This is a genomic window from Streptomyces sp. NPDC127098, from assembly GCF_042722465.1.
GTDB lineage: Bacteria > Actinomycetota > Actinomycetes > Streptomycetales > Streptomycetaceae > Streptomyces > Streptomyces millisiae.
Genome location: NZ_JBHXFJ010000033.1, coordinates 1 through 55256, shown reverse-complemented (window position 1 = coordinate 55256; position 55256 = coordinate 1). Strand labels below are relative to the sequence as shown.

At 74.0% G+C, this 55256-nt stretch carries 58 protein-coding genes and 1 pseudogene (1 of these 59 running past the window's edge); 27 read left to right on the top strand and 32 right to left on the bottom strand.

Annotated elements, in window-relative coordinates; genetic code table 11:
• The 14 genes from ACFWI8_RS21240 to ACFWI8_RS21175 form a co-directional block, all read right to left on the bottom strand.
• On the bottom strand, positions 1 to 31 hold the start of the coding sequence (locus tag ACFWI8_RS21240) for a conjugal transfer protein TraB (protein WP_387093794.1). It extends 1961 nt beyond the left edge of the window; the window shows 31 of its 1992 coding nt (coding positions 1-31); its start codon is at positions 29 to 31; its stop codon lies off the left edge, out of view.
• A gap of 46 nt (positions 32 to 77) precedes the next feature.
• Positions 78 to 734 (bottom strand): plasmid transfer protein TraA, encoded by a 657-nt coding sequence (gene traA, locus ACFWI8_RS21235; protein ID WP_387093791.1) that lies wholly within the window; start codon positions 732 to 734, stop codon positions 78 to 80.
• Between the two features lie 69 nt (positions 735 to 803).
• Entirely contained in the window at positions 804 to 1148 is a 345-nt protein-coding gene (locus ACFWI8_RS21230) for an RRQRL motif-containing zinc-binding protein (RefSeq protein WP_387093789.1), read from the bottom strand.
• A complete protein-coding gene (locus ACFWI8_RS21225) occupies positions 1145 to 2257 on the bottom strand; it encodes a DUF2637 domain-containing protein (protein WP_387093786.1) in 1113 nt (370 codons plus the stop codon). Before ACFWI8_RS21225 ends, ACFWI8_RS21230 begins: the two co-directional genes overlap by 4 nt.
• Complete coding sequence (locus tag ACFWI8_RS21220; protein ID WP_387093784.1) at positions 2254 to 2451, bottom strand: hypothetical protein; 198 nt, start codon at positions 2449 to 2451, stop codon at positions 2254 to 2256. The genes ACFWI8_RS21225 and ACFWI8_RS21220 overlap by 4 nt, the downstream gene beginning before the upstream one ends.
• A gap of 74 nt (positions 2452 to 2525) precedes the next feature.
• A complete protein-coding gene (locus tag ACFWI8_RS21215) occupies positions 2526 to 2996 on the bottom strand; it encodes a Pycsar system effector family protein (RefSeq protein WP_387093782.1) in 471 nt (156 codons plus the stop codon).
• A complete protein-coding gene (locus ACFWI8_RS21210) occupies positions 2993 to 3277 on the bottom strand; it encodes a hypothetical protein (protein ID WP_387093779.1) in 285 nt (94 codons plus the stop codon). Before ACFWI8_RS21210 ends, ACFWI8_RS21215 begins: the two co-directional genes overlap by 4 nt.
• A 255-nt stretch (positions 3278 to 3532) precedes the next feature.
• Positions 3533 to 3763 (bottom strand): hypothetical protein, encoded by a 231-nt coding sequence (locus ACFWI8_RS21205; protein ID WP_387093776.1) that lies wholly within the window; start codon positions 3761 to 3763, stop codon positions 3533 to 3535.
• Positions 3764 to 3868: 105 nt separating this feature from the next.
• Positions 3869 to 4084, bottom strand: coding sequence for a hypothetical protein (locus tag ACFWI8_RS21200; protein ID WP_387093773.1), 216 nt, complete (start codon positions 4082 to 4084; stop codon positions 3869 to 3871).
• Positions 4085 to 4086: 2 nt separating this feature from the next.
• A complete protein-coding gene (locus ACFWI8_RS21195) occupies positions 4087 to 4290 on the bottom strand; it encodes a hypothetical protein (protein WP_387093771.1) in 204 nt (67 codons plus the stop codon).
• Between the two features lie 5 nt (positions 4291 to 4295).
• Positions 4296 to 4460: a hypothetical protein gene (locus ACFWI8_RS21190; protein WP_387093768.1), complete on the bottom strand. Its 165-nt coding sequence runs from the start codon at positions 4458 to 4460 to the stop codon at positions 4296 to 4298.
• Between the two features lie 643 nt (positions 4461 to 5103).
• The gene (locus tag ACFWI8_RS21185; protein ID WP_387093765.1) at positions 5104 to 5889 is read right to left on the bottom strand and encodes a GntR family transcriptional regulator; all 786 of its coding nucleotides are present in this window, start codon (positions 5887 to 5889) and stop codon (positions 5104 to 5106) included.
• 48 nt (positions 5890 to 5937) lie between these two features.
• The gene (locus tag ACFWI8_RS21180) at positions 5938 to 6369 is read right to left on the bottom strand and encodes a TIGR03668 family PPOX class F420-dependent oxidoreductase (RefSeq protein WP_387093763.1); all 432 of its coding nucleotides are present in this window, start codon (positions 6367 to 6369) and stop codon (positions 5938 to 5940) included.
• Between the two features lie 159 nt (positions 6370 to 6528).
• The gene (locus ACFWI8_RS21175; RefSeq protein ID WP_387093761.1) at positions 6529 to 8244 is read right to left on the bottom strand and encodes a dolichyl-phosphate-mannose--protein mannosyltransferase; all 1716 of its coding nucleotides are present in this window, start codon (positions 8242 to 8244) and stop codon (positions 6529 to 6531) included.
• A gap of 61 nt (positions 8245 to 8305) precedes the next feature.
• On the opposite strand from ACFWI8_RS21175, the gene rsmI reads away from it, so the two are divergent.
• The 11 genes from rsmI (at position 8306) to ACFWI8_RS21120 (ending at position 21343) form a co-directional block, all read left to right on the top strand.
• Positions 8306 to 9199: a 16S rRNA (cytidine(1402)-2'-O)-methyltransferase gene (gene rsmI / locus ACFWI8_RS21170; protein WP_387093857.1), complete on the top strand. Its 894-nt coding sequence runs from the start codon at positions 8306 to 8308 to the stop codon at positions 9197 to 9199.
• Between the two features lie 293 nt (positions 9200 to 9492).
• Positions 9493 to 10338, top strand: a complete 846-nt coding sequence (locus ACFWI8_RS21165) for a TatD family hydrolase (protein ID WP_387093759.1) — start codon at positions 9493 to 9495, stop codon at positions 10336 to 10338.
• A complete protein-coding gene (gene rsmA, locus ACFWI8_RS21160; protein ID WP_387093756.1) occupies positions 10335 to 11198 on the top strand; it encodes a 16S rRNA (adenine(1518)-N(6)/adenine(1519)-N(6))-dimethyltransferase RsmA in 864 nt (287 codons plus the stop codon). The genes ACFWI8_RS21165 and rsmA overlap by 4 nt, the downstream gene beginning before the upstream one ends.
• A 380-nt stretch (positions 11199 to 11578) precedes the next feature.
• The gene (locus ACFWI8_RS21155; protein WP_387093753.1) at positions 11579 to 12511 is read left to right on the top strand and encodes a 4-(cytidine 5'-diphospho)-2-C-methyl-D-erythritol kinase; all 933 of its coding nucleotides are present in this window, start codon (positions 11579 to 11581) and stop codon (positions 12509 to 12511) included.
• On the top strand, positions 12504 to 14330 hold the full coding sequence (locus ACFWI8_RS21150; RefSeq protein ID WP_387093750.1) for an ABC-F family ATP-binding cassette domain-containing protein: 1827 nt from the start codon (positions 12504 to 12506) through the stop codon (positions 14328 to 14330). Before ACFWI8_RS21155 ends, ACFWI8_RS21150 begins: the two co-directional genes overlap by 8 nt.
• Before the next feature lie 71 nt (positions 14331 to 14401).
• The gene (locus ACFWI8_RS21145) at positions 14402 to 15829 is read left to right on the top strand and encodes a PQQ-binding-like beta-propeller repeat protein (protein WP_387093747.1); all 1428 of its coding nucleotides are present in this window, start codon (positions 14402 to 14404) and stop codon (positions 15827 to 15829) included.
• Positions 15830 to 16060: 231 nt separating this feature from the next.
• Positions 16061 to 16738, top strand: coding sequence for a LuxR C-terminal-related transcriptional regulator (locus ACFWI8_RS21140; RefSeq protein WP_387093744.1), 678 nt, complete (start codon positions 16061 to 16063; stop codon positions 16736 to 16738).
• A gap of 148 nt (positions 16739 to 16886) precedes the next feature.
• On the top strand, positions 16887 to 17930 hold the full coding sequence (galT, locus tag ACFWI8_RS21135; RefSeq protein WP_387093741.1) for a galactose-1-phosphate uridylyltransferase: 1044 nt from the start codon (positions 16887 to 16889) through the stop codon (positions 17928 to 17930).
• Between the two features lie 3 nt (positions 17931 to 17933).
• Positions 17934 to 18905 (top strand): UDP-glucose 4-epimerase GalE, encoded by a 972-nt coding sequence (galE, locus tag ACFWI8_RS21130; protein WP_387093738.1) that lies wholly within the window; start codon positions 17934 to 17936, stop codon positions 18903 to 18905.
• Positions 18902 to 20011 carry a galactokinase gene (gene galK / locus ACFWI8_RS21125; protein ID WP_387093735.1) on the top strand — a complete coding sequence of 370 codons (1110 nt, stop codon included), beginning with the start codon at positions 18902 to 18904 and terminating at the stop codon, positions 20009 to 20011. Before galE ends, galK begins: the two co-directional genes overlap by 4 nt.
• A gap of 669 nt (positions 20012 to 20680) precedes the next feature.
• Complete coding sequence (locus ACFWI8_RS21120; RefSeq protein WP_387093732.1) at positions 20681 to 21343, top strand: LuxR C-terminal-related transcriptional regulator; 663 nt, start codon at positions 20681 to 20683, stop codon at positions 21341 to 21343.
• Between the two features lie 6 nt (positions 21344 to 21349).
• Here the strand turns inward: ACFWI8_RS21120 and ACFWI8_RS21115 are convergent, their stop codons facing one another.
• The gene (locus tag ACFWI8_RS21115) at positions 21350 to 22318 is read right to left on the bottom strand and encodes a helix-turn-helix transcriptional regulator (protein WP_387093729.1); all 969 of its coding nucleotides are present in this window, start codon (positions 22316 to 22318) and stop codon (positions 21350 to 21352) included.
• Positions 22319 to 22380: 62 nt separating this feature from the next.
• Here ACFWI8_RS21115 and ACFWI8_RS21110 point away from each other — a divergent pair, with 62 nt between their 5' ends.
• The 3 genes from ACFWI8_RS21110 (at position 22381) to ACFWI8_RS21100 (ending at position 24906) form a co-directional block, all read left to right on the top strand.
• Entirely contained in the window at positions 22381 to 23514 is a 1134-nt protein-coding gene (locus ACFWI8_RS21110) for an epoxide hydrolase family protein (RefSeq protein ID WP_387093726.1), read from the top strand.
• Positions 23480 to 24001: a GNAT family N-acetyltransferase gene (locus ACFWI8_RS21105; protein WP_387093722.1), complete on the top strand. Its 522-nt coding sequence runs from the start codon at positions 23480 to 23482 to the stop codon at positions 23999 to 24001. The genes ACFWI8_RS21110 and ACFWI8_RS21105 overlap by 35 nt, the downstream gene beginning before the upstream one ends.
• Positions 24002 to 24135: 134 nt before the next feature.
• On the top strand, positions 24136 to 24906 hold the full coding sequence (locus tag ACFWI8_RS21100) for a hypothetical protein (RefSeq protein ID WP_387093719.1): 771 nt from the start codon (positions 24136 to 24138) through the stop codon (positions 24904 to 24906).
• Here the strand turns inward: ACFWI8_RS21100 and ACFWI8_RS21095 are convergent.
• The gene (locus ACFWI8_RS21095; protein ID WP_387093716.1) at positions 24903 to 25634 is read right to left on the bottom strand and encodes an aspartate/glutamate racemase family protein; all 732 of its coding nucleotides are present in this window, start codon (positions 25632 to 25634) and stop codon (positions 24903 to 24905) included. The two genes, ACFWI8_RS21100 and ACFWI8_RS21095, sit on opposite strands and share 4 nt — an antisense overlap.
• Positions 25635 to 25740: 106 nt before the next feature.
• On the opposite strand from ACFWI8_RS21095, the gene ACFWI8_RS21090 reads away from it, so the two are divergent.
• Both ACFWI8_RS21090 and ACFWI8_RS21085 read left to right on the top strand, forming a co-directional pair.
• Positions 25741 to 26298: an XRE family transcriptional regulator gene (locus tag ACFWI8_RS21090; RefSeq protein WP_311604472.1), complete on the top strand. Its 558-nt coding sequence runs from the start codon at positions 25741 to 25743 to the stop codon at positions 26296 to 26298.
• Complete coding sequence (locus ACFWI8_RS21085; protein ID WP_387093713.1) at positions 26295 to 26492, top strand: hypothetical protein; 198 nt, start codon at positions 26295 to 26297, stop codon at positions 26490 to 26492. Before ACFWI8_RS21090 ends, ACFWI8_RS21085 begins: the two co-directional genes overlap by 4 nt.
• A gap of 26 nt (positions 26493 to 26518) precedes the next feature.
• Here the strand turns inward: ACFWI8_RS21085 and ACFWI8_RS21080 are convergent, their stop codons facing one another.
• From ACFWI8_RS21080 to ACFWI8_RS21070, 3 genes are read right to left on the bottom strand one after another with little or no spacing between them, the layout of a single operon-like run.
• Positions 26519 to 26917, bottom strand: a complete 399-nt coding sequence (locus ACFWI8_RS21080; protein ID WP_387093710.1) for a PIN domain-containing protein — start codon at positions 26915 to 26917, stop codon at positions 26519 to 26521.
• Positions 26914 to 27162 (bottom strand): hypothetical protein, encoded by a 249-nt coding sequence (locus ACFWI8_RS21075; RefSeq protein ID WP_387093708.1) that lies wholly within the window; start codon positions 27160 to 27162, stop codon positions 26914 to 26916. Before ACFWI8_RS21075 ends, ACFWI8_RS21080 begins: the two co-directional genes overlap by 4 nt.
• A 4-nt stretch (positions 27163 to 27166) precedes the next feature.
• Positions 27167 to 27985: an AraC family transcriptional regulator gene (locus ACFWI8_RS21070; RefSeq protein WP_387093706.1), complete on the bottom strand. Its 819-nt coding sequence runs from the start codon at positions 27983 to 27985 to the stop codon at positions 27167 to 27169.
• A 54-nt stretch (positions 27986 to 28039) separates the two neighbouring features.
• Here ACFWI8_RS21070 and ACFWI8_RS21065 point away from each other — a divergent pair, with 54 nt between their 5' ends.
• Together ACFWI8_RS21065 and ACFWI8_RS21060 are read left to right on the top strand one after the other, a co-directional pair.
• Positions 28040 to 29227 (top strand): MFS transporter, encoded by a 1188-nt coding sequence (locus tag ACFWI8_RS21065; RefSeq protein WP_387093704.1) that lies wholly within the window; start codon positions 28040 to 28042, stop codon positions 29225 to 29227.
• Complete coding sequence (locus ACFWI8_RS21060; RefSeq protein ID WP_387093702.1) at positions 29224 to 29370, top strand: ATP-binding cassette domain-containing protein; 147 nt, start codon at positions 29224 to 29226, stop codon at positions 29368 to 29370. Before ACFWI8_RS21065 ends, ACFWI8_RS21060 begins: the two co-directional genes overlap by 4 nt.
• Positions 29371 to 29500: 130 nt before the next feature.
• Here ACFWI8_RS21060 and pepE read toward each other — a convergent pair whose 3' ends face one another.
• Both pepE and ACFWI8_RS21050 read right to left on the bottom strand, forming a co-directional pair.
• Complete coding sequence (gene pepE, locus ACFWI8_RS21055; RefSeq protein ID WP_387093699.1) at positions 29501 to 30247, bottom strand: dipeptidase PepE; 747 nt, start codon at positions 30245 to 30247, stop codon at positions 29501 to 29503.
• Between the two features lie 17 nt (positions 30248 to 30264).
• The gene (locus tag ACFWI8_RS21050; RefSeq protein WP_387093696.1) at positions 30265 to 31101 is read right to left on the bottom strand and encodes an IclR family transcriptional regulator; all 837 of its coding nucleotides are present in this window, start codon (positions 31099 to 31101) and stop codon (positions 30265 to 30267) included.
• Positions 31102 to 31175: 74 nt separating this feature from the next.
• Here ACFWI8_RS21050 and ACFWI8_RS21045 point away from each other — a divergent pair, with 74 nt between their 5' ends.
• The 3 genes from ACFWI8_RS21045 to ACFWI8_RS21035 are packed head-to-tail and all read left to right on the top strand — an operon-like array spanning position 31176 to position 34550.
• Positions 31176 to 32162 carry a DUF1177 domain-containing protein gene (locus ACFWI8_RS21045; protein WP_387093693.1) on the top strand — a complete coding sequence of 329 codons (987 nt, stop codon included), beginning with the start codon at positions 31176 to 31178 and terminating at the stop codon, positions 32160 to 32162.
• Positions 32163 to 32175: 13 nt separating this feature from the next.
• Positions 32176 to 33852, top strand: a complete 1677-nt coding sequence (locus ACFWI8_RS21040) for an OPT family oligopeptide transporter (RefSeq protein WP_387093690.1) — start codon at positions 32176 to 32178, stop codon at positions 33850 to 33852.
• Positions 33849 to 34550 (top strand): AroM family protein, encoded by a 702-nt coding sequence (locus tag ACFWI8_RS21035; protein ID WP_387093688.1) that lies wholly within the window; start codon positions 33849 to 33851, stop codon positions 34548 to 34550. Before ACFWI8_RS21040 ends, ACFWI8_RS21035 begins: the two co-directional genes overlap by 4 nt.
• Before the next feature lie 5 nt (positions 34551 to 34555).
• On the opposite strand, the gene ACFWI8_RS21030 is transcribed toward ACFWI8_RS21035, so the two are convergent.
• Positions 34556 to 35053, bottom strand: coding sequence for a MarR family winged helix-turn-helix transcriptional regulator (locus ACFWI8_RS21030; RefSeq protein WP_387093686.1), 498 nt, complete (start codon positions 35051 to 35053; stop codon positions 34556 to 34558).
• Positions 35054 to 35155: 102 nt separating this feature from the next.
• On the opposite strand from ACFWI8_RS21030, the gene ACFWI8_RS21025 reads away from it, so the two are divergent.
• The 4 genes from ACFWI8_RS21025 (at position 35156) to ACFWI8_RS21010 (ending at position 39776) form a co-directional block, all read left to right on the top strand.
• Positions 35156 to 35977, top strand: a complete 822-nt coding sequence (locus ACFWI8_RS21025) for a trans-aconitate 2-methyltransferase (protein ID WP_387093685.1) — start codon at positions 35156 to 35158, stop codon at positions 35975 to 35977.
• Positions 35978 to 36680: 703 nt separating this feature from the next.
• Complete coding sequence (locus ACFWI8_RS21020) at positions 36681 to 38570, top strand: rhamnogalacturonan lyase (RefSeq protein ID WP_387093683.1); 1890 nt, start codon at positions 36681 to 36683, stop codon at positions 38568 to 38570.
• A 112-nt stretch (positions 38571 to 38682) separates the two neighbouring features.
• Positions 38683 to 39090 (top strand): rodlin, encoded by a 408-nt coding sequence (locus tag ACFWI8_RS21015; protein ID WP_387093680.1) that lies wholly within the window; start codon positions 38683 to 38685, stop codon positions 39088 to 39090.
• 278 nt (positions 39091 to 39368) lie between these two features.
• Positions 39369 to 39776, top strand: a complete 408-nt coding sequence (locus tag ACFWI8_RS21010) for a rodlin (protein ID WP_387093677.1) — start codon at positions 39369 to 39371, stop codon at positions 39774 to 39776.
• Positions 39777 to 39883: 107 nt separating this feature from the next.
• Here the strand turns inward: ACFWI8_RS21010 and ACFWI8_RS21005 are convergent, their stop codons facing one another.
• Both ACFWI8_RS21005 and ACFWI8_RS21000 read right to left on the bottom strand, forming a co-directional pair.
• On the bottom strand, positions 39884 to 40570 hold the full coding sequence (locus tag ACFWI8_RS21005) for a TetR family transcriptional regulator (RefSeq protein ID WP_387093854.1): 687 nt from the start codon (positions 40568 to 40570) through the stop codon (positions 39884 to 39886).
• A complete protein-coding gene (locus ACFWI8_RS21000) occupies positions 40570 to 41619 on the bottom strand; it encodes an acyl-CoA desaturase (protein WP_387093674.1) in 1050 nt (349 codons plus the stop codon). Before ACFWI8_RS21000 ends, ACFWI8_RS21005 begins: the two co-directional genes overlap by 1 nt.
• A gap of 256 nt (positions 41620 to 41875) precedes the next feature.
• On the opposite strand from ACFWI8_RS21000, the gene ppc reads away from it, so the two are divergent.
• Entirely contained in the window at positions 41876 to 44632 is a 2757-nt protein-coding gene (ppc, locus tag ACFWI8_RS20995; protein ID WP_387093671.1) for a phosphoenolpyruvate carboxylase, read from the top strand.
• Positions 44633 to 44683: 51 nt separating this feature from the next.
• Here the strand turns inward: ppc and ACFWI8_RS20990 are convergent, their stop codons facing one another.
• On the bottom strand, positions 44684 to 45688 hold the full coding sequence (locus tag ACFWI8_RS20990; protein ID WP_387093668.1) for a GlxA family transcriptional regulator: 1005 nt from the start codon (positions 45686 to 45688) through the stop codon (positions 44684 to 44686).
• Between the two features lie 70 nt (positions 45689 to 45758).
• On the opposite strand from ACFWI8_RS20990, the pseudogene ACFWI8_RS20985 reads away from it, so the two are divergent.
• Positions 45759 to 47053: pseudogene (locus tag ACFWI8_RS20985) on the top strand (MFS transporter).
• Positions 47054 to 47183: 130 nt separating this feature from the next.
• On the opposite strand, the gene ACFWI8_RS20980 reads toward ACFWI8_RS20985, so the two are convergent.
• The 7 genes from ACFWI8_RS20980 to ACFWI8_RS20950 form a co-directional block, all read right to left on the bottom strand.
• Positions 47184 to 47684 (bottom strand): hypothetical protein, encoded by a 501-nt coding sequence (locus ACFWI8_RS20980; RefSeq protein ID WP_387093665.1) that lies wholly within the window; start codon positions 47682 to 47684, stop codon positions 47184 to 47186.
• 53 nt (positions 47685 to 47737) lie between these two features.
• On the bottom strand, positions 47738 to 48334 hold the full coding sequence (pth, locus tag ACFWI8_RS20975; RefSeq protein ID WP_387093662.1) for an aminoacyl-tRNA hydrolase: 597 nt from the start codon (positions 48332 to 48334) through the stop codon (positions 47738 to 47740).
• A gap of 29 nt (positions 48335 to 48363) precedes the next feature.
• Positions 48364 to 48969: a 50S ribosomal protein L25/general stress protein Ctc gene (locus tag ACFWI8_RS20970; RefSeq protein WP_387093659.1), complete on the bottom strand. Its 606-nt coding sequence runs from the start codon at positions 48967 to 48969 to the stop codon at positions 48364 to 48366.
• 550 nt (positions 48970 to 49519) lie between these two features.
• Positions 49520 to 50497 (bottom strand): ribose-phosphate diphosphokinase, encoded by a 978-nt coding sequence (locus ACFWI8_RS20965; RefSeq protein ID WP_387093656.1) that lies wholly within the window; start codon positions 50495 to 50497, stop codon positions 49520 to 49522.
• Positions 50498 to 50566: 69 nt separating this feature from the next.
• Positions 50567 to 52036, bottom strand: coding sequence for a bifunctional UDP-N-acetylglucosamine diphosphorylase/glucosamine-1-phosphate N-acetyltransferase GlmU (gene glmU, locus ACFWI8_RS20960; RefSeq protein WP_387093653.1), 1470 nt, complete (start codon positions 52034 to 52036; stop codon positions 50567 to 50569).
• A gap of 155 nt (positions 52037 to 52191) precedes the next feature.
• Positions 52192 to 53145 (bottom strand): cellulose-binding protein, encoded by a 954-nt coding sequence (locus ACFWI8_RS20955; RefSeq protein ID WP_387093650.1) that lies wholly within the window; start codon positions 53143 to 53145, stop codon positions 52192 to 52194.
• Between the two features lie 135 nt (positions 53146 to 53280).
• A partial coding sequence (locus ACFWI8_RS20950; protein ID WP_387093647.1) for an SUKH-4 family immunity protein occupies positions 53281 to 55256 on the bottom strand: 1976 nt, incomplete at its 5' end.

Here is a 55256-nt window from a genome sequence, read left to right as displayed (position 1 = left end):
AGAGTTTCGCAATCTTGGGCGTGTCAGCCACCGAAGTACTCCTGTCAGTGGTGGTGTCGGCGGTGGTCAGGTGGCTTTCAGCCGAAGGTGAAGGGGGCGCGCGGCTGCTGAGTGGCGCGGGCCCTACCGACTTTCCGCAGGTCGGACTCGAACTCGCGCTCGAACGACGCGTAGAGGGCCGCGGCCTGCTTCGCGATGACCTTCTCCGCCGCCGCGATCGCCCGCAGATGCCGGGCCACCCGGCGGGCACGCATCCGCGCCCCGGCCAGGGAGCCGTCCGAGGTTGGGATGTGCCGCAGCACCTGCACCAGGTGCTCGTAGTCCATGCCGCGCTCAACGGCCCGGTTCCGGCCCTGCTTGCGCAGGTGCTCGGAGAACGCCCGGATGTCCTCGTTCGTCATGAACTCCGCACCCGGCGTGCCGGCGGCCTGGCCCGTGGCACTCTGGCCGACCGTCGAACCGGCCGCCCGGGCAACGTTGCCGTTCTTGTTGATGTTGATGGTCAGCGACCGGTTCCGCGTCCGCTCGCGGTGCGTGGAACGCGACCGCTGGCGAACGATCGGCTGAGCAGCGGCCCGCTCAAGGCGGGCCCGCTTCCGATCGGCGCGACGGGCGTCGGCCCGCCCCGTCGCGTCCACGGGCCGCTCGGCGGCGAACGGGGGCGGCGTGCCGATGCTCGGGGGATCATCTGGCCGGGGCGGCACCGGCATGGGACGGGGGCGTGCCTGAGACACAGGAACTCCTCACAGAGAAGGGAAACAGGGAGGTGGGAGCGACCGGCCCGCATCAGACCGGCGGCCCTGTCACGCGGCCGTCGTGGAACCGGCCGACGAGTCGCACCTGTTGCAGGCGCCGATCGAGGTGGGGATGCAGTACTCCTGCTGCTGGCGGCATTCGGGGCAGGTGCGGCGCGCGGCCAGCGCGGCGGTGATCGCGCGCCACTTGGCCGGGGTCATCGGCCGCACAGGCTGAGCGAGGTCGACGCGGTAGAGGTAGGCCACCAGCGGCCCGCGCCCGCGCCGCCGGGGCCGTTCAAGCTGACCGGCCACCTCCTGTCCGCCGGGCCGCAGGCCCCGCGCGCGCAGCTGGCGGCGCGTGGCCAGACCGTCCGGGGCCAAGCGCCACCGGTAGACCGGGACCGTGCTCACCCGGCCACCCCGGCGGGCTCAGCCGCGGGCGTCGTGGCGCGGGCCTCAGCGAGGCGGGCAGACACCCAGCCGACTGACCAGCCGGTGAGGTGGGCCAGGTCCCGGACGGTGGCGTTGGGGTCGGCGTTCACGATCGCCTTCCGGGCCATGGTCTCGGGCATCTTCGCCCGTTCACGCCCCGGCCCCGGTGTCGCCGCAGCGGCCTTGCCTTGTTCATCGGTGGCGGGCTCGGGCGCCTCGTGAACGCCCTCGGGCTGTTCATGAACGACCGGCCGGGCAGGGCGCGGCGCCTGCTGTTCACGCCGCTCGTTGGCGGCGTGCCTGGCCTGCGCCTGGCGCTCCTGCTCGCGCCGCGCGGCTTCCTGGCGGGCGTGCACGTCCTGCTGTTGCCGCTGGCGGTCGGCGTGCTCGCGTGCCTCGCGTTCCCGCGCCGCCTGGTGGGCGAGGCGTTCACGCTCCATCCGGGCGGCGTGTTCACGCTCCTCCCGCAGGCGGGCCGCTTCGCGGTCGGCGCGTTCAGCTTCCAGGCGGGCGGCGTGCTCGCGTTCCTCCCGAGCCTGTTCACGCGCCTGCTGTTCACGCCGCTCGGCAGCGGCTTGTTCACGCTCGCGCTCCTCGCGGGCCGCCTGTTCACGAGCCTGCTGTTCGGAGCGTTCACGCTCGCGCTCGGCGCGCTCCTCCGCGTCGATCCGGGCCAGTGCGGCGGCGATCGCCCGCCGGTAGGCGAGGCTGGTCTCCGCCGTGACGATCAGGAGGAGCGGCGCCACGGAGTGGACGGCCACGCCGACCGGATCGGCCTTGAGTGCGGAGTCGGCGGTGTTGAGGCCGAGGGTCATCAGGCCGGTCATCCACCGCAGCAGCAGCGGCCACGCGCCGCCCTTGGCCTCCAGCCGGGCGAGCACGGAGTCGAGGCGGACGACGATGACGACGGCCGCGTCGACCACGATCGGCAGGATCGGCGCGGTCAGCTCCCATCCGGCCGGGGTGTGCCGCAGCATCAACGGCGTGACGGTCAGGACGCTGTAGAGCATCGCGCCGCACACGATCGCCCACGTCCCGACGTTCAGTGCCCGCTCAGCGGACTGGATCGCCGCAACGTCGCGCCTCACGCCGTGCCACCGCCCTTCTCGGTCGTCCAGCAGAACGGCGGGAGGGTCTGGGCGCGGTTGTAGACCTCGATGGCCGCGCCGTCGTTCCCGGGGGTCGGGTAGACGCGCGGCCCGGTGAGCGAGGCGTACAGGCGGGCGCCGTGGTGGACGCAGGCCAGCACGGACGTGCCGTGCTGGTCCACGATCCGCACCACATCCCCCGCACCCTCACAGCCAGTCGGGTCGTCCGGATGAGCCGCAGCGCAGCGACCCACCGTCTGGGGCTCGCTCACAGCGCGCCCCCGATCGCGATCAGGGCGGCGACGGCCAGCAGCGCGCCGCCAGTGCGGGTGAGGTCGACCGCGCGCTGAAGCGCGGTGTACTTGGCCACGGCGAGACGGGCCAGCGCGGGGATGGCTTCGGTGCGGCGGTCGACGGCCAGGTCGGCGGCGAACTGCTCGGGGGTGAGGGTCGCCCAGTGGGCCAGGGTGCCGGGGGCGTCCGGGCGTAGGCGGGGACGGATGACCGACAGCAGCATCGCGCACGCGGCGACCAGAACAGCGGTTCCGGTGCTGGCGGCGATTGCCCCGACCAGCGGCAGCGTCACCGCGCTCCCCGCGGTGCCCACCACGGCCAGCGTCGCGCCGATCGAACCCAGCAGGATCGACGCCTTGGTGTCCGCGCGGGCGACCTGGTTCTGGACTTCCGCGAACTCCTCGGACAGCGCGCGGTCCATGTCGCGGGTAGGCAGCGTGGTCATGCGGCCACCGCCCGCCTGCCACGGCGTACCGCCTGGCGCGGCACGACCGGGGCGAACAGGTCGGCGGCGTGCTCCTCGATCGCCAGCGCGGCGATGTGGGACACGCGGTCGATCAGGCCGGGGTCGTCCGCGAGGATGTCCCGGCCAGCGTCCAGCCGCGCCGCCCGCTCCTCAAGCGTCTCGTCCTCGACACCGAGCCACAGCTCAAGCGGCGTACCCAACGCCAGCTCGATGAACTCATCCTCGTTCAGCGCCTCATGGGCGCCGACGAACGCTCTCATCACAGGGTCCTGTTCTCTCGAAGGAGACGGGTAGGGCCTCGGGGCAGCGGGCTGCATTGGCGTGGAGCCGCTGCTCCGGGGTTGGGAGAAGGAAAGTTGAGGGCGCCCCGCCCGGTGTTGCAGTCACCGGGCGGGGCGCTCGCGCGCGAGGGGAAGGTGGTCTCGCTCGCGAGCGGAGGGAGCGCGGGGCTGACACCTCCCCTTCACCGCCCACTCCGCAGCGCGATGCGCTGAAGTGGGCGGATCAGGCAAGCGTCAGAGCGTGATGGGGTCGAGGGCGAAGTAGATCGGGTTCGCCCGCTCCATCGCGGGGTACTGCTGGGCGATCTGGTCGCGCAGGTAGTCGTAGACCTCCTTGCGCCGCGTCCCAGGCCGCACGATCAACTCTCCGACCCAGCTCGCTTGCTGCCGGCCGGGGAGGTCCAGGGTCAGGATGTAGAAGTGGGTGTTCTGGCCCTGGCCGTTGTCGTTCTCGGTAGTCGCCACGCTGTCTCCTTCATCACCACACCGGACGCCCTGTCCGGCTCCCCGCGCCACCCCGGCGCCGGCAGAACCGGCTCCGAGGTGGCACAGGCAACCGTCAGCGCCCGGTCACCAGTCGCCGAAGGTGCAGACGGGGCCGCACCTGGCGGTGTGGCAGTTGTGAGCGCGGATCTCCTCGGCCCGCCGCGCGTCATCGATCGCGGCCTGTTGGCGGCGGCTGAGGTTCCAGCGGACCGGTTCAGCGCCCGCCTTCAACTCCTCGCAGCGCGGGCAACCGTCGACCTTCCGACCGAAGTTCGCGCGATGGTTGTGCTTCGTGGTCACGGCTACCGCCCTTCCGGCTGCACGGTGTGGGCGGCGGCGTTGCCCGAGGCGTTCTGGTAGGCGGCCTGGTAGTGCGGCAGGCTGCCGGTCGACGGGTGGCCCGGCGTCGACGTGATCGTGTCGATCCGGCGGGCCAGGCCGTCGGCCCGGTTCTGCTCCTCAGCGGCGAACGCCTCCGACGGCTGCTGCTTGCGTCCGAAAGCCATGCCGGTCACCGCCTGTCCGCGAGGTGGTCGGCGACGGCCTGGGCGTGCTGCTGGTACTCGTTGCTCGTGGCGACGACGTTGTCGACCGCCTGGCTGTAGGCGGCGAACTGGTCGCCCGCGCGCTGGCTGGCCGCTTCCAGCTCGGCACGTTGCTGCGCGTTACGATCCACGCAGGATCAGCTCCCTATGTAGGTAGGCGAGTTGGTCTCAGGCCCCGGCCGGTGTTCCAGCACCGGTCGTGGGCCGCTTGTGTGGGGTGTCCTGCATCCCCTAGAGCAGCACCCCGTCCCCGCAGCCGACGTTTCGGCCGGGGACGGAGGGCTCACGGGCAGCACAGGCTCAGCTCTGCTGCGGGGTGACGCGACGGGCCTCGCTGCCGTGCCGGTCCAGCATCGACAGCGCCCGCGTACATCGGCGGGTCATCTGGGACTCCGAGGCAGATGGAACAGGGCTTCACCGGTCAGCCATTGGCGTGGCTGACCGGCCCCGAGCCCGGGAATCGGGCGCGCCATCGTCGCTGCTCTGGCGCGTCAGCAGGGCGGCGCGTGGGCCGCCGACGACCGACGGGCGGTCGTCCATCAATCCGCTGTTGAGTTCTCAAGGATCGGCCGCTTCCTTCGAGCCCGTTTCACGGGGCCCTCCGGGCGTGCGGAACCACGCCCTCGTCCGCGGAACTCCGCAAACTTGGGTATGCAAGTAAGCTAGCCCGCGCCAACTTGGTTATGCAAGTACGTGGGTGGCGGTGAGCCCTACGCGAAGAGGGCCGCCCCCCGGAGTCGGGGAGCGGCCCTCTTCGCGTTAGCGCAGGTCAGATCATGTCTGGGTGGCGGGCGTTGACACGTCGATGACGTACCGAAAGATGTGTCGGTCGCAGGGGACCAGCGAGTCCAGCACCTCGATCGGCTCGCCGCTGGCGTCGTAGGCGGTGCGCAGGATGCGGGCGATCGGGACGCCCGGGGGGATCGCCAGCGCCTCGGTCTCCTCGGGTGTCGGCATGCGGATGTCGAGGTCTTCCACGAAGCGCACGATCTGTCGCCGGATGGGGCCCGTCGGGTCTTCGAGGACGGCGTTCACGCCGCCCTTGATCCGGCGAGGAGTGGCGATCGGCGTGTCGGCGACCAGGTCCCTGACGTAGTAGCCGTCAACGAGCTGGCTCGGTTCGTCGTCGACGGTGAAGAGTCGGCGGCGGGCGATCAGCGGCGTGCCGGGGGTGACTTCGAGCAGTGCGGCGATTTCGTCTGTCGCGGGTTCCTCGACCACCTCGCGAATGTGCTGCACGGCTCGCATTCCCTGCGCCGCGGCCTCGGCGTTGAAGTTGGAAACGCCGGTGGCGCGACGCTTGCGGTAGTTCGCGCCCGAGCCGAGCATGCGCACCTGTGGGCGCGGCCGGACGATCACCCCCGCTCCCTGGCGGGAGATCACCAGACCTTCGGCGCGAAGCAGAGCGATCGCCTTCCTGACGGTGGCCCTGGTCGTGTCGAAGTGGTCGGCGAGCTGGTGCTCGGATGGCAGTTTCTCGCCGGGGGCGATCTTCCTTTCGTGGATATCCTTCCGGAGCGCGTCAGCGATCTCCCGGAACTTCGCGGGACGCTCGGTCATGCCATTCTCCTGACTTGGTTATACAAGCCAGCGTACTGGGCTGCCTGGCTATTCCCGCCTCCCAGGATCGGCGAATGCCCAGCCGGTCCAGCGCGTAATCGTGATCTCGATGACCGGCCCCTCGGGCGGGTGATCACGGTACTGCTCGTACTTCTCGCTCAGCCATTCCACGGGGCCTCGCCGGGCGTCGCCTTCCAGAACGCGGGCGGTGCCGTCCCCGCGTGCCCACCAGAGCTGCGACCAGTCGTCGTCGTAGCGGTCCACCAGCACGCAGACCTTCGGGTTCGCGGCGATGTTCCGCAACCGCTTGAGGTTCTGGTGGCGCTTGGGCTTGTGGTCGACGGCGATGACGAGCGTGTCCCCCTGGGCTGCGAACGTCGCGGGCACCTGGTGCGGGCTGCCGTCCGCGTCGACGGTGGCCAGGCGCAGGACGCGAGCCTCGGAGACGCGCTGCCGGGCGGAATCGGCTGTGAGCTGCATCCTCCCGGCTTACCGGATTCCCGGTCGCTTGGATACTCGCGCGGCCACGGGAGCGCCCCGTGCGGGGCCGTCCCTGGGCCGTCCCGGGGTGACCGGCGACGACCGAGGACGACCGCCAACGGCTACTGACCGGAGGTGCCGCCTCGGGCGTCTGCCCAGCTACACCCAGGTGTCCAGCCACATCCGGGACCGCCAGCCGTCCACCGGGATCTCCGTGCCCGTGTAGATCGGGTAGAAGTAGATGAAGTTCCACGCGATCAGCAGCACCAGCACCCCGCTGGCCACGATGCCCATCACCCGGCGGCGCTCCGAGCAGCCCGGCGGGCCGAGGAGCGCGCCGATCAGCATCGTCACCGCCAGGCAGAGGAACGGCGTCAGCACCACCGCGTAGAAGTAGAAGATGGTGCGCTCCTGGTACACGAACCACGGCAGGTAGCCGGCCGCGACCGCGCACAGCACCGCGCCGGCACGCCAGTCGCGGCGGAGGAGCCAGCGGTACACCAGGTAGGCGAGCGCGAAGCAGGCCGTCCACCACAGCAGCGGGGTGCCGAGCGCCAGCACCTCCCGGGCGCAGCCGCTCGCGTGGCGGCAGTCGCCCTCGCCGCGCTCCTCGGACCTGTAGAAGTAGGTGACGGGCCGGGTGGCGGCCAGCCAACTCCACGGGTTCGACTCGTAGGTGTGCTCCGAGGTGAGCCCGACGTGGAACTGGTAGACCTCGGTCGTGTAGTGCCACCAGCTGCGCAGCGCCGCCGGCACGAAGGAGTAGTCGCTCTCGCCGGCGCCCGGTCGGTTCGCCCAGTCCCGGTAGTAGCCGCCCGAGGTGGCGAACCAGCCCGTCCAGCTCACCAGGTAGACGCCCAGCGCCACCGGCACCAGGGAGACGAAAGCCGGCAGCGCGTCCCGGCGCAGCGCCGCGTGCCGCGGCCGCTTGGCGCCGGCCGTGCGGCGGGCCGCCGCGTCCCACAGCACCGTGAGGATGCCGAACGCGGCGAGCACGTACAGGCCGTTCCACTTGGTGGCGCACGCCAGGCCCAGGCAGACGCCGGCGGCGATCCGCCAGGGCCGCGCGCCGAGCCCGAGCCGCCCAGCGACGGCCGCGTCGGGCCGCAGCAACCCGTCGGAGCCGGCGGGCAGCGCCGCGGCCAGCCGGGCCCGGGCCCGGTCACGGTCGACCAGCAGGCAGCCGAACGCGGCGAGCAGCCAGAACATCAGCACCAGGTCGAGCAGCGCGGTGCGGCTCATCACGAAGTGCAGCCCGTCCACGGCCAGCAGCAGCCCCGCGACGCAGCCGAGCACGGTCGAGCGGAACAGGCGGCGGCCGACGCGGCAGACCATCAGCACCGACAGGGTCCCGAGCAGCGCCACCATGAAGCGCCAGCCGAACGGGGTCAGCCCGAACAGCCACTCGCCGACCGCGATGACCCACTTGCCGCCCGGCGGGTGGACGACGTACGAGGCGGCGTCGTCGAACGGGGTCTGGCCGGCCATGATCAGGTCGTTGGCGTCGTCCGGCCACTCGGTCTCGTACCCGCGCTGGAGCAGGGACCAGGCGTCCTTCGCGTAGTACGTCTCGTCGAATATCACCGCGTCCGGCGAGCCCAGGTTCACGAACCTGAGCGCCCCGGCGAGCACCGCGACCAGCAGCGGGCCGCCCCAGCCCGTCCAGCGGGCCAGCCGGGCGGCGGCGGCCGGCGCGAAGCCGAAGTACTGCCAGAGGCGGGACCCCGGCTCGGGGAAGGGCGGGACAAGACGCTCGCGGACCCCGGCGGATCCCGGCGGCACGTAGCCGAAGCGGCGCAGCCGCTGCCCCCAGGCGGCGGGCTGCTGTCCCGGGTCCTGTTCGTGCGGGGCGTCCGTCACGGTCTGGCTGGTCATCACCGGCCATCTTGGCATCCGCCGCGCGGGGCGAGGGGGAGGATGGGTGAGGATGAGCGATATGACTGGCGCGCGCGGTAACCCTTCCGAAGCCACTCCCGGCACCCCCGGCACCCTCGTCCTCGCCGGAACTCCCATCGGCGACCTCGCCGACGCCCCGCCCCGGCTGGCCGCCGAGCTGGCCGAGGCCGACGTGGTGGCGGCCGAGGACACCCGGCGGCTGCGGCGGCTCGCCCAGGGCCTCGGGGCGCGGATCGAGGGGCGCGTGGTGTCCTACTTCGAGGGCAACGAGGCGGCGCGCACGCCGGAGCTCGCCGAGGAACTCGCGCGGGGCGCGCGGGTGCTGCTCGTCACGGACGCCGGCATGCCGTCGGTCTCCGACCCCGGCTACCGGCTCGTCGCCGCCGCCGTCGAGCTCGGCGCCCGCGTCACGGCGGTCCCGGGCCCCTCCGCGGTGCTGACGGCGCTCGCGCTCTCCGGGCTGCCGGTCGACCGCTTCTGCTTCGAGGGCTTCCCGCCACGCAAGGCGGGGGAGCGGGCGGCGCTGCTGCGAGAGCTGGCGGACGAGCGCCGCACGCTGGTCTTCTTCGAGTCCCCGCACCGGCTCGCCGCCACCCTGGCCGCCATGGCCGAGGCGTTCGGCGCCGACCGGCGGGCGGCCGTCTGCCGCGAGCTCACCAAGACCTACGAGGAGATCCGCCGCGGCCCGCTCGCCGAGCTCGCCGCCTGGGCGGCGGACGGCGTCCGCGGCGAGATCACCGTCGTCGTCGCGGGCGCGCCGCGTGGCGCGGCGGCGGCCGCGCTCTCCACGGCGGAGCTGGCCGCCCTGGTCGCGGCGCGGGAGTCGGCCGGCCAGCCGCGCAAGGCGGCGATCGCGGAGGTGGCGAAGGAGGCCGGCATCCCCAAGCGGACCGTCTTCGACGCGGTGGTGGCCGCGAAGCCGCCGGCTTCGTGACGGCCGGGGTTTCCCCCACCCACCCGCCCTTTCCCGCTGACGCGAGCTGGTGGCGGCTGCTCTTTCCCCACCCACCCGCCCCTTTCCGCTTCGCGGCGGGCCCGCCCCGGCCTCGGCGGCGCAGCCGCCGGGTCTTTCCGGCGCGGAGCGCCGGTGGAAGGGCGGGTGGGTGGGGAAACCCCCACCGCCCGCCCAGACCGCACCACCCCACGCGCGTAGCGCCGGGAAAGGGCGGGTGGGTGGGGGGAAACCGTGGCGCCGAGGCCAGCGCAGCGGCCCCGTAGGATCGACGCATGCCCAAGTCCGCCAAGGCCAAGGCGCTGGAGCCGGTGCCGCCGCCGTTGCCCGAGCCGTTGGCCGTGCCCGTCACCGACTCGCACACCCACCTCGACATGCAGGACTCCACCGTCGAGGAGGCTCTGGCCAAGGCCGCCGAGGTCGGCGTCACCCGCGTGGTGCAGATCGGCTGCGACCTGGAGCGCGCCCGGTGGGCCGTGAAGACGGCCGCCGAGCACGAGGCCGTCTGGGCCGCCGTCGCGCTGCACCCCAACGAGGCCCCGCGGCTCGACGCGGAAGGCCCCGGCGTGCTCGACGCCGCGCTCGACGAGATCGCCGAGCTCGCGACCCACCACGAGGTGCGGGCGCTGGGCGAGACCGGTCTCGACTACTTCCGTACCGGGCCCGAGGGCGTCGCCGCCCAGCAGCGCTCGTTCCGCCGGCACGTCGAGATCGCCAAGGAGCTCGACAAGACGCTGGTGATCCACGACCGCGACGCCCACGACGACGTGCTCCGCATCCTCCGGGAGGAGGGCGCGCCCCGCCGCACCGTCTTCCACTGCTTCTCCGGGGACGTCGCGATGGCCGAGGTGTGCGCGGCGGAGGGCTACTTCATGTCGTTCGCCGGCAACGTCACCTTCGGCAGCGCCAAGCCCCTGCGGGACGCGCTCGCCGCCGCGCCGCCCGAGCTGGTGCTGGTGGAGACGGACGCCCCGTTCCTCACGCCGACGCCGTTCCGCGGCCGACCGAACGCGCCGTACCTGATCCCCGTCACGCTCCGCGCGATGGCCGAGGTCAAGGGGCTGACGGAGACCGAGCTCGCCCGCCACGTCGCGGCCAACACCGAGCGGGCCTTCGGGTGACGGACGCGACGGGCGCGGCAGACGCGCTGCTCGGCCCGGCCGACGTGCGCGAGCTGGCCGCCGCGCTGGGCGTGCGCCCCACCAAGCAGCGCGGCCAGAACTTCGTGATCGACGCCAACACGGTGCGCCGCATCGTGCGCGCCGCCGAGGTCGGCGCGGACGACGTGGTGCTGGAGGTCGGGCCAGGGCTCGGCTCGTTGACGCTGGCGCTGCTGGCCGCGGCGCGGCACGTCACGGCGGTGGAGATCGACGACGTGCTGGCCGCCGCCCTGCCGGCGACGGTCGCGGCGCGGCTGCCGGAGCGGGTGGACCACTTCGCGCTGGTGCACGAGGACGCGCTGCGCGTCACCGAGCTGCCGGGCCCGCCGCCGGAAGCGCTGGTCGCCAATCTGCCGTACAACGTGGCGGTGCCGGTGCTGCTGCACCTGCTGGCCACCTTCCCGAGCATCGAGCGGGCGCTGGTGATGGTCCAGTCCGAGGTCGCCGACCGGCTGGTGGCCGGGCCCGGCTCCAAGGTGTACGGGGTCCCGTCGGTCAAGGCCGCCTGGTACGCGCAGGCCCGGCGGGCCGGTGCGATCGGCCGCAAGGTCTTCTGGCCGGCGCCCAACGTCGACTCCGGTCTTGTCGCCCTCACCCGCCGCGAGCCGCCGGCGACGACGGCGAGCCGCGAGGAGGTCTTCGCGGTGATCGACGCGGCCTTCGCGCAGCGCCGCAAGACGCTGCGGTCCGCCCTGGCGGGCTGGGCCGGTTCCCCGGCGGCCGCGGAGGCCGCCTGCGCCGCGGCCGGCGTGCCGCCCACCGCGCGCGGCGAGGCGCTGACCGTCGAGGACTTCGCCCGCCTCGCGGAGGCGCGGCGCTAGCCGCGGGCCCGGGCCACGCGGATCCCCCCGCCCACCCGCCCCTGCGCGCCGGCCGCGCTGACGTGAACCAGGCGGCCGGGCACCGCCCGCCCGCACTTGGGTGCTGGCGTCGCCACGTGGACGCCGCCGGCTCCGCCGGGCCGGGCGCTGACCCGCAGGGGCGCGGCCCGGCAGCTCCGTCTCACGGTCCGCGGTGCCGACCGGCCACGCCGGCCTGACACGGTCGAGCAGCACCCGCCCGCACCGCCGACCGTCACATCCGCTGGGCTCGCGGCCGACCGCCGCGTCGCGCCGGCCCCGCACGGCCGCGCGCCCGGGCCGGCGGACGGTGGGTGGCCCTGCCGCGCCGGCCAGGCGATCCGCTGGGGGAGAATCGCCGCATGTCCGTCCAGTCAGCGCAGCGTGCCGTCACCGTGCGGGTGCCGGCCAAGGTCAATGTCCAGCTCGCCGTGGGCGCTCCGCGCCCGGACGGGTTTCACGATCTGGCCAACGTGTTCCTCGCCGTCGGTCTCTTCGACCATGTCACCGCGACCCCGGCCGCCACGCCGGGGGTGACCGTCAGCTGTGTCGGGCCGGGGAGCGAGAGCGTGCCGCTCGACGGGTCGAACCTCGCCGTGCGGGCCGCCGAGGCGTTGGCCGCGCACCACGGGCGGGAGGCGGCCGTCCACCTGCACATCGAGAAGGACGTCCCGGTGGCCGGCGGCATGGCCGGCGGCAGCGCCGACGCGGCCGGCGCGCTGCTGGCGTGTGACGTCCTGTGGGGCACGGCCACCCCGCGCGCCGAGCTGCTGGCGCTGTGCGCCGAACTCGGCTCCGACGTGCCGTTCAGCCTGGTCGGCGGCGCGGCGCTGGGCAGGGGCCGGGGGGAGTTGCTGACGGAGCTGCCGGTGGCCGGCACGTTCCACTGGGTCTTCGCGCTGGCCGACGGCGGCCTGTCCACACCGGAGGTGTACCGCGCCTGCGACCGGCTGCGCGGCGCGACGCCCGTCCCGGAGCCCGAGCCGGACCCGGCGCTGCTGGCGGCCCTGCGCGACGGGGACGCGCACGCGCTGGCCGGGACGCTCGTCAACGACCTGCAACCGGCCGCCGTCGAGCTGCGGCCCTCGCTCGCCGCGACGCTGGCCGCCGGTCTCGCGGGTGGCGCGCTGGCCGGCCTGGTCTCGGGTTCAGGACCGAGCTGCGCCTTCCTGGCCGCAGACGCCGAGTCGGCCGCGCTGGTCGCCAAGTCCCTGCGGGACTCCGGCACCTGTCGGGCCGCCCGGGTGACGACCGGGCCCGCGCCGGGGGCGACTACCATCGAGCATCATGCCTGAACCGACCTCCAAGCCGTCCGGCAAGCCGGCCAGGAACCTCGTCAACCTGGAGGCCGTCCGCAAGGTCTTCGGCACCAGGACCCTGCTCGACGGCGTCTCGCTCGGCGTCGGCGAGCACGACCGGATCGGCGTCGTCGGTCGCAACGGCGACGGGAAGACCACGCTCATCCGGATCCTCGCCCGCCAGGAGCCGGCCGACGACGGGCGGGTCACGCACTCCGGCGGCCTGCGCCTCGGCCTGCTGACCCAGCACGACTCGCTCGACCCGGCCGCCACCGTCAGACAGGAGGTCATCGGCGACCTCGCCGACCACGAGTGGGCCGGCGACGCGCGCGTCCGCGACGTGCTGACGGGCCTCTTCGGCGGCCTCGACCTGCCGGGGTTCCCGACCGGGCTCGACACCGTCGTCGGCCCGCTCTCCGGCGGCGAGCGCCGCCGGATCGCGCTCGCCAAGCTGCTGATCGCCGAGCAGGACCTGATCGTCCTCGACGAGCCGACCAACCACCTGGACGTCGAGGGCATCGCCTGGCTCGCCGCGCACCTGTCGGCGCGCCGCTCCGCGCTCGTCGTCGTCACCCACGACCGCTGGTTCCTCGACCGGGTCTGCACCCGGATGTGGGACGTGCAGCGCGGCCAGGTGCACGCCTACGACGGCGGTTACAGCGACTACGTCTTCGCCCGCGCCGAGCGCGAGCGGATCGCCGCCACCGAGGAGACCAAGCGGCAGAACCTGGTCCGCAAGGAGCTGGCCTGGCTGCGCCGCGGCGCCCCGGCCCGCACCAGCAAGCCGCGGTTCCGGATCGAGGCGGCCAACGCGCTGATCGCCGACGTGCCGCCGCCGCGCGACGGCGCCGAGCTGATGAAGTTCGCCAGCGCCCGCCTCGGCCGCACCGTCTACGACCTGGAGGACGTGACGGTCAGGGCCGGCGACCGGACGCTGCTTACGCACCTCACCTGGCAGCTGGGGCCCGGCGACCGGATCGGCCTGGTCGGGGTCAACGGCGCGGGCAAGACCTCGCTGCTGCGGGCCATGGCCGCGGGCGAGGCGGCGGCCGGCACCATCACGGTCGGGAAGACGGTGCGGCTCGCCTACCTGTCGCAGGAGGTCGGCGAGCTCGACCCCGAGTGGCGGGTGCTCCAGGCCGTCGAGCAGGTCAGGTCCCGCGTGGACCTGGGCAGGGGCCGGGAGATGACCGCCTCGCAGCTGTGCGAGCGGTTCGGCTTCGGCAAGGAGCGGCAGTGGACGCCGGTGGGCGACCTGTCGGGCGGCGAGCGCCGGCGGCTGCAGATCCTGCGGCTGCTGATGGACGAGCCGAACGTGCTGTTCCTCGACGAGCCGACCAACGACCTGGACATCGAGACGCTGACCCAGCTCGAGGACCTGCTGGACGGCTGGCCCGGGTCGATGGTGGTCATCAGCCACGACCGGTTCTTCGTCGAGCGCGTCACCGACCGGGTGTTCGCGCTGCTGGGCGACGGCACGCTGCGGATGCTGCCGCGCGGGATCGACGAGTACCTGGAGCGCCGCGCGGCGCGGCGCGAGGCCGAGTCCGCGGCGGCGGCCGCCCCGGCGGCGCGGGCGCCCGAGGCGCCGGCGGCCAAGCCGGCGCAGCTGTCCCGGGCGAGCCAGAAGGAGATCCAGCGCATCGAGCGGCAGTTGGAGCGGATCGGCGAGAAGGAGGCGGCCCTGCACGGCGAGATGGCCGAGCACGCCACCGACTTCACGAAGATGGCCGAACTCGACGCGCAGCTGCGGGAACTGGCCGGTCAGCGGGACGAGTTGGAGACCCGCTGGCTGGAGCTCGCCGAGGGGGCCTGACGGGGCGCGGCCGGGGCGCGCGCCGACGGTGGTAGAAAGTCCGGACCGACGACCGTTCGTTGGGGGAGACCTTGCCATCGCCGCCGTCACCGCCGCCGGGTCCGCGCCGTGGTTCGCCCGGCGGGCCGGGCCGCCGGGTCGCGCTGCTCGCCGCGGTGCTCGGCCTGCTGCTGACGGGGAGCGCCGGGGCGCGGTGGCCGTTGGGCGGGGGGACGACCGGTGACGACGCCGCGCCCCGGGCGCGAGTGCCGGACGCGGAAGCGGCTCGGCTGGCCTGGGCGGCCCCGGCGCCGCCGGTCGACCCGCGGGCGGTGCGGCTGTGGGCCAGGGGCGACTGGGTGGCGGGCGACGACCTGGTGCGAGTGGCGGACGGCGGCATCGCCTCGTACGACCTGGCCACCGGCGCCCGTACCTGGCGGCTCCCGCTCGACCTGGCCGGCGGCGTCTGCCAGGCGTCCCCCTCCTCCTCGGGCGACCGGGTGGCGGTGCTCCGGGGGCCGGACTGCGGGACGCTCACCGTGCTCGACATCGCGGCCGGCGAGCCGGTCGCCGAGGTGTCGCTGGGCGTCGGGGCCGGCGACCGGGGCCCGGGCGAGCACGACGCGCCGGCGATCCTGGGTGACACGGTCGCGGTCGGCTGGGACGGCGGGGCCGCCGGCTTCCGCCTCGCCGACACCGCGTCGGGCGCCGTCGAGGTGTGGCGCGCGGCGCCGGACGGCGGCGGTCCCTGCGTGGCGGACGCCTACGCGGTGGTGGGCGGCACCCTGGTGTCGCGGACCGCGTGCGGCAGCCCGCCGGGCGCCGAGGGCGGCACCATCAGGGCCACCACCGAGCGCGGCGAGGAGCTGTGGGAGTGGGCGTTCGGGCCGCGGTTCATGGGGCGGCCGATGGCGGTCACGGCGGTGCTCTCGGCCGAGCCGCTGGTGGTCGTGGCCCGGCTCGGCGAGGACCGGGAGAGCGGTGCCGAGCACATCTTCGTGATCGACGACGAACGCCAGTCGATCAGACACGACCTGGACTACGACCGGGACCGCTACCTGCCGCCGTGCCGGGCCGCCTCTTTCGCCGACTGCGGCGGCACCGTGGTGCACGAGGGGCACCTCTACCTGACCAGCGACCACGACGCCCCCGGCTCGGCCGGCGGCAACGCCGTGGTCGCCTTCGATCTGGCGACCGGTCTCGCCGAGCACCGGGTGCCGGCGGTCGGGGGCGGCGACATCCGGCCGTTCGGCGTCCGCGACGACCGGATCCTCGCCTACCAGCCGGCCGGCGAGGAGCGCGCCGGTCTGGTGGTGGCCATCGACCCGGCGACCGGCCGCGCCGCCCCGCTGCTGGCGCTCGACCCGGCGGCGCGCCGGAGTGAATGGGCCCTGATGAGCGGCCTGTTCGTGCACGAGCAGCGCCCGCTGTGGCACGAGGGGACGCTGGTGTTGGTCAACCGCGTGTTCTACCCGGGCGACGCCGCCGCCGGCCGTCCCGCGCTGCTGGTCTACCGGTGATCGGCCCTGGCGCGATCCGGCCGGGCCCGCCGCCCGCCGTGCGGCGGCCGGCTCCGGGGCATGCATGATCGGCGCGTGGTCCGGGGCAGGACAACTCTTACCCCTCGATGCCGATCCACCCTGGGGTCACCATGGTCCACTTTGGTATCCACTCTGTTCCCGAACGGCCCGGGAGCGCCCGCGAGGCGGCATGCCCGGGCCCGGCCGATTCGGCCCTCCAGAGGAGACGTGATGAGCGTACGGGTCGTGGTCGCCGACGACCGACGGCTGGTCGCAGAGGCGCTGGCCTCAGCCCTGCGGGTGCGCGGCCACCGGGTGCTCGGCGCCGGCGCGCCCGCCGTGCGGGCCGCCGACCTGGCGGTCAGCAAGCAGCCCGATGTCTGCCTGTTCGGCCTGACCGCGCCGGACGCGCCGGGCGCACTCGACCCGGTGCTGCGGATCCGCCGTGAGTGCCCGCGGGTGGCCGTCGTCGTGCTCGGCCCGGTGCCGCGCCCGCGCGGCGTGGCGGCGGCGTTCGCGGCCGGCGCCCGCGGCTACGTGCGCCACGACGAGCGCATAGAGGGCGTGGAGCGGGCGATGGTCAAGGCGAAGGCGGGCGAGGCGGCGGTGGCGCCGCAGCTGCTGCGCGAGGCGTTCTCCGACCTGCTGCACCCGCGCACCGGCCCCGACGCGGAGGGCGCCAGGCTGGCGGCGCTGCTCACCGAGCGGGAGGCGGACGTGCTGACCCGGATCGTCGAGGGCGAGGACACCCGGCGGATAGCGGCCGGGCTCGGCGTCGCGCCCAGCACCGCCCGCACCCACGTGCAGCGGCTGCTGACCAAGCTGGGCACCGCCTCCCGCCTGGAGGCCGCGGCCCTCGCGGTCCGCACCGGGCTCCTCGACCACCTGCCACCGGCCCGGCTCCCCTAGGACCTGTCTTCCGGGCCCGGCGGGCGAACCGTCGAACACACCCCTCCTTTGACGTTCGACGTGGCGGTATGCTTCCTTATGTTCGATTCTGTTGAAGTGCTGTTGAAGTGTACCGAGCCCGACCGCCGCATCTGATCTGGACTGGGTGATGAAGAGGACCACGACCCGCCTCGCCGACGGCCGTGAGCTGATCTACTACGACTCACGCGACGACGCCGTCCGCGACACCCTCGACCGCCGCCCGCTCCAGCCCGCCGTCTCCGCCTCCGAGGTCCGGCACAACGCCCTCCTCGACGAGCACGTCGGCTACGCCGCCCACCGGCAGACCCGCACCTACCACCCGCCGGCCGACCAGTGCCCGCTGTGCCCCACCCACGGTGACCGGCTCAGCGAGATACCCGCCGACTCCTACGAGGTCGCGGTCTTCGAGAACCGCTTCCCCTCCTTCGGCGGCGACGTCGGCCGCTGCGAGGTCGTCTGCTTCACCCCCGAGCACGACGCCTCCTTCGCCTCCCTCAGCCCCGAGCAGGCCGGGCTCGTCCTGCACGCCTGGACCGACCGCACCGCGGAGCTCGCGGGGCACCCGGGCGTCAGGCAGGTCTACTGCTTCGAGAACCGCGGCGCCGAGATCGGCGTCACCCTGGGCCACCCGCACGGCCAGATCTACGGCTACCCGTTCGTCACCCCGCACACCGAGCGGGCCCTGCGCTCCGTCGCCGCCCACAAGGAGCGCACCGGCGGCAACCTCTACGACGAGCTGCTGGCCGCCGAGCGCGCCGAAGGGCGCCGGATCGTGCTGGAGACCGACACCTGGACCGCGTTCGTGCCGCGCGCCGCCCGCTGGCCCTACGAGGTCCACCTCTACCCGCGCCGTCGCCGCGTCCCCGACCTGCTGGCCCTCGACGAGGCGGAGCGCGCCGGCTTCCCCGCCGTCTACCTGGAGCTGCTGCGCCGCTTCGACCGGATCTTCGGCGAGGGCGCGGGACCCACCCCGTATATTTCCGGCTGGCATCAGGCGCCCTTCGCCATCCCGGACCGCGAGGACTTCGCGCTGCACCTGGAGCTGTTCACCATTCGCCGCAGCCCGGGGAAGCTCAAGTACCTGGCGGGCTCCGAGTCCGGCATGGGCGCGTTCGTGAGTGACGTACTGCCGGAGGCGGCGGCCGACCGGCTGCGAGAGGTGGCGACTTAAGGCATGAGGTACCTCGTTACCGGCGGCGCGGGTTACGTCGGAGGGACGGTGGCCGCGCACCTGCTGGCCGCCGGCCACCGGGTGACCGTCCTCGACGACCTCTCCACCGGCTTCCGCGCCGGTGTCCCGGCCGGCGCCGAGTTCGTCGAGGGCCGCGTCCAGGACGCCGGCAAGTGGCTGGACGGCTCCTACGACGGCGTGCTGCACTTCGCCGCCTGCTCGCAGGTCGGCGAGTCCGTGGTGAACCCCGAGAAGTACTGGCGCAACAACGTCGCCGGCACGCTCGACCTGCTGGCCGCCATGCGCGAGGCGGACGTGCGGACCCTCGTCTTCTCCTCCACCGCCGCCGTCTACGGCGAGCCGACCGCCACCCCGATCACCGAGGACGCGGCCACCGCTCCCACCAACCCCTACGGCGCCAGCAAGCTCGCCGTCGACCACATGATCACCAGCGAGGCCACCGCGCACGGCCTGGCCGCCGTCTCGCTGCGCTACTTCAACGTGGCCGGCGCGCACCGCGCCGACCCGGGCCTGGGCGAGCGGCACGACCCGGAGAGCCACCTCATCCCCATCGTGCTCCAGGTCGCCCTGGGCCGCCGCGACGCGATCAACGTCTACGGCACCGACTACCCCACGCCCGACGGCACCTGCGTCCGCGACTACATCCACGTCGACGACCTCGCCGAGGCCCACCTGCTGGCCCTCACCGCCGCCACCCCGGGCGAGCACCTGATCTGCAACCTCGGCAACGGCAACGGCTTCTCGGTCCGCCAGGTCGTCGAGACCGCGCGGCAGGTGACGGGCCACCCCATCCCCGAGACCGAGGCCGAGCGCCGCGCCGGCGACCCGGCCGTCCTGGTCGCCTCGGCCGAGCGCGCCCGCGAGCGCCTCGGCTGGCGGCCGAGCCGCGCCGACCTGGCCGGCATCATCGCGGACGCCTGGGCGTTCGCGCAGCGCGAGGAGACAGCGAAGTGACAGTGGAAGGCACGTGGGCCGCGCCGGGCCGCGTCAACCTGATCGGTGAACACACCGACTACAACGAGGGCTTCGTCATGCCCTTCGCCCTGCCGCACACGGCGCGGGTGAAGGCCGCCAGCCGCCAGGACCGGCTGCTGCGGCTCTCCTCGGCCCAGTTCGACGGGGAGCCGGTCGAGCTGTCCCTCGACGACCTCACCCCCGGCTCCGTCTCCGGCTGGGCCGCCTATCCGGCCGGCGTCGCCTGGGCCCTGGAACGCGCCGGGCACCGCCTCGCCGGCGCCGACCTCTCCCTGGACTCCGACGTCCCGACCGGCGCCGGGCTCTCCTCCTCGGCCGCCCTGGAGGTCGTCACCGCCCTGGCGCTGAGCGACCTCAACGGGCTCGGCCTGCCGCCCGAGTCGCTGGCCCGGCTCTCCCAACAGGCGGAGAACGACTTCGTCGGCATGCCGTGCGGGATCCTCGACCAGATGGCCTCCGCCTCCTGCGAGGCGGGCCACGTGCTCTTCCTCGACACCCGCGACCTGTCGCGCCGCCAGGTGCCGTTCGACATGGCGGCCGAGGGGCTGCGGCTGCTGGTCGTCGACACCCGGGTCAAGCACAGCCACGCGGACGGCGAGTACGCCACCCGCCGCGCCGAGTGCGAGACGGGCGCCGCCACGCTGGGCGTCCCCTTCCTGCGCGACATCCCCTTCGCGGAGCTGTCCTCGGCCCTCTCCCGGCTCCCGGACCCCACCATCCGCCGCCGCGTCAGGCACGTCGTCACGGAGGACCACCGCGTCGAACGCGTCGTCGACCTCCTGGACGCCGGCCGCGCCCGCGAGATAGGCCCCATCCTCACCGAGGGCCACGCCTCGCTCCGCGACGACTTCGAGATCTCCTGCCCGGAGCTCGACCTGGTCGTCTCCACGGCCGTCGAGGCCGGCGCCCTCGGCGCCCGCATGACGGGCGGCGGCTTCGGCGGCTCGGCGATCGTCCTCGTCGACGAGGACCTCGTCGAGTCCACGACCAAGGCCATCACCACGGCCTTCGCCACGGCCGGCTACCGCACCCCCCGCACCTTCGAGGTGGTCCCCTCGCCGGGAGCGCGGCGTAGCGGGGCGTAGCCCCGCGAGCCGCCGGTCCGGCCCGAAGGGCCCGCTGACTCCGGTTCGGGCCAGCGCGGCCCGCCGGAGGCGTTGGGCTGCGGGGCGGAGCCCCGCCGTGCCCGGCCCGGCCCCTGCCGGAGGCACGGGGTGCGGGGCGGAGTCCCGTGATGGCCGCCCTGCGGTGCCGGTTGCGCGAAGCGGTGCGGGGCGGAGCCCCGTGGGGGCCGGCACGCCGGGCCCGTCGCCCGGCCCTGCCGGAGGCACGGGGTGCGGGGCGGAGCCCCGCGATTACCGCCCTGCGGTGCCCGTTGGGCGAAGCCACCGGAGGCAGGGGTGCGGGGCGCAGCCCCACGGTGGCCGGTCCGCGAGGACCGCACGGGGGCCCGGGGCGGAGCCCCGGGAGCCGAGGACGCCGGGGCGGAGGTCGGCGGTGTCCGGTAGGCCGGCAGGCCGTGATCGCTTTGTTGCGAGGACTTGCGCCAAACCACTTCCCCGGCCCGCGCCCGCCCGTACTCTGAGAGGGGCGCACCGGTGGGGGCCGGTGTGCGTATCAGGGGGCGAGACAGGTGGGTGCGACGCCCACGGCCCGGCACCGGTGCCGTACGGCGGCGGCCGCACGGTTCTCCCCGGCTCCGGGTGCGGGCGTCGCGCCCGCCCGAAGCCGAGTGGCAGACGCGAGGGGTGGTTGTGGATCGAATTCGGGTGCTGGTGGTCGACGAGCACCGGATCTTCGCCGAGTCGTTGGCCACCGCGCTCACCGCCGAGCAGGACGTCGACGCCGCGGCCGTCGGCTCGCTGGCCGCCGCGCACCAACTGCTCGAGCGCGCGCCCTTCGACGTGCTGCTGCTCGACGCGGGGCTGCGGGAGGGGGTGGAAGGCGAGGGTTCGCTGCTCGCGACGGCGCAGGAGCGCCTCCCCGCCCTCCGCGCTGTCATGCTCGCGGCATATGACGATCCGAAGCTGGCCGCCCAGGCCCTCGCGGCCGGCGCCAGCGGCTGGGTGGCGAAGGACAGCTCGTTGGCGCGGCTGCTCCAGGTGGTCCGCGGCGTGCTGCGTGACGAGACACACGTCTCCCCGGCCCTCCTCACCGGCGTGCTGCGGGAGTTGAGCCGCGACCGCCGCCACCGCACCGAGCACCAGCGGCTCGTCGAGTCCCTGACTCCGCGCGAGCTCGAAGTGCTCCGCTGCATGCTGGCGGGGCTCGGCCGCAAGGCCGTCGCCGAACGGCTCTACCTCTCCCCGCACACCGTCCGCACCCACATGCAGAACGTCCTCGGCAAGCTCGGCGTCCACTCCACCCTCGCCGCCGTCGCCCTCGCCCGCCGCGCCGGCGTCACCCCGGCGGACTGACGCCCGTCAGCCGCCCGCGGCGCGCAGCGCCCGGTCCCCGATCCGGCGCAGGTGGGCGGCGAGTTCCGGCGGTTCGTGGACGACGAACTCGCAGTCCGCCGTGAGCAGGCGGGCCGCCAGCCACTCCACCGACTCGTCGGCGGGGCCGCGCAGCAGGCAGTTGCCCGCGTCGATCGGCCGGAACAGCTCGCGGCCCATGCCGAGCCGCCTGGCCGCCTCCTCGGCCGGCAGGCCGAGCGTCGCCACCACCTCGAAGCGGGGCCACATCTCGGACAGGCGGCGCGTGACGTACTCGGCCGCGTCGCCGCCCGGCGGCTCGCGGGGCGCCACCCGGACGCCCGTCGGCCGGGGTTCGCCGATCCGGTCGACGCGGAAGACCCGCCAGTCGTCCCGGTCGGTGTCGAACGCCAGCAGGTACCAGCGCCGCCACGCCGCGACGAGCCGGTACGGCTCCACGTGCCGCCGGCTCTCCGTGCCGTCCGCCGCGCGGTAGCCGAACCGCAGCCGTTCCCTGGCCGCCGCCGCGCCCGCCAGGACGGCCAGCGCCTCGGGGTCGACGCCGGGGTCGTCCTCGCCGCCGGGCACCGGCACCGTGGCCAGGCCGAGCGCCGCGACCCGGCGGCGCAGCCGGGACGGCAGCACCTGCTCCAGCTTGGCCAGCGCCCGCAGGCTGGCCTCCTCGATGCCGGTGACGGCCGCGCCCGCCGCCGTCCGTAGCCCGACCGCGATCGCCACCGCCTCCTCGTCGTCCAGCAGCAGCGGCGGCAACGCCTGCCCGGCCGCCAGCCGGTACCCGCCGACCGCGCCCCGCGTCGCCCGCACCGGGTAGCCGAGGTCCCGCAGCCGCTCCACGTCCCGCCGCACGGTCCGCGCCGTCACCCCCAGCCGCTCGGCCAGCTCGCTGCCCGGCCACTCGCGCGGCGTCTGGAGCAGCGAGAGCAGCCGCAGCAGCCGTCCCGCCTGGTTCTCGCTCATGCCGTCATCATGCCGCGCCAATGAGGACCGAACCGGTCCTGTATCGCTCCTACGGTGGTCGCATGAGCAAGGACATCCACCCCTTCCGCATCGACATCCCGCAGTCCGACCTGGACGACCTGCACGACCGCCTGGCCCGCACCCGTTGGCCGCGCCAGCTGCCGGGCGAGGGCTGGAGCCGGGGCGTCCCGGTCGACCACCTGCGGGAGCTGGCCGAGTACTGGCGCGGCGGCTACGACTGGCGCGCCTGGGAGGCCAGGCTGAACGCGTTCCCGCAGTTCACGACGGAGATCGACGGCCTCGACATCCACTTCCTGCACGCCCGCTCCGAGGTGCCGGGCGCGCTGCCGCTGGTCCTCACCCACGGCTGGCCCAACTCGTTCGTGGAGTTCACCGACTTCGTCGGACCGCTGACCGAGCGCGGCTTCCACGTCGTCGCGCCGTCCGTCCCCGGCTTCGGCTTCTCGGCCCCGCCGCCCACCACCGGCTGGAGCGTGACGCGGGTGGCCGGGCTCTGGGCCGAGCTGATGGGCCGCCTCGGCTACGAGCGGTACGGCACGGTCGGCGGCGACCTGGGCGCCTATGTCGCGCCCGAGGTGGCCGTGGCCGACCCGGCCCGCGTCGTCGGCGTCTACATCGACGGCGGCCTCGGCTTCCCGACCGAGGCGGACGTCCCCGAGATGACGCCGGACGAGCTGGCCGGCTACGAGCTGATGAAGCAGTGGTCGACCGGCGGCGTCGACCACCACGCGCTGCTGCGGGCCGCGCCGCAGACGTTCTGCTACGGCTGGGACGACTCGCCGGTCGCCCAGCTCGCCTGGCTGGCCGAGAAGTTCCACCAGTTCAACGTGCACACCTCGCGGGACCTGTTCCTGACCAACGCGACGGTCTACTGGCTGACCGGCACCTCGGGCACCTCCTCCTGGCCGATGTACGAGGGGACCGGCGAGATCGCCTGGCCGGCCGGCCAGGACGTGGTTCCCACCGGCGTCTACGTCGGCCCGCCCGGCATCCGCCGCCTCGCCGACCGCACCAACCGGATCATCCACTGGCCGGAGACCAACCCAGGCCGCGGCCACTTCCCGGCCATGGAGGTCCCGGACGCCCTGGCCGCCGATATTCGTTCCTTCTTCGACAAGGCGCTCGCCTACGCTGCCGAGCATGCCGACGCTGACGCTGGAACGACTGCGCGCTGACCACGCCGCCGCGCTGCTGGCCTTCGAGCGGGCGAACCGGGCGTACTTCGCCCGCTCGGTGCCGGACCGCGGCGACGCCTACTTCACCGAGTTCGCCGCGTGGCACCGGGCGCGGCTCGAAGAACAGGAGGCCGGCGTCTGCCACTTCCACGTGGTGCTCGACGAAGGCGGCGAGCTGGTCGGCCGCGTCAACCTGGTGGACGTCGAGGCCGGTTCCGCCGAACTCGGCTACCGGTTCGCGGAACACGCCACCGGCCGGGGCACGGCGACGGCGGCCGTCGCCGAGGTGTGCCGCCTGGCCGGCACGGAGTACGGCCTCACCGAACTCACGGCCAGGACCACCCTCGACAACGCGGCCTCCATGGCGGTCCTGGCCCGCAACGATTTCACACCCGTCGGCGACATCACCCTGATGGACCGCCCGGGCGTCCGCTACCGCCGCGCACTGCGCGCCGAACCGGAGGTGGGGCCAGGGCCGGGATGTTAACCGGCGGGTAGCGGGCGGTGGGGAAATTTATCGGATGAGTTGAACGTCGGAGGCGACGGCGCCGGGGGCGCGCACGGTTGTGGTGGAACCACCAGAACCGCACATCTTCATCGCATCCCCAGTGAGGTGACCCGATGTCCCGTGGCCGTCCTTCGTTCAACCGTCGGCGCGTCCTGATCGCCGGCCTGGTCGGTGGTTCGGTGGTGGCGGGCGCGGTCGGGGTGACCGCGGCCATGGCGGGGGAGGAGTCGGCCACCGCCGGGCAGCGCGTCGTCTGCCCGCAGGTCCTCGTCACCAACACACCGGCGGCGGCGCAGGCCGAGGTGGACCGGAACCTGGCGCTGCTGGTGAGCCAGATCGAGGAGGCGAACGCGCGGCTCGCGGACTCGGCCGGCGAGGGCGGCGCGAACTTCGTGGACAACGCGATCCTCGGTCCGCTGGAGGACAAGCGCGCGGCGACGCTGGCCCGGATCAGGACCGCGTTCGAGCGGCAGGGCGAGACGGTGCCGGGCAACCTCGACGTGCTGGCCGCCTGCCAACTCTCGGGATCCGGCGAGCCGGTGGAGGCCGCCCCCGAGGAGCCGGCCGCGCCCGAGGAGGAAGGGACCGCCGCCGAGGCGGGGAGCATCGTCTGCCCTGAGGTGACCGTGGCGGCGGTGCCGGCGGCGGCGCGGGTGGAGGTGGACGAGAACCTGGCGTTGTTGGAGACGCAGCTGGCGGAGGCGAACGCGCGGCTGGTGAGTTCGGCGGGCGAGGGTGGTCCGGACTTCGTGGACAACGCGATCCTGGGTCCGTTGGAGGACAAGCGGGTGGCGGCGTTGGACCGGATCAGGATCGCGATCGAGCGGGAGGGTGCCACGGCCCCGGCCGCGCTCCAGGACCTCGCGACCTGCGCGCTCGGCTAGTGCGGGAGCGGGCCGCCGCGCCAGGTGGGGAACGGCACCCGGCCGGTGGAGACCGCGAACGCCGCCTCGGCTCCGAGCCGCGTGGAGTCGAGCGTCGGCAGCGGCGAGTCGTCCTGGCCGACCAGCAGCGGGATCTCGGTGCAGACCAGGGCGACCGCGTCGCAGCCGCGCGCCGCCAGCCGTTCGATGACGCGAACGTAGGCGGCGCGGGAGTCGTCGGTGAAGACGCCGTTCACCAACTCGTCGAAGATGATCCGGTCGATCGTCTCCCGGTCCGCCGGGTCCGGCACCTCGGCCGCGATGCCGTGCCGGCCGAACGCCTCGGCGTAGAGCGTGGAGCCCGTCGTGAAGCGGGTGCCGAGCACGCCCACGCGCCGCCGGCCGTCGCGCGCCGCGCGGGCGGCGACGACGTCCGGCAGGTTCAGACCCGGGAGCGCCAGTTCTGGACCAGGCCGCTGAAGGGCCAGGTGGGCGGTGTTGTCCGGGCAGACGAAGAAGCTAGCGCCGGCGGCGGCGAGTCGCTCGGCGCTGGTCGCGAGGATCGCGCGTACCGCGTCGTGGTCGCCGGCGTCCCAGGCCGGCATGGCGCGGGCCATCGAGACGAGGTCCAGCGTCACGTCGGGGTGGTCGTGCGGGCCGAGCGCGCGGAAGCCCTCCTGGCAGAAGGCACGGAAGCAGAGCGCGGCGCCCTCCGCGCTGTGGCCGAGTATCCCTAGGTGGTGGTTCATGATGGCTGCGGTCCCCTTCGTTCGTTCTGACGAACAGACGTCCGGTATGGTGGGCGACGGAACGGGCGTTCGTCAAACCGAACGAAAGAGAGTCAGGAGCGAACGGTTGGGTGAGGAGTCGAATCTCGGAACCCGGATCGCCGAGTCGATCCGCCGCGAGCGGGAGCGGGCCGGCCTCTCGCTGAGCGCGCTCGCGGCCCGCGCCGGGGTGGCCAAGTCCACGCTGTCGCAGCTGGAGGCGGGCGGCGGCAACCCGAGCGTGGAGACGCTGTGGGCGATCGGCGTCGCGCTGGGCGTACCGTTCAGCGCGTTCGTCGACCCGCCGCGCCCGCCGGTGCGGCTCGTGCGGGCCGGTGAGGGCCCGGTGACGCGCTCCGAGCAGGGCGACTACGCGGCCGCGCTGCTGGCGTCCTGCCCGCCGGGCGCGCGCCGTGACCTCTACCGCGTCACGACCGAGCCCGGCGAGGCCAAGCTGTCCCAGCCGCACCAGCCGGGCACCGTCGAACACGTGATCCTGGCGGCCGGCCGCGCCCGCGTCGGCCCCGCCGCGGACCCGGTCGAGCTCGCCCCCGGCGACTACCTGGCCTTCCCCGGCGACGCGCCGCACGTCTACGAGGCGCTGGAGCCGGGCACGGCGGCGGTGGTGGTGATGGAGCACCCATGAGGGAAACCGACGCGCGCGCCGCCGGCACTGAGCGGCGCGTCATGGAAAAGCTCGTCCGGACGGGCACGGTCGATCCGGAGAACGCCGGGCGGGCACGCGGCCTCGGCGGCTGGCAGCCGCTCCCCGACCGCGCCGCCGGTCCCGCCTCGTTGTCCGAGGCGCTGGCGGGGCTGCGCGACGAGGAGGAGCGCTGAGCCGCACCGGAGTGCTTCCGGGACGGTCAGACGGCGATGAGCCGGACCCGGTCGCCGCAGAGGGCCCGCATGTCGTCGAGGTCCGAGGTCAGCAGGGCGACCGGTCCGGGCTGGCGCAGCGCGGCTTCGGCGACGGTGGCGTCGATCGCGTACCGGTGGCCGTGCAGTCCCGCCGCCTTCAGGAGTTCGGCGGCGGACCGCGCGGACTCGGCGGTCACCGGCTCGATCCTGAGGCGCGAAAGCGCCCACCGCAGCCGCGGCACGTTCATCCGCCCGTGGCTTACCTCGACGATGGTGTTGGCGCTGATCACCAGGTCGGCGCCCATGTCGTGGAACACCTGAAGCAGCGCGAGTGTCTTGCGGTCCTGGACGATCCACGTGGAGAGGCCCTGGGAGTCGAGGACCACGGTCTCGACGTGGTTCACGCGGCTTCCGACCCCGTGCCGGCGCCGTCGAAGCCGAAGATCCGCTCGCGGGCCTCGGCCAGCTCCTCGGCGCTGAACGCGCCGTGCTCCTCCTGGTGGCGCCGCAGATCCTCGCCGAGGAGCTGGTGACGGATCTGGCGGGACACGGCCTCCGCGACATAGCCGGAGACGTTGTCCGTGAGCTTCCTGAGCTCGGTCACCTGGTCGGCGGGGAGGGTGACGGTGATCCGCGTGGTGGCTGCCATGGGGTCAGCATACTCCGGTATGCGTGGCGCGCTCGAACCCCTGACCCAACGTCCGGTGCGCGCCAGGCGTGTGGCCGAAGGCGCGGCGGAAGGCGTCGATGAAGGCGCTCGGGGACGACCAGCCGCAGCGGTGCGCCACCGTCGTCACCGGCAGGTCCGAGGAGAGCAGCAACAGCGCGTGGTAGAGGCGCAGTTGGGTGCGCCACTGGGGGAACGTCAGGCCGAGCTCGGCGCGGAAGAGACGGGAGAGGGTGCGTTCGCCCGCGCCGACGGCGGCGCCGAGGGCGGCCAGGCTCCGGCCGTCGGCCGGGTCCTCGGCGAGCAGCGCGCAGACGGCGACCAGGCGGGGGTCGCGTGGCGTCGGCAGGTGGACCGGGCGTTGCGGCGAGGACCGGAGCTGGTCGAGGAGGACGGCGCGGAGCCGGCGCCGCTCGGGGGTGTCGGCCAACGGCGGGCGGGTGTAGGCGAGCAGCAGCTCCCGCAGCAGCGGGCTGACGCTGAGCACGGTGGGCTCGTCGAGGCCGAGCGGGTTGTCGGTGGCCGGCAGGCCGACGGTGTGCAGGTCGAGATGGCCGTGCGCGCGGTGCTCGTGGATGGTGCCGGCCGGGACCCAGATCGCGCGGGTGCCGGGCGCCACCCAGGTGCCGGCGTCGGTGGTGATGGCCAGCGTGCCGCGGCCCGCGTAGAGGATCTGATGGTCGTCGTGCCGGTGGGCGTCGATGCTCGCGCCCGGGGCCAGCGACAGGGTGTCGGTGCGGGCCACCGGCTCGTGGCGGATCTGGCGGATCTGGCGGGTCTGGCGGGTCTGGCGGGAAATCGACATCGTCCGGCACCTTATCGGAAGCGCGACAGTCGCTCGGGCGGGGACGATCGCCGGGTGAGAACCGGAACGCGGAAGAAGAGTCCCCTCACGCGGCTGTCGCTCGGGCACGCCTGCGTGGACTTCTACCAGGGCGCGGTGCCGGCCCTCGTGCCCTTCCTGGTCGCCGAGCGCGGCTACGGGTACGCGGCGGCGTCCGGCATCGTGCTCGCCGCCTCGCTGCTCTCGTCCGTGGTGCAGCCGCTGTTCGGGGCGGTCACCGACCGGTGGCCGCTGCCGTGGCTGCTGCCGGCGAGCACGCTGGTGGCCGGCGCGGGGCTCGGGCTCGCCGGGGTCGGCGACTCCTACGCCCTCACGCTGGCGGCCGTCGCGGTCTCCGGGATCGGCGCCGCCGCCTACCACCCGGAGTCCGCGCGGGTGGCGCGGCTGGCGAGCGAGGGCAGCCACACCGCGATGAGCTGGTTCGCGCTCGGCGGCAACGTCGGCTTCGCCGCCGCCCCGCTGCTGGTCGCCCCTGTGGTGGCCGTCGGCGGTCTCGGCGCCACGCCGCTGCTCGCGCTGCCGGCGCTCGTCGGCGCCCTGCTGTGCGTGGCGGCGCTCCGGCTGCTGCGGGCGCCGGGCGGGGCCGCCGAGCGGGCCGCGGCGCCGGCCGGCGTCGACGACCGGGCCGCGTTCCTGCGGCTGACGCTGGCCGTCGTCTGCCGCTCGATCGTCTTCGTCGGGCTCAGCTCGTTCGTCGGCCTGTACGTCGCCGAGCGCGTCGGCGGCGGCGAGACGGCGGCCGCGGTGGCGCTGTTCGTGCTCTACCTGGGCGGCGGCGTCGGCACGGTGCTCGGCGGCCGGCTCGCCGCCCGCTGGGGCCGGGTGCGGGTGGTGGCCTGGTCGTACGCGGCCACCGTGCTCGCCGTCGCGGGCGTGGTGCTGGTGCCCGGGCCCGCGGTCTACGGCTTCGTGGCGGCCACCTCGGCCGCGCTCTACGTGCCGTTCTCGCTCCAGGTGACCCTGGCGCAGGACTACCTGCCGAACCGGATCGGCACCGCGAGCGGCGTCACGCTCGGCCTGACGGTCACCGTCGGCGGCGTCGCCACCCCGCTGATCGGCGCGGCCGCCGACGCGACGTCGCTGCGCACCGCGCTGCTGCCGTTGGTCGTGCTGCCCGTCGTGTCCTGGCTGCTGGCCCGTACGCTGCCGGAGCCGGGCGCGGGGCCACACGCGGCGGAGAAGGCGGCGGTGGTGCGGCGGTGAACGAGCCGGTGACGCGGGTGGTGGGAGCCACCGTCGTCCGGGACGGGCGCGCCATCCTGGCGGACGTCGACCTGACCGTCATGCCCGGCGAGCGCTGGTCGCTGCTGGGCGCCAACGGGGCGGGCAAGTCGACGACGGCCTGACCGCCCGGGCCCGGGCCCGGGCCCGGGCCCGGGCCCGGGCGGCGGGCCGGCGGTTCCGCCGGCCGCCTGGCCCGGTGTTCGCCGCGCGCAGCGCACCGTGACGCGCGCCGCGCGCCACCCGGGCCGGGGCTCAGCCCTGCGCCGCGGCCGGCGTGTCGAAGCGGTGGCGCTCCGCCAGGAGCTGGCTCAGGTCCGCGCCCGGGGCGAACTCCTCCGGTGCCTGGCCGCCGCGCCGGAACAGCAGCGCTCCGGCGGCGATGCCGCCGAGCGTCAGGCGGTCGCCCTCGCGTCGCAGCCAGGTGCCCTCGCGCAGGCCGACAACCGGCACGTCGTTCTCCTCCAGGAACTGTTCGAGGCGCTCGGCCCGGCTCTCGCCCATGTGGGCCGTGTCCGGCTTGGCGTCCAGGTAGTGCGGGTTGATCTGGAACGGCACCAGGCCGAGCGCGTCGAACGTCGGCGGCTGGACGATCGGCATGTCGTTGGTGGTGCGCAGCGTCGGGCAGGCCATGTTGGTGCCGGCGCTCGACCCCAGGTACGGCAGGTCGCCGGCTGTCACCCGCTCGCGGATGGCCGGGGCCAGGCCGCGCTCGTGCAGGGCCTTGAGCAGCCGGAAGCTGTTGCCGCCTCCGACGAACACCGCCTCGGCCTCGCGGACGGCCGCCGCCTGGTCGGGGACGGCGTGCGCGCCGGTCACGGTGACGCCCAGCGGGGCGAGCGCGGCGGCCACCCGCGCGGTGTAGCCGGCGTGGTCGGCGAGCGCGTACGGCACGAACAGCAGGCTGCGGGCGCCGTCGAGCAGCGCGGCTATCTCGTCGGTGGCGTGCTCCAGGTAGCGGCGGCCCGGGGCGGTGGAGTTGGAGAGCAGCAGCAGACGCATGGGGATCCTCGGGTGGGTCAACGGTTGGCGCGGGCGGAGGGGACGCGGGGCCGGACCGGGGTCAGCACCCGGCCGAGCCGCTCGGCGGCGGCCAGCAGCGGCGCGACGAGCTCGTCCCTGCGGACCGGGAGCACGTCCAGGGGGCCGACCAGGGACAGGGTGCCCACCGGTCGCCGGCCCACCAGCACGGGGGCGGCCAGCGCGGCGGTCTCGGCATCGTACTCGCCGTCCGAGTAGGCGTAGCCGGTGCGCCTGACCTCGGCGAACCGCTCCTCCAGGCGGGCCGGGTCGGTGAGCGTGCGGTCGCTGAAGCGCGCCATCGGGCGGCCGTAGAGCAGCGCGGCCCGGTCCTGGGCGGGCAGCATGCCGAAGTAGGCACGGGAGGTGGCGCCGGCGTGCGCCGGGTAGAGCTCGCCGGCCAGCGCGTAGTAGCGCAGCGGCCCCGCCGGGCCCTCGGCGGCCGCCACGCAGCGCATGTGCACGCCGTCCGGCACGGCGAACAGGGTGCCGACGCCGACCGTCTCGGCCGTGGCGCGCAGCGTCGGCGTGACCAGGCTGGCCAGGCCGCCGTCCCGCTCCCAGGCGCGGGCCAGGTGCCAGACGGCGGGCCCCAGGCGGTAGCGGCGGGAGCGCTGGTCGGAGACGAGGAAGCCGCGGTAGGCGAGGGCGGCGAGCAGCCGCTGCGCGACCGACTTGTCGAGGCCGAACTCGGCGGCGATCTCGGTGACGCCCCACTCCGCGTGCTCGCGGTCGAAGGCGAGCAGCACGTTGAGGACGCGGTCGGCGGTCTGGAGCGGCGGCGGCGCGTCGGGTGGCTGGACGGCCGGCGGCGTTACCGGTGGGTGTTCAGGCATGGCGGAAGTGTAAAGCGTCTCTTATTCAGAGAAATAGTTGCGCATACCGCCACGACGGGCGGATTCTGCGAAGCATGCTCAAACACGTGATCGAAGTCATCGAGCTGCTCGACCGCCCGGAGACCAGCGGCCACCTGTTGGCCGACCACCTCCGCGCGGTGTACGACGCGGCCTCCACCTCCGCCTCCGGCGCCGAGACGGGGCCCGCGCCCCGGATCGAGGTCAGCACCGTCACGGGCGACAAGGGCAGCACCGACTTCGTGCACGTGACCGTCCCCGGCCGCCGCGGCCGTGCCGCCGGCGGCGACGCGCCCACGCTCGGCGTCCTCGGCCGGCTCGGCGGCGCCGGCGCCCGCCCCGAGCGCATCGGCCTGGTCTCCGACGCGGACGGCGCGGTCGCCGCGCTCTCCGCCGCCGCCAAGCTGCTCGACATGCACGCGCGCGGCGACGTCCTCGACGGCGACGTGCTGGTCTCCACCCACGTCACGGGCTGGGCCCCCACCCAGCCGCACGACCCGGTGCCGTTCATGGACTCGCCGGTCGACATGGAGACCTGCAACCGCGAGGAGGTCTCGCCCGAGATGGACGCCATCGTGTCCATCGACACCACCAAGGGCAACCGGCTGCTCAACCACCGCGGCGTCGCCCTCTCGCCGACCATCTGCGCCGGCTGGATCCTGCGGGTCAGCGAGGACCTGCTGTCGGTGCTGGAGACGGTCACCGGACAGCCGGCCCGGGTGCTGCCCGTCACCACCCAGGACATCACCCCCTACGGCAACGGGGTGCACCACATCAACTCGATCCTGCAGCCCGCCACCGCCACCGCCGCCCCCGTGGTCGGCCTGGCCATCACCGCCGAGACGGCCGTGGCCGGCTGCGCCACCGGCGCCAGCCACGAGACCGACATCGCGGCCGCCGCCCGGTTCGCGATCGAGACCGCCAAGGCGTTCGGCACCGGCGCCGCCCGCTTCCACGACCCCGCCGAACTCGGCCGGCTCGTCGAGCTCTACGGCCCGATGACCCAGCTCCAGGCGGCGTCCAAGCCCACGGAACCCAAGTAAGGCCCGGAATGAGATGAGCTCCGCCACCGCCTCCCCGCAGCCGCCGGCCGTCCCCTCGTCGGCCCAGGCCGACGGCGCCGCGCGGCACCCCCGTGCCTTCGAGCCCGTCACGCTGGTCCTGACCGTCCTGATGTCGGTGCTCGGCGCCCTGATCGGCATCGTCCTGATCACGTCGCTCGGCATCTCCCCGAACACCGCCGTGATCGGCGCGCTGGTCGCCATGATGGTCGGCCGCATCCCGGTCGCCATCCTGGTCAAGATGCGGTCCCAGCACCGCCAGAACCTCGTCCAGTCGGCGATCTCGGGCGCCACCTTCGCCGCCGCCAACTCCCTCCTCACCCCGATCGCGGTGCCCTTCGCGCTCGGCCGCACCGACCTGGTGTGGCCGATGCTGGGCGGCGCCCTGATCGGCCTCGCCGTCGACAGCTGGGTGCTGTTCCGGGTCTTCGACTCCCGGCTGCTGCCCGCCACCGGCTCCTGGCCGGCCGGTGTCGCGGCCGCCGAGACCATCAAGGCCGGCGACGAGGGCGGACGACGGGCCGCGATCCTCGGCGCGGGCGCGATCGTCGGCCTGGTCGGCGCGGTCTTCAAGCTGCCCACCAGCGCCGCGGGCGTCGGCTTCCTCGGCAACATCTGGGCGCTCGGCGCCTTCGGCTCGGGCCTGGTGGTGGCCCAGTACGCCCCGGAGCTGCTCGACGTCGACCTGACGGCGGAACGCGTGCCGCACGGCGTGATGATCGGCGCCGGCCTCGTCGCCCTCATCCAGGCCGTGCTGCTGATGCGCAGCCGCGGCGACGCCAAGGAGCGCGAGGCCGTCGCCGGGTCCGCGCCGGCGGCCGACGACGCCCCGCCGCCCACCGTCGACCCCACCGGGCTGCGCCGCGGCCTGCTGGAGGGCATGGGCCTGTTCGTCCTCGGCGCGATCTTCGTCGCCTTCGCCGGCGGCGTCGCGGGCGACCTGTCGACGCCCGCCCTGATCGGCTGGATCGCGCTGGCCGGCGTGGCCGCGCTCGTCCACCAGCTGATCGTGGGCTTGGCCGCCATGCACTCCGGCTGGTTCCCCGCCTTCGCCGTCACGCTGATCTTCCTGATCATCGGCCTGGCGCTGGACATCCCCACCGTGCCGCTCGCCCTGCTCGTCGGCTACACCGCCTCCACCGGACCGGCGTTCGCCGACATCGGCTACGACTTCAAGGCCGGCTGGCTGCTCCGCCGCGACGCCGTGCCGTGGCAGCCCTTCGAGCTCGACGGCCGCCGCCAGCAGTACCTCGCCCAGCTCGTCGGCTTCGCGGTCGCGCTCGGCGTGGTCGTGATCGCCTGGCGGACCTTCTTCGAGGACGGCCGCGTGCCCCCGGTCTCCGAGGTGTACGTCGCCACGATCGAGACCGGCCTCGACCCGGACACCCTGCGCGCCCTGCTGATGTGGGCGATCCCGGGTGCCCTGATCCAGCTGGTCGGCGGCTCGTCCCGGCAGCTCGGCGTGATGCTCGCCACCGGCCTGCTGGTGGCCACCCCCGACGCCGGCTGGATGGTGCTCGGCGCGCTGGCCGTCCGCAAGCTCTACGCCTGGTGGCGCGCCCGTGGCGGCCACTCGGCCGAGGACGCCGAGAACGACCTCTCGCTGGTCGGCGCGGGACTGGTCGCCGGCAGCTCCCTCAACGACGTCGGACAGGTGGCGAAGGCGCTGTGAGCTCCACCCTCGGCCTCGTGACCATCGGCCAGGCGCCGCGCGCCGACCTGCGCCCGGACGCCGAGCCGCTGCTCGGCGACGTGCGGATGGTCGAGCACGGCGCGCTCGACGACGACCGTTTCGACGACCCGGAGACCCGCCGCCTGGTGGGCCCCGCGCCGGGCGAACCGCCGCTCGTCTCCCGGCTGCGCGACGGCGGCTCGGTGCTGCTCGGCCACGACGCGCTGCTGCCGCGCATGGAACGGGCCGTCGCCCGCGCCGAACGGGACGGCGCGACCGCCACCCTGCTGCTGTGCACCGGGCACTTCCCCGCGGTGCGGGCCACCCGCCCGCTGCTGTACGCCGAGCCGCTGGTCCAGCGGGCGGCGGCGGCCATCGTCGGCGCCGACCCGGTGGGCGTGGTCTGCCCGCACCCGGACCAGGCGGCCGACGTGACCCGCCGCTGGCAGGACGCCCTGCCGGGCGGCGTGGTGCGGGCGGCGGCGGCCGACCCGTACGCGCCGGAGGAGCGGGCGCTGGCCGAGGTCGCGACGGCCGCCGAGCGGCTCGCCGCGGCCGGCAGCCGGTGGCTGGTGCTCGACTGCATCGGCTACACGGAACGCATGCGACGGGCCGCCACCGAGGCGGCCGGCCGCCCGACCCTGCTGGCCAGGGCCATCGCCGTCCGCCTGGCGGCGGAGGTCGCCGCCGCGGGGTAGACCGCTCAGGCGGGAATGTTGTCGAAGGGCGCGGTCAGCGCGCGCAGCAGCCCGGCGAGCTGCCGCCGCTCGGCCGCGCTCAGGCTGCCGAGCAGCGCGCGCTCCTGCCTGAGCAGCCCGGCCAGCGCCTGGTCGGCGTGGGTCTTGCCCGACTCGGTCAGCCGCACCAGCACCCCGCGCCGGTCACTGGGGTCGGGCTGCCGCTCCACCAGGCCGCGCTTGGCGAGCCGGTCGATGCGGTTGGTCATGGTGCCTGAGGTCACCAGGGTCTGGGTGAGCAGCTGGCCAGGGGAGAGCTGGTAGGGGCTGCCGGCCCGGCGCAGCGCGGTGAGGACGTCGAACTCCCAGGGCTCAAGATCGTGTTCGGCGAAGGCCAGCCGCCGGGCCCGGTCCAGGTGGCGCGCCAGCCTGCTGACCCGGCTGAGCACCTCCAACGGCTCCACGTCGAGATCGGGACGCTCGCGCCGCCAGGCGGCCACCAGCCGATCAACCTCGTCCTCCATGCGATCAGTCTAGTTGTTCTGTCGACATGAAGTCTCACGGCGTGAAGCTTCACGACATCAAGCTTCTTGACGTAGAGATAAATGCCCGGGGAGTATGACCCCATGGCACACGACTGGGACCCCGGCCAGTACCAGAAGTACTCCGGCCACCGCCTCCAACCGCTGATCGACCTGCTCGCGCGCGTACCGCCGCTGCCGACGGCCGACGCCCCCCGCATCGCCGACCTCGGCTGCGGCCCCGGCGCCCCCAGCCGGCTCCTCGCCGACCGCTGGCCCACGGCGCACATCACCGGCTACGACAACTCCGACGCGATGCTCGCCGAGGCCGCCCGCCACGCCGGCCCCACACCCGGCGGCGGCCACCTCGACTTCGCGCGCGCCGACCTGCGCGAGTGGCCCCCGACGCCCGGCGAGACGTTCGACCTGATCGTCTCCAACGCGGCCCTCCAGTGGGTCCCAGGACACGTCGACCGCTTCCGCCACTGGATCGACGCCCTCCGCCCCGGCGGCGTCCTCGCCTTCCAGGTCCCCGGCAACTTCGCCGCCCCCAGCCACGTCCTGATGCGCTCCCTCTGCGAGGGCCCCCGCTGGCGCGGCCGCCTCGGCGGCGTGCTCCGGCACGCCGACGTCGTACAGCCGCCCGAGGGGTACTTCGCCACGCTCGCCGCCCTCGGCTGCGAGGTCGCCGCCTGGGAGACGACCTACCTGTACGTACTCCACGGCCAGGACCCCGTCCTCGACTGGGTCAGGGGCACCGGCCTCCGCCCCGTCCTCGCCGCCCTCGCCGACGACCCCGAGGCACGCGACGCCTTTCTCACCGAGTACCGCACCGCCCTCCGCGCGGCCTACCCACCCACCGCCCACGGCACGCTCTTCCCCTTCCGCCGCATCTTCGCCGTGGCGACCCGCGGCCTGGCGGCCTGAGCGCCCCGAAGGAACGCCAGCCGACCGCGGCGTGGGGCCGCCGCCGCGCCGCGCCCGCCCTCCGGGCGGGTGAGGCCGGCGAACCGGCTCCGCCGTGCCGCGCCCACCCACCCGCCCTCGGGCGGGCCGTCGCGCGGCAGGCGTGCCGCCGCCCTCCGGGCGGGCGGCCGTGCGGCCGGGTGAACCGGCTTATCGGCCAGCCGGCGTGGCCGGGCTCCGCCGTGCCGTGCGGCGTCCACCCGCCCCCGGGGCGGGCCGTGCGCGGCAGGCGTGCCGGCCGCCGTCGGGCCGGGTGAACCGGCCCATCGGCCGTCCGGCACGGCCGGGCACGCGGTCTGGCGCACCGGGGCGAGTCGTATCGCCGAGCCGACCGCCACGGCGGGGGGGGGCGCCCGGTGCCGCACCGTCCGCTAGGTCAAGGTGCGCGCCCCGGCCGGCCGGTCCTTGCGTGCCCGGTGGGGCCCCGGCACGCCGGGGCCCCACCGGGCCTCCGGCCCGGCGTCGCGTCCGGCGCACCCCCTTCGGGGCGGCAGGCCGCCAGGCCGGCCCGGCCGGCCAGGCCGAGGCGCGTGAACGGCCTCCGTGCGTCGTCGGTGCGGAACCTTCGGGGCGCTCAGGCCGCCAGGCCGGTCTGGCAACCTTTTCGCGCCGCGCGGCGACTTGGCAGTGCTCGATCGCCATCCCCGAACCCCGAGGAGAGACCGTGTCTGCTGCGCAACGACGCCGGCTGCGACGCTGGATCGGCGCCGTGGCCGTCGCCGCCGTCGTCGCCGCCGGGCTCGGCGGCGGTGCCGCCACCGCCGCGCCGGCCGCCGAGGACGACGTGCGGCCGCTCGCCCAGCTGGAGAACCTCGATCGCGGCCTGGTCAGCGTCTACACCGGTTCCGGCAACCTGGTGAGCTGGCGCTTCCTGGCGTCCGACCCGGACAACGTCGCGTTCAACCTGTACCGCGGCGAGACCCTGGTCGCCTCCAACATCACCGGCGCGACCAACTACTTCCACTCCGGCGCGCCCAACAGCGCCGACTACCGGGTCCGCGCCGTCGTCAACGGCACCGAGCAGGCGTTCTCGCCGCACGCCATCCAGTTCCGCTCGGGCTACCACGACGTGCCGATCCAGCGGCCGGCCGGCGGGACCACGCCGGACGGCGTGGCCTACACGTACGAGGCCAACGACGGCTCCGTCGGCGACCTCAACGGTGACGGCAACCTGGAGATCGTCCTCAAGTGGCAGCCGACCAACGCCAAGGACAACTCCCAGTCCGGCTACACCGGCAACACCATCATCGACGCCTACACCCTCTCCGGGGAGCGGCTGTGGCGCATCGACCTGGGTCGTAACATCCGCTCCGGCGCGCACTACACCCAGTTCCAGGTGTTCGACTACGACGGCGACGGCTCGGCCGAGGTGGTCATGAAGACCGCCGACGGCACGGTCTCCGGCACCGGGCAGGTGATCGGCAGTTCGAGCGCCGACCACCGCAACTCGTCCGGCTACGTCCTCGCCGGGCCCGAGTACCTGACGGTCTTCTCGGGCCGCACCGGCGCCGCGCTCGCCACCACCGACTACGTGCCGGCCCGCGGCACCGTCTCCTCCTGGGGCGACAACTACGGCAACCGCGTCGACCGCTTCCTCGCCGGCACCGCCTACCTCGACGGCGACCGCCCGTCCATCATCATGGCCCGCGGCTACTACACCCGCACCGTGATCGCCGCCTGGGACTGGCGCAACGGGCAGCTCACCCGCCGCTGGACCTTCGACACCAACAGCTCGACCAACACCGGGCGCGGCTACGACGGCCAGGGCAGCCACAGCCTCTCGGTCGGCGACGTCGACCGCGACGGCCGCGACGAGATCGTCTACGGCGCCATGGCCGTCGACGACAACGGCAACGCCCTGTGGACCACCCGTACCGGGCACGGCGACGCCCAGCACCTGGGCGACTTCGACCTGAACGACCCGGGCCTCGAGTACTTCAAGGTCTCGGAGTCCACCAGCCAGCCGTCCTCGCTGCGCATCGAGCCCGCGAACGGCACCGTCAACTGGCAGACCGGGTCCGGCTCCGACAACGGCCGCGGGGTGGCCGGCGACATCTACGCGGGCAACGCCGGCGCCGAGTTCTGGTCCGCGTCCGACACCACCCTGCGCAACCTCGCCGGCGGCTCGGTGGGCCGCGAGCCGTCCAGCATCAACTTCCTCTCCTGGTGGGACGGCGACCTGACCCGCGAGCTGCTCGACCAGACCCGCATCGACAAGTACGGCACCGGCGGCGACACCCGGCTGCTGACCGGCTCTGGTGTGGCCTCCAACAACGGCACCAAGGCCACCCCGGTGCTCTCCGGCGACATCCTGGGCGACTGGCGGGAGGAGGTCATCTGGCGCACCAGCGACAACAACGCGCTGCGGATCTACTCCACGCCGATCCAGACCACGTACCGGATCACCACGCTGCTCCAGGACCGGATGTACCGCACCGGACTGGCCTGGCAGAACACGGCCTACAACCAACCGCCGCACCCCGGCTTCTACCTCGGGCAGGGGATGGGCACGGCACCCAGGCCGACAATCGCCCCGGCGTCAACGGGGCGCTGAGCGAACCGCCGGAATGGGCAGATCGGGTGAACGGCGGCAACCGAAACCGGGTCGACGCGTTGTTCAGTGCGCTCCAAGAACAGGGCACTCCAGACTCGGAAGGACAAGCCAAGTGCTGAAGAAGACGCTTGCCACGGCCGCCGTCGCGGCCACCGCCGCCGGCGTGGCGGGCATGGCTGCCGCCCCTGCCATGGCCATCAGCAACGACGAGGGCCCCACCACGATCAGTGGCAATGGCAACCGTGAGGCGACCGGCAACATCACCACCGGCGGCTACATGAGCCCGAACATCGGCCTGATCAACGGCTCGCTGAACGAGATCTGCGTCCCGATCACGCAGCTCGACGTGCAGAACGTGGTCAACGTGCTGGCCATCCCGATCGGCATCCAGGATGTGCTCACCAGCAAGAACAGCCAGAACTGCTCCGAGAACTCGGTGCAGATCGACGGCGACGACCCGCTGTCGCACCTGCTGGACGACCTGGCGATCCTCGCCGGGAACGGCGCCGGCAACAACTGAGGACCAGCGGAGCCGGGTTCTTCGGCCTTCTGACCGGTGCTCCGCGCCAAGACGGCCCCCTCCCCAACACCACCCCTGGGGAGGGGGTCGCTTTCTGCTGTGTGGGCACCGGGTGGGCACGATGACGCGCTCGCGCTCGGCCGCGTCCGTCAAGGCGAACGTCGCCAGGGGTCCCAGGATTGGGCAATTCGGGTGAACGGCGGCAACCGAAACCGGGTCGACGCGTTGTTCAGTGCGCTCCAAGAACAGGGCATCAAAGACTCGGAAGGACAAGCCAAGTGCTGAAGAAGACGCTTGCCACCGCCGCCGTCGCGGCCACCGCCGCCGGCGTGGCGGGCATGGCTGCCGCCCCCGCCATGGCCATCAGCAACGACGAGGGCCCCACCACGATCAGTGGCAACGGCAACTTCGACGCCACGGGCAACACCACCACCAGTGGCGTTCTGAGCCCGAACCTCGGTCTCGTCAACAGCACGCTGAACGAGGTCTGCGTCCCGATCAACCAGCTCGACGTGCAGAACGTGGTCAACGTCCTGGCCATCCCGATCGGCGTCCAGGACGTGCTCACCAGCAAGAACGACCAGAACTGCACCGAGAACTCGGTGCAGATCGACGGCGACGACCCGCTGTCGCACCTCCTCGACGACCTGGCGGTCCTCTCCGGCAACGGCGTCGCCAACAACTGAGGACCGGCGAGTCCCGGGCGCATCGGCCTCCTGGCCGGTGCTCCACGATGAGACGGCCCCCTCCCCGAACACCCGGGGAGGGGGCCGTCTCTCTGCGTCGGGAACCGCTACGCCCGGCGGCGGCCCACCAGCTGCGGGTCGTGCTCCAGGCCCTGGAGGCCGTGCCAGGCCAGGTTGACCAGGTGGGCGGCCACCTCGGCCTTCTTGGGCTTGCGGACGTTGAGCCACCACTGCCCGGTCAGCGCCACCATGCCCACCAGCGCCTGCGAGTACATCGGGGCCAGCTTCGCGTCGAAGCCGCGGCCCTTGAACTCGACGCCCAGGATGTCCTCGACCTGGGTGGCGATGTCCCCGATGAGCGAGGCGAAGGTGCCGGTCGACTGGGCGACCGGCGAGTCCCGCACCAGGATGTGGAAGCCGTCCGTGTACTGGTCGATGTAGTCGAGCAGCGCGAACGCCGCCTGTTCCAGCAGCTCGCGTGGGTGGCCCGCGGTCAGGGCACCGGTGACCATCGAGAGCAGCCTGCTCATCTCCCGGTCGACCACGACCGCGTAGAGCCCCTCCTTGCCGCCGAAGTGCTCGTAGACCACCGGTTTGGAGACTCCGGCCTTGGCCGCGATCTCCTCCACCGAGGTGCCCTCGAAACCGCGCTCCGCGAAGAGCGTGCGGCCGATGTCCAGCAGCTGTTCCCGGCGTTCGGTGCCCGTCATTCTCCGGCGGACCCGTCGCGTGGGGCGCGGATTCCTGCCCTTGCCGTCGTCGTTGATGCTGTTGTCGGTCGCCACGCCACCCATCATGCCGTGTTCGGTGCGGCGCTTCCCTGATGGTTTTCCTTACGGTTCGCTCCCGAATCGGTGTCCTCGCCGCCCGGGATCGCGCGCTTGGCGTCGATTCGTGACTGCTTCGGCCAGCGCACGTCGTAGACCCAGCCGGCCTTCTCGAACCAGCTGATCAGCCGGGCGCTGGAGTCCAGTTGCCAGCGGTCCACGCCGTGCCGGGCGCACGTCGGGTCGGCGTGGTGCAGGTTGTGCCAGGACTCGCCGCAGGACAGGATCGCCAGCCACCACACGTTGCCCGAGCGGTCCCGGGAGAGGAACGGCTGCCTGCCGGCGGCGTGGCAGATCGAGTTGATCGACCAGGTGACGTGGTGGATCAGCGCGATCCGCACCAGCGAGCCCCAGAAGAACGCGCTCAGCGCGCCCTCCCACGACCACGTGACCAGCCCGCCGAGCAGCGGCGGCAGCAGCAGCGACACCGTCGTCCAGAGCGCGAACTGCCGGGAGACGCGGCGCACGTCGGCGTCCTTGACCAGGTCGGGCGCGTACACGTGCTGCGGCGTCTGCTCGCGGTCGAACATCCACCCCATGTGCGCCCAGAACAGGCCCTTGACCAGCGCCGGCACGGTCTCGCCGTACCGCCAGGGCGAGTGCGGGTCGCCCTCCGCGTCCGAGTGCTTGTGGTGCCTGCGGTGGTCGGCCACCCAGCGGACCACGGGGCCCTCGGCGGCGAACGAGCCGGCGATGGCCAGCGCGACCCGCATCGGCCGCTTCGCCTTGAACGAGCGGTGCGTGAAGTGCCGGTGGAAGCCGATGGTGACGCCGTGCACGCCGAGGAAGTAGAAGACCACCATCAGCGTCAGGTCGAGCCAGCTCACCCCCCAGCCCCAGGCCAGCGGGACGGCGGCGAGCAGCGCCAGGAACGGCATCACGATGAACAGGAGGAGCGCGACCTGCTCCGCCGTGCCGCGCCGCTCGCCGCCGAGGGTGGCGGACGGCTGCGGGGGAGCGGGTGGCGCGCCGGCTTCGGCCCGGTCGGCGGGCGCCAGGTCAGGACTTGCGGTCATGGGGGTTCCTCGGTGGGGGGAGTGGGGGGTTCCCGACAGGGGGGAAGGGGATACCTACGGGACCGTAACCTACGGCATCGTAACCATCGCAAGTCGTAGCGGACGGCGCAAGCGGCGCAAACCTAGGCGACCGCGCCGTGCCGGACCGATGGCACACCCTGACTACGATTGGCCTGTCGGACAGCGAGGTCCGCCTCAGCCCGCCATCTTGAGCCAACGACCTCCCGGAAGAGCCCAGCTGCGAGGAGCCGCAACCGTGAGCAGTCCCGACAGCAACGAGACACCCACCCCGGTCGCCCCGGAAAGCGGTACCGCGCTGCGCGCCGACATCCGCCGTCTGGGGGACCTGCTCGGCGAGACGCTGGTGCGTCAGGACGGCCCCGAGCTGCTTGACCTTGTCGAACGCGTCCGCGCCCTGACCCGCACGGACGGCGAGGCCGCCGCCGAGCTGCTCGGCTCGACCGACCTGGCCACCGCGGCCAAGCTCGTGCGCGCGTTCTCCACCTACTTCCACCTCGCGAACGTCACCGAGCAGGTGCACCGCGGCCGCGCGCTGCGCGACCACCGCGCCGCCGAGGGCGGGGTGCTCTCCCGCACCGCCGACATGCTCAAGGACGCCGACCCGGCGCACCTGCGGCAGACCGTGGCCAACCTCGGCGTACGGCCGGTGTTCACCGCGCACCCCACCGAGGCCGCGAGACGCTCGGTCCTCACCAAGCTCCGCAAGATCGCCGAGCTGCTCGACAACCCCGAGGCCGAGCACGGCGGCGACCGGCGCCGCACCGACCTCCGGCTCGCCGAGAACATCGACCTCATCTGGCAGACCGACGAACTGCGCGTGGCCCGCCCCGAGCCGGCCGACGAGGCGCGCAACGCCGTCTACTACCTGGACGAACTGCACGCCGGCGCCGTCGGCGACGTGCTGGAGGACCTGGCCGCCGAACTGGAGCGGGCCGGCGCCCCCATGCCCTCCGGCAGCCGTCCGCTGACCTTCGGCACCTGGATCGGCGGCGACCGGGACGGCAACCCCAACGTCACCCCCCAGGTCACCTGGGACGTGCTGCTGCTCCAGCACGAGCACGGCATCTCCAGCGCGCTGCACCACATCGACGAGCTGCGCGGCGCGCTCTCCAACTCGATCCGCAACAGCGGCGCCAGCCAGGAGCTGCTCGACTCCCTCGACCGGGACATCGCGCTGCTGCCCGAGATCACCCCGCGCTACAAGCGGCTCAACGCGGAGGAGCCCTACCGGCTCAAGGTCACCTGCATCCGGCAGAAGCTCCTCAACACCCGCACCCGGCTCGCCAAGGGCACCGTGCACGTGCCGGGCCGCGACTACCTGGGCACCGGGGAGCTGCTGACCGACCTGGCGCTGGTCCAGGACTCGCTGCGCGAGCACCGCGGCCAGCTGATCGCCGACGGCCGCCTGGAGCGGCTGATGCGCACGCTGGCCGCGTTCGGCCTGCAACTCGCCACCATGGACGTGCGGGAGCACGCCGACGCCCACCACCACGCGCTCGGCCAGCTCTTCGACCGGCTCGGCGAGGAGTCCTGGCGCTACGCGGACATGCCCCGCGAGTACCGCACCAGGCTGCTCGCCAAGGAGCTGCGCTCGCGCCGCCCGCTGGCCCCGACCCCGGCCCCGCTCGACGCGGCCGGCGCCAAGACCCTGGGCGTCTTCGAGACCGTCCGCCGGGCGCTCGACAGCTTCGGACCCGAGGTCATCGAGTCGTACATCATCTCGATGTGCCAGGGTGCGGACGACGTGTTCGCGGCCGCCGTGCTGGCCCGCGAGGCCGGCCTGATCGACCTGCACGCCGGCTGGGCGAAGATCGGCATCGTGCCGCTGCTGGAGACCACCGACGAGCTGAAGATCGCCGACGAGCTGCTCGACTCGATGCTCTCCGACCCCTCCTACCGGCGGCTCGTCTCGCTCCGGGACGACGTGCAGGAGGTCATGCTCGGCTACAGCGACTCGTCGAAGTTCGGCGGCATCACCACCTCGCAGTGGGAGATCCACCGGGCCCAGCGCCGGCTGCGCGACGTGGCGCACCGGCACGGGGTGCGGCTGCGGCTCTTCCACGGCCGGGGCGGCACCGTCGGCCGCGGCGGCGGCCCCACCCACGACGCGATCCTGGCCCAGCCCTGGGGCACGCTGGAGGGCGAGATCAAGGTCACCGAGCAGGGCGAGGTGATCTCCGACAAGTACCTGGTGCCGTCGCTCGCCAGGGAGAACCTGGAGCTCACGGTCGCCGCCACGCTCCAGGCCTCGGCCCTGCACACCGCGCCCCGGCAGTCCCAGGAGGCGCTGGCCCGCTGGGACGCGGCGATGGACACCGTCTCGGACGCGGCGCACTCCGCCTACCGCCGCCTGGTCGAGGACCCCGACCTGCCGGCGTACTTCTTCGCCTCGACGCCGGTGGACCAGCTGGCCGAGCTGCACCTGGGCTCCCGCCCGTCCCGCCGCCCGGACAGCGGCGCCGGGCTCGACGGACTGCGCGCCATCCCGTGGGTGTTCGGCTGGACCCAGTCGCGGCAGATCGTGCCCGGCTGGTTCGGCGTGGGCACCGGGCTCAGGGCGGCCCGCGAGGCCGGCCTCGACGACGTGCTGGCCGAAGCGTTCGAGCACTGGCACTTCTTCCGCAACTTCCTGTCCAACGTCGAGATGACGCTGGCCAAGACGGACCTGCGGATCGCCCGCCACTACGTGGAGACGCTGGTGCCGGACGAGCTGAAGCACGTCTTCGCGACCATCGAGGCGGAGCACGCGCTGACCGTCGCCGAGGTGCTGCGGATCACCGGCGAGCGCGAACTGCTTGACGCCAACCCGGCGTTGCAGCGCACCCTGCACATCAGGGACGCCTACCTGGACCCGATCTCCTACCTCCAGGTCACCCTGCTGCACCGGCAGCGCGAGGCGGCCGCCAGGGGCGAGGAGCCGGACCAGCTGCTCTCCCGCGCGCTCCTCCTCACCGTCAACGGCGTGGCGGCGGGCCTGCGCAACACGGGGTAGCCCTGGCGGGCAGCAGACGGCAGGCGGCGGCGACGGGCCGCGCCCCGCCGGTCAGGCGGGGTCGCGGCGGAAGGTGCGGCGGTAGGTGCTGGGCGACACGCCCAGCGCCCGGTGCAGGTGCTGGCGCAGCGAGGCCGCCGTGCCGAAGCCGGCCTGCTCGGCGACCCGGTCCACCGGCAGGTCACTCTCCTCCAGCAGCTGCCTGGCCCGCTCCAGGCGCTGCTGGACCAGCCAGCGCTGCGGCGAAAGACCGGTCTCCGCGCGGAACCTGCGGGTAAACGTGCGCACGCTCATCGCCTCGAGATCGGCCAGCTGCCGCAGCGTCACCGGCTGGCCGAGCCGGTCGAGCGCCCACGCCCTGGCCCGCCCGGTGGACCGCTCGCCGTCGCCCGGCACCGGCCGTTCCACGTACTGCGCCTGCCCGCCCTCCCGGTGCGGCGGCACCACCGTGCGGCGGGCCACCGAGTTGGCGACGGCCGAGCCGAAGTCCCGCCGCACCAGGTGCAGGCACAGGTCGATGCCGGCCGCGACGCCGGCCGAGGTGAGGATGGGGGCCTCGCCGGTGTGGTCCTCGGTGTAGAGGATGTCGGGTTCGAGGCGGACCCGGGGGAAGAGCCTGCGGAACTGCTCACAGGCGTCCCAGTGGGTGGTGGCCCGCCGGCCGTCGAGCAGCCCGGCGGCGGCCAGCACGAAGGCGCCGGTGCAGATGGAGGCGATCCTGGTGCCGGGCCTGATCAGGTCAAGCGCGGCTCTGAGCTCCGCCGAGATCCGGCCCTCGACGGCGGTGTCGCTGCCGTGCGCGGCCGGCACGATCACCGTGTCGGCCGTGGCCAGCGCCTCGGGCCCCGCGTCGACGACGATGTCGAAGTCGGCGTCCGAGCGCACCCGCCCCGGGTGGACCGCGCACGTCACCACCTCGTAGAGCGGCCGCCCGTCGGCCGCCACGGCCCGGCCGAACAGCCGGTGCACGATGCCGAGTTCGATGGGCAGCAGCCCGTCCCGCACCAGCACCGCGACCCGGTGCCGTGGCTCGCTCTGCCCGTTCACGGTGTCCATGGCCCGATCCTTGCACATCGCGGCCGTCGGGCCACTCGTCGGGCGGGCGCCGACACCGCACGATCGTGGGGTGACCCAGACCGAACAGCCGACGACCCCCACCTCCGTCGCCCGGGCGCCGCGCGTCCACCCGGCGTGGTGGGTCGCCCTCGTCGCCTTCCTGGTGCTCGTCGGCGCCGCCGGCTTCCGGTCCACCACCGGCGTGCTGATCGACCCGCTGCACGACGAGTTCGGCTGGTCACGCGGCTCGATCTCGTTCGCCGTCTCCGTCAACCTGCTGCTCTACGGCTTCACCGCGCCCTTCGCCACCGCGCTGATGGAGCGCTACGGGATCCGGCGGGTGGTGTGCGGCGCGCTGCTGATGATCTCCGCCGGCAGCGGCCTGACCGTCTGGATGGACAGCCAGTGGCAACTGGTGCTCTGCTGGGGCGTCCTGGTCGGGCTCGGCGCCGGCTCGATGGCGCTGGCCTTCTCGGCCACCATCGCCGGCCGCTGGTTCGTCGCCCGCCGCGGCCTGGTCACCGGCGTGCTCACCGCCGGCGGCGCGGCCGGCAACCTGGTCTTCCTGCCCGTCGTCGGCCTGCTGGTCGAGGGTCCCGGATGGCGCGCGGCGGCGGTCGCCGTCGCGTTGTGCGCGCTCGCCGTGGTGCCACTGGTGGTCTGGCTGCTGCGGGACCGCCCGGAGGACCTCGGCATACGCCCCTTCGGCGCCGGGGACGACTACGTCGCCCCGCCCCGCCCCGCCCACCGGCCGGCGCCGCCCGCCGGGCCGTCGGCGCGCTCGGCTCCGCCATGCGCACCCGGGTCTTCTGGCTACTCGCCGTCTCCTTCGCGATCTGCGGCGCCTCGACCAACGGCCTGATCGGCACCCACTTCGTGCCCGGCGCCCACGAGCACGGCATGCCGGTGCCGGTCGCCGCCTCGCTGCTGGCGCTGATCGGGATCTTCGACCTGATCGGCACGGTCTTCTCCGGCTGGCTGACCGACCGCTACGACGCGCGCCGGCTGCTCGCCGTCTACTACGCCCTGCGCGGCCTGTCGCTGCTGTTCCTGCCGGTGCTGTTCGAGTCCTCGGTGCAGCCGCCGATGCTGTTCTTCGTGGTCTTCTACGGGCTCGACTGGGTGGCGACCGTGCCGCCGACGATCGCGCTCTGCCGGGAGCACTTCGGCGAGGAGGCCGGCGTCGTCTTCGGCTGGGTCCTCGCCGCACACCAACTCGGCGCCGCCGTCGTCGCCTTCGGCGCGGGACTGATCCGGGACGTCACCGGCTCCTACGACCTGGCCTGGACCTCGGCCGGCATGCTGTGCGCGGTGGCGGCCGTCCTCGTGATGCTCGTCAGGCGTCGCCCCGTCCTGGTGGCCTAGATCCAGAGCGCGAACGTCAGACCCAGCGCGGTGGCCTGGCCGGCCGGGCGTGAGCAGCGTCTCCGGTCAGGGTCGGGGCGCCTCGGCGGCATCGTCGGGCCCTCGGTCCGGGCCCACTGACTCCAGGCGCTCAGATCCAGAGCGCGAACGTGAGCCCGAGCGCGGCCAGCGCCGTCGCGCCGGTGGCGGCCGCCACGCGGTACATCCGCAGGCCGCCGGCGATCACGACCGAGGCCAGCAGCAGGGCGCCCATCAGCGGCAGCCAGGAGTAGAGGACGCCGGGCAGCCCGGTGCGGATCGCCTCTCCGGTGTCCTCGTACACGGCGACGTCGAGCGTCTCGCCCGGCTCGCGGCCGATCGGCTGGACCAGCGCCACGGTCGCGCCGCTCGGCTCGAAGACGCCGGTGCAGGCGTCGTCGGAGCAGGCGGCGACCGTCAGCCGACCCTGCGGGAGTTCACCGGGGGACATCGCGTCCCGCGCCGTGTCCCAGGACCCGAGGAAGCCGCCGACCACGATCAGCAGCGTCAGCAGCCCCAGGAGGAGGTACCGCACGAGCAGCAGGACGCCGAAGGCACTCTCACCCGCCCGGCGGGCGAAGCTGCGGCGAGCGGTGCGGGTGGTCGCGGACATGCCGCCGATCTTTGGCCACAGCTCTGCGACCGGTCAACCCCCGTCGCTCTCCGTCAGCTGTTGTACGCGCCCTGGGCCCGCTCCAGACCCTCCGTCAGCAGGCTCTCCACGGCGTCGGCGGCGCGGTCGACGAGCAGGTCGAGCTCCTTGCGCTCGACCGCGGAGAAGTCCTTCAGCACGAACGCCGCCACGTCCATCCGGCCCGGCGGGCGGCCGATGCCGAAGCGGACCCGGTAGTAGTCCCGGCCGAGCGAGGCCGTGATGGACTTCAGCCCGTTGTGCCCGTTGTCCCCGCCGCCCAGCTTGAGGCGCAGCGCGCCGAAGCCGATGTCCAACTCGTCGTGGATCACGACCAGCCGGGAGACGGGGACCTTGTAGAAGGTGCTGAGCGACGTGACGGGCCCGCCCGAGACGTTCATGTACGTCATCGGCTTGGCCAGCAGCACGCGCGGGCCGCCGGCGCCGGGGGCGCCGAGCCGGCCCTCGCACAGCATGGCTCGGGACCGGTGTGACGAGAACCTCCCGCCGATCCGCTCGGCCAGCAGGTCGACGACCATGAAGCCGACGTTGTGCCGGTTCGCGGCGTACTGCGGCCCCGGGTTGCCGAGGCCGGCGATCAGCCAGGGTTCGTCCGTGGTCGTCGTCGTCATCACCGTCTCCCGCTCGGGCTCCTCGTCCGTCAGGCGGTCGCCGCCGCCTCGGCGGCCTCACCCTCGCCCTCGGCGGCCGCCGGCGCCGGCTCCTCGGCCTGCGGCTGCAGGACCTGCAGCACGACCGTGTCCTCCTCGACCGCGAGCGAGGTGCCGTTCGGCAGCTTGATGTCCTTCGCGAGCACCGAGGCACCCGGCTCCAGGCCCTCGACCGAGACGCTGAGCGACTCCGGGATGTGGGTGGCCTCGGCCTCGACCGGCAGCGCGCTCAGCACGTGCTCCAGCAGACCGCCGCCCGGGGCGAGCTCGCCCTCGGTGTGGACCGGCACCTCGACGGTGACCTTCTCGCCGCGCTTGACCAGCAGCAGGTCGATGTGGACCAGGAAACCCTTGATGGCGTCGCGCTGCACGGCCTTCGGGATCACCAGCTCCTGCTTGCCGGCGACGTCCAGGGTGATCAGCACGTTCGGCGTCTTCAGCGCCAGCATCAGCTCGTGGCCCGGCAGGGTCACGTGCACCGGCTCCGAACCGTGCCCGTAGATGACGGCCGGCACCTTGTTCTCCGCCCGGATCCGCCGGGACGCGCCCTTGCCGAACTCCTGCCGCGCCTCGGCGGTCAGCTTCACATCAGCCATTGCTCTACCTCGCTCCTCGCTGTGGGGCCTCGATCACGCCGCCCGGCCCAGGGCGGACCAACGGACCAGCCACGAAGAGCGCGTCGATCACGGACAACCCCTGAGGGCCTCCCTCGCCGAGCCATACCACCCTACCGGGTGGAGAAGACCACCACGTCGCCGGGCGCTCGGCCTTGGCCGCGACCAGGCGGCGGGGCGGCGGCCCCGCGGTGCCCGCGCCCACCCACCCACCCTTGGCGGGTGGCCTCGCGCGGGGCCCGGCGGCGGCCGCCGGCCGAAGGCCTCGGCGGCTCCGCCGCCTGGTCGGCCCAGCCGCCGCTGGCCCCGGCTCCGCCGGCCGCGCGGAGCGCGGAGAGGGCGGGTGGGTGGGGGAAACCCCCGGCGCGCAGCGCCGGCAGGCACCGGTGGCGGAGCCGCCGTTCACCCCGCGGAGCGGAGAGGGGCGGGGGGTGGGGGAAACCCCCGGCGCGGAGCGCCCGGGCGGCGCACGGCCCAGCCCCCCGCGCCGCGGACCGCACGCGGGGGGTGGTCAGAGGCCGGCCGCCCAGGCCTACGCGTTGCCTTCGAAGAGGCTCGTCACCGAGCCGTCCTCGAAGACCTCCCGGACGGCCCGGGCGATCGTCGGTGCCATCGAGAGGACCGTGATCTTGTCGAGCGCGACCTCCGTCGGCGTCGGCAGGGAGTTGGTGAAGATGAACTCGCTCACCCGCGAGTTCTTCAGCCGGTCCGCCGCCGGGCCCGAGAGGACGCCGTGCGTGGCCGCCACGATCACGTCCCGCGCGCCGTTGGCGAACAGCGCGTCGGCCGCCGCGCAGATCGTGCCGCCGGTGTCGATCATGTCGTCGACCAGGACGCACACCCGGCCGTCCACGTCACCCACGACCTCGTGGACCGTGACCTGGTTGGCCACGTCCGGGTCGCGCCGCTTGTGGACGATGGCCAGCGGTGCCGCGAGGCGGTCCGCCCAGCGGTCGGCGACCCGGACCCGGCCCGCGTCCGGGGAGACGACCGTGAGCTGCTCGCGGTCGGTCCGGCTGGCGATGTAGTCCGCGAGCACCGGCAGCGCGAAGAGGTGGTCGACCGGCCCGTCGAAGTAGCCCTGCACCTGGTCGGCGTGCAGGTCCATGGTGATGATCCGGTCCGCGCCCGCGGTGCTGAGCAGGTCCGCCATCAGACGCGCCGAAATCGGCTCCCGACCCCGGTGCTTCTTGTCCTGCCGCGCATAGCCGTAGAACGGAATGATCACCGAGATGCTGCGGGCCGAGGCCCGCTTCAGCGCGTCGATCATGATCAGCTGTTCCATGATCCACGTATTGATCGGCGCCGTGTGACTCTGCATCAGAAAACAGTCGGCGCCCCGCACCGATTCCTCAAAGCGAACGTAGATCTCGCCATTCGCGAAGTCCCGGGCCGTCGTGGGAACAATCCCTACGCCCAATTCCTCGGCCACCTCCTTGGCCAGCTCGGGGTGGGCGCGGCCGGAGAAGAGCATCAGTTTCTTCTCGCCGGTGGTCTTGAACCCGGTCACAGTACGTCTCCTTGGTAGCCGCGTGGGCGGTCGTTCACCCACCTGAGTGGGTACCCACTACGGTACCGGTCAGCCTTCCCGCGGCTTCCGCTCCGTCGCAGCTAGGGCGGCGTCGGCGGCCTGGGCCGCCGGGGACGCGGGTCGCTTGCGTGCCACCCACCCCTCGACATTGCGCTGTTGGCCCCGGGCTACCGCGAGTGATCCCGGCGGAACGTCCCGGGTGATCACGGAACCGGCCGCCGTGTAAGAGCCGTCGCCGATTGTGACGGGCGCCACGAACATATTGTCCGCGCCGGTGCGGCAGTAGGAGCCGACCGAGGAGTGGTGCTTCTCCTCACCGTCGTAGTTCACGAACACGGTGGCCGCCCCGATGTTCGTGTGGTCACCGATCGTGGCGTCGCCGACATAGGAGAGATGCGGAACCTTGGTGCCCTCGCCGATTGTCGAGTTCTTCATCTCGACAAAGGTGCCGGCCTTGGCCTTACGGCCGAGCACCGTGCCGGGACGCAGATAGGCGTAAGGGCCGACGAGCGCGCCGGTGCCCACGTGGGCGCCCTCCGCGACCGTCTCCCGGACGACCGCTCCCTCGCCGACCACGGTGTCCCTGAGCCGGCAGCCCGGGCCGACCTCGGCGCCGGCCGCCAGGTGCGTGGCGCCGAGCAGCTGCGTGTTCGGCTGGACCACCGCGTCCGGCTCGTAGGTGACGGCCACGTCCAGCCAGGTGGTGGCCGGGTCGACGACCGTCACGCCGGCCAGCATGGCCTGCTCGAGCAGCCGGTCGTTGAGCAGCCGGCGGGCGGCGGCCAGCTGCACCCGGTCGTTGATGCCGACCAGCTCCCGGTGGTCGGCGGCCCGCGCCGCGCCGACCCGGTGGCCGGCGTCGCGCAGGATGGTCAGCACGTCGGGCAGGTACTCCTCGCCCTGGCTGTTGTCGGTCCGCACCCGGCCGAGCGCCTCGGCGAGCAGCCGGCCGTCGAAGGCCAGCACCCCGGAGTTGATCTCGTTGATCGCCAGCTGCTCAGGCGTGGCGTCCCGGTGCTCGACGATGGCCGTCACCGCGCCGTCCGCGCCGCGCACCACCCGGCCGTAGCCGGTGGCGTCCGGCACCTCGGCCGTGAGGACCGTCACCGCGTTGCCCTCGGCGGCGTGCGTGTCGGCCAGCGCGCGCAGCGTCCCGGCGGTCTGGAGGGGGATGTCGCCGCAGGTCACCAGGATCGTGCCGGCCGCCTCGACGCCGTCGGCCGCCAGCGCCTCGACGGCGGTGCGCACCGCGTGCGCGGTGCCGCGCCGCTCGTGCTGCACGGCGGTGCGGGCGGCCGGGTCGGCCTCGGCGAGGTGCGCGGTGACGGCCTCGCGGCCGTGGCCGACGACGACGACGAGCTCGCGCGGGTCGAGCTCGCGGCAGGCGGCCACCACGTGGCCGACCAGGGGCCGGCCGCAGATCTCGTGCAGCACCTTGGGCGTGGCTGACTTCATGCGGGTCCCCTCACCCGCGGCGAGAACGATGATGGCGGCCGGGCGGATGGCGCTGGAGCTCACGGGATCGCGTCCTTCGGTCCTGGGGTGCGGTCTCTCCCGGGGTCTCTCGCCGCTCGCGATGGCGTGCCGGGAGAGAGCCGGGGGATCCTCGCAGGATACCGGGCACGCTCCGGCCGGGATCTGTGCCGATCCGGTCCGCGTCCGGTCCTTCCTGGTCAGCCCCGCTCGGTGGCGCCGCCGCCCCGTGCGTCCCGCTCGTCCGGCTGCTCCCCGTGGTACTCCTCGTCCTCGGGGGGCGGGGCCGGTCGTCGCGGTCGACGCCCGGTGAGCGCGGCCAGCGTCTCGCGGATGTGGTCCAGGTGCGCCCGCACCTGCTCGGACCGCTCGTCGAGCTCCTCGATGATGAGGTCGCTCTCCCGCTCCACCCGCTCCCGGGCCCGCCGCGCCTCGGCGAGCAACTCGGCCCGCCGGCTGTCCGCGGCCCGCTCGGTGGCCCGCGCCTCGGCCTCCGCGTCCGCCAGGTCCCGCCTGGCGTCGGCCAGCAGCGCCTCGCTCCGCTCCGTCAGCGCCCGCACCCGGGCGTCCACGGCCGCCTGGCGCTTCGTCAACTCCTGCTCCAGGGCGCGGGCCTCCCTGGTCTGCCGCACCCGCTGCTCGGCCACGAGGGCCCGGCACTGCCTGGTCACCTCGGCCAACGCCGCCGACGCCTCGTCGCGCAGCGTCATCGCGTGCTGTCGGGCCTCCGCCATCAGCCGGGTGGCGTGCGCGGAGGCCCGGGATATGACGCCGTCGGCCGCCGCGTCCGACTCGGCGCGCCGCCGGCTGGCGTCCGCCTGGGCGGCGGCCAGCAGCTCACGGGCGGCGGCGTCGGCCGCGTCGACCATCTCCTGGGCCTGGGCCTCCGTGGACTCCCGCAGGTCCACGGCCTCGGCCTGCACCTCGGCGAGCAGCGCCATGGCGCGTCGCCCGAGCCCTTCGTACGAGGTGGGCGGCAACGCCGCGACCGCCGCGGTGAGTCTGGCCGCCTCCCTGGTCAACTCCTCGACACGAACGCTGAGCTCGGCGAGCTGCTGCCACGCCTGGTCGCGTTCGCGACCCAACCTGGCCAGCACCTGGTCGACCTGCGCGGGGTGGTACCCGCGACCGCGAGCCTTCGGGAAGCCGGTCATGCGTAAATGCTCCCACCCCCGGGACGAAGTACCGCTTCGATTGGCTCATTTCGCACGAGAGCGCCCGCCGGTCCTGCGGGCGACACCCTCGTCGACGAGGCGTGCCGGCGCGCAATGTACACGCCGGCAGGGGCCTTACAACAATCCGTCCCACATCTGTTCGAGCAGCACGGACCACCAGTTCTCCGGGTCCAGCACCGCCTGCGGGTCGAGCGACGCCAACTCCGCCTGGAAATCGGTCGTCCAGCGGCCGGCCTGCTCCGGGTCGAGCCCGTAGCGCAGCCGCCACATCCGGCCCAACAGCGCCATGCAGCGGGCGAACTGAGGCAGCGACGTGTTCACGAACCGCGCCGGCGACGGCTGCCCGTCCGGGCTGCCCTCCAACGGCACCGCCACCACGTGCGCCGTGCCGTACTGCACGCACAGCTGCTGCCCGAAGTCGCTGCCGAGCACCAGGTAGGAACCGGCGTCCATCGCCGGCCGCACCCCGCGCTCGGCGGCCAGCTCGGCCAGCGTCGGGATCGGCCGCCCAGGCTGGGCCTGCGCCCAGAAGATGGGCCTGATCTCGACGGGCAGACCCGACCAGACCAGCGACTGGGTCACGATCTCGGGCACGCCCTGCCGGGACACCAGCTGCGGCTGGTAACGGAACACGCCCTGCGGCCCGTACGCCTGGGTCAGCTCCTGCCCGATCACGTCGAGCCCGACGGCCGGCGCCGGCTGCTGCTGCGGCAACGCCGCCCGCACCGGCTGCGAGCGGGGCGGCCCGTCCGCGAACTGCTGCAACTCGTCCTGGTGCTCGACGAGATGCCGCACGCCCGCCTGCCGGGACGCGAAGTCCTGGCCGTAGGCGGCGGTGTGCGTGATCCGCACCTGCGGCCAGGTCTCGCGGATCATCCGGGCGCAGTAGCCGCCGGGCAGCTCGCACGACTGCAACTCCGTGTGCAGCTCGATCACCTGCTGCGGGGGCACGCCCATGGCGTGCAGCTCGTGCAGGATCTGCCACTCCGGGTGCGGCATGCCGGGCGCGGAACGCCGGATCAGCTGCTGCTCCGAACCGTCTGCGGCGCGGTAGCGCAGCACGGCCATGTAGCCGGAGCCGACGGTCGGTTGCCCGGCCGGCGGGGGCGGGTAGCCGTAGCCGGCGGGCCGGCCGGCACCGCTGACCGGTGGCGGCGACGCCTGGGCCGGTCCGGGGCCCGGCGGCGGGGGAGGGGGCGGCGGGCTCGGCGGTCCGGCGGCCCCGCCCTTGGGGGCCGGCGGCGGAGGCGGCGGGGGCACGGGCCCCGGCGCGCCGCCTGGCTTGTTCACGGTGCGGCGCAGCGAGTCGATCATCTCGGGCGAGACGGCCTGCGTCGGGACGTAGTTGACGCCCCCGCCGGCGGCCGGGGCCGGCGCCGGGCGGGGTCCTGGCGCGGGGGGCGGCGGCGGAACGGGCGGCGGCGCGCCGCCGGGCCGGGCGGCCTTCGCCGTGTCCGCCGAGGACACGTCCCCCCGGCCGGAATCCGGCGCCGGGGACGGGGACGGGCCGGGGGCTCGCGCCGGAGGGGGAGCCTGCTGGACGGCGGTGGGCGGCAGCGCGCTGCCCCTCGGCAGGATCGCCGTCCTCGCCTCGGACGCCGGCCCCGAACTCTCCCCGGCGTCGGCCACCAGGGGCGGCGCGAACACCGTGGCGGGGGGCGCCACGGACACGTCCTCCGCCTCGGCGATGCTCGACGTGTCGGTCCCGTCCCACAGGGACGGCCGGCTCCCCGAGGTGTCCACGTCCGACCAGGCCGGCGGCGGCCCGACCGGGGTGGCAGGCGGGAAGTCCGCGTCGGGTGCGGGGCCGGCCTGGCGGCCGGTGCCCGCCGGAGTCGCGCCGAAGGGCGGCGGCGCGGCCGGTGGCGCGCCGACGGGCGGTGGTGGACCGACCGGCGGCGGCCCGGACGCGGCCCGCCCGGCGTCGGCCGGCGGCGCCTCGTCGGCGTCCGAGCCAGGCCATGCCGGGCCGGCGGACGGCTTCGCGCCGACGACCGGCGGCGGCCCGACCGGGGCGGCCGGCGGGAAGTCCGCATCGGGAGCGGCCTCGCCGACGGCCGGCGGCGCGTCGAAGGGCGTCGGCCCGGACG

Coding starts and splice junctions, on each gene's coding strand:
- ACFWI8_RS21215 (WP_387093782.1), bottom strand. CDS start 2,996: ATGACCACGCTGCCTACCCGCGACATGGACCGCGCGCTGTCCGAGGAG.
- ACFWI8_RS21210 (WP_387093779.1), bottom strand. CDS start 3,277: ATGAGAGCGTTCGTCGGCGCCCATGAGGCGCTGAACGAGGATGAGTTC.
- ACFWI8_RS21195 (WP_387093771.1), bottom strand. CDS start 4,290: ATGGCTTTCGGACGCAAGCAGCAGCCGTCGGAGGCGTTCGCCGCTGAG.
- ACFWI8_RS21185 (WP_387093765.1), bottom strand. CDS start 5,889: ATGACCGAGCGTCCCGCGAAGTTCCGGGAGATCGCTGACGCGCTCCGG.
- ACFWI8_RS21180 (WP_387093763.1), bottom strand. CDS start 6,369: ATGCAGCTCACAGCCGATTCCGCCCGGCAGCGCGTCTCCGAGGCTCGC.
- ACFWI8_RS21175 (WP_387093761.1), bottom strand. CDS start 8,244: ATGACCAGCCAGACCGTGACGGACGCCCCGCACGAACAGGACCCGGGA.
- rsmI (WP_387093857.1), top strand. CDS start 8,306: ATGACTGGCGCGCGCGGTAACCCTTCCGAAGCCACTCCCGGCACCCCC.
- ACFWI8_RS21165 (WP_387093759.1), top strand. CDS start 9,493: ATGCCCAAGTCCGCCAAGGCCAAGGCGCTGGAGCCGGTGCCGCCGCCG.
- ACFWI8_RS21155 (WP_387093753.1), top strand. CDS start 11,579: ATGTCCGTCCAGTCAGCGCAGCGTGCCGTCACCGTGCGGGTGCCGGCC.
- ACFWI8_RS21150 (WP_387093750.1), top strand. CDS start 12,504: ATGCCTGAACCGACCTCCAAGCCGTCCGGCAAGCCGGCCAGGAACCTC.
- ACFWI8_RS21140 (WP_387093744.1), top strand. CDS start 16,061: ATGAGCGTACGGGTCGTGGTCGCCGACGACCGACGGCTGGTCGCAGAG.
- galT (WP_387093741.1), top strand. CDS start 16,887: ATGAAGAGGACCACGACCCGCCTCGCCGACGGCCGTGAGCTGATCTAC.
- galE (WP_387093738.1), top strand. CDS start 17,934: ATGAGGTACCTCGTTACCGGCGGCGCGGGTTACGTCGGAGGGACGGTG.
- ACFWI8_RS21115 (WP_387093729.1), bottom strand. CDS start 22,318: ATGAGCGAGAACCAGGCGGGACGGCTGCTGCGGCTGCTCTCGCTGCTC.
- ACFWI8_RS21110 (WP_387093726.1), top strand. CDS start 22,381: ATGAGCAAGGACATCCACCCCTTCCGCATCGACATCCCGCAGTCCGAC.
- ACFWI8_RS21105 (WP_387093722.1), top strand. CDS start 23,480: ATGCCGACGCTGACGCTGGAACGACTGCGCGCTGACCACGCCGCCGCG.
- ACFWI8_RS21100 (WP_387093719.1), top strand. CDS start 24,136: ATGTCCCGTGGCCGTCCTTCGTTCAACCGTCGGCGCGTCCTGATCGCC.
- ACFWI8_RS21095 (WP_387093716.1), bottom strand. CDS start 25,634: ATGAACCACCACCTAGGGATACTCGGCCACAGCGCGGAGGGCGCCGCG.
- ACFWI8_RS21085 (WP_387093713.1), top strand. CDS start 26,295: ATGAGGGAAACCGACGCGCGCGCCGCCGGCACTGAGCGGCGCGTCATG.
- ACFWI8_RS21075 (WP_387093708.1), bottom strand. CDS start 27,162: ATGGCAGCCACCACGCGGATCACCGTCACCCTCCCCGCCGACCAGGTG.
- ACFWI8_RS21070 (WP_387093706.1), bottom strand. CDS start 27,985: ATGTCGATTTCCCGCCAGACCCGCCAGACCCGCCAGATCCGCCAGATC.
- pepE (WP_387093699.1), bottom strand. CDS start 30,247: ATGCGTCTGCTGCTGCTCTCCAACTCCACCGCCCCGGGCCGCCGCTAC.
- ACFWI8_RS21050 (WP_387093696.1), bottom strand. CDS start 31,101: ATGCCTGAACACCCACCGGTAACGCCGCCGGCCGTCCAGCCACCCGAC.
- ACFWI8_RS21045 (WP_387093693.1), top strand. CDS start 31,176: ATGCTCAAACACGTGATCGAAGTCATCGAGCTGCTCGACCGCCCGGAG.
- ACFWI8_RS21040 (WP_387093690.1), top strand. CDS start 32,176: ATGAGCTCCGCCACCGCCTCCCCGCAGCCGCCGGCCGTCCCCTCGTCG.
- ACFWI8_RS21030 (WP_387093686.1), bottom strand. CDS start 35,053: ATGGAGGACGAGGTTGATCGGCTGGTGGCCGCCTGGCGGCGCGAGCGT.
- ACFWI8_RS21025 (WP_387093685.1), top strand. CDS start 35,156: ATGGCACACGACTGGGACCCCGGCCAGTACCAGAAGTACTCCGGCCAC.
- ACFWI8_RS21005 (WP_387093854.1), bottom strand. CDS start 40,570: ATGGGTGGCGTGGCGACCGACAACAGCATCAACGACGACGGCAAGGGC.
- ACFWI8_RS21000 (WP_387093674.1), bottom strand. CDS start 41,619: ATGACCGCAAGTCCTGACCTGGCGCCCGCCGACCGGGCCGAAGCCGGC.
- ACFWI8_RS20990 (WP_387093668.1), bottom strand. CDS start 45,688: ATGGACACCGTGAACGGGCAGAGCGAGCCACGGCACCGGGTCGCGGTG.
- ACFWI8_RS20980 (WP_387093665.1), bottom strand. CDS start 47,684: ATGTCCGCGACCACCCGCACCGCTCGCCGCAGCTTCGCCCGCCGGGCG.
- pth (WP_387093662.1), bottom strand. CDS start 48,334: ATGACGACGACGACCACGGACGAACCCTGGCTGATCGCCGGCCTCGGC.
- ACFWI8_RS20970 (WP_387093659.1), bottom strand. CDS start 48,969: ATGGCTGATGTGAAGCTGACCGCCGAGGCGCGGCAGGAGTTCGGCAAG.
- ACFWI8_RS20955 (WP_387093650.1), bottom strand. CDS start 53,145: ATGACCGGCTTCCCGAAGGCTCGCGGTCGCGGGTACCACCCCGCGCAG.